Source organism: Streptomyces sp. NPDC053427 (assembly GCF_044544985.1).
In the GTDB taxonomy this organism is placed as follows: domain Bacteria; phylum Actinomycetota; class Actinomycetes; order Streptomycetales; family Streptomycetaceae; genus Streptomyces.
Genome location: NZ_JBITYA010000019.1, coordinates 56,477 through 114,147, shown reverse-complemented (window position 1 = coordinate 114,147; position 57,671 = coordinate 56,477). Strand labels below are relative to the sequence as shown.

Sequence of the window (57,671 nt, the reverse complement as noted above, 5' to 3'; positions counted from 1 at the left end):
TCGGCCTCGTCCGCCGTCCAGCCGAAGACATTGCCGCCGAGGGACAGGGACGAGACGGAGAGCGAGCCGAGGGGTTTGCGTATCGCAGTCATGCGATTCTGCAACGTTGGGGAGCGGGGGGTTATTCCCGGGCGGGGGCTATTCCCGGGCGGCCGCTCCCCCTTCCAAGGGAGCCGGCCCCACCCAGGGACGCCGGCCCCTCCCCCCGGTACGTCAGACGTTCACCCCGTGGTCCCGCAGCCACGGCATCGGGTCGATCGGGTCGCCGGCTCCCGGGCGGACCTCCAGGTGGAGGTGCGGGCCGGTGACGTTGCCGGTGGCGCCGACGCGGGCGATGACATCGCCGGTGTTGACCTTGCCGGAGGTCTTCACCATGGAGGACAGGTGGCAGAACCAGAGCTCGGTGCCGTCGTCGAGGGTGAGGACGAGGCGGTAGCCGTACGAACCGGCCCAGCCCGCCTGGGTGATGGTGCCGGAGTGAACTGCCTTGACGGGAGTGCCGGTCGGTGCGGCGAAGTCCTGTCCGGTGTGGTCCGCGGCCCAGCGGTCGCCGGCCTGGCCGAAGCTGGCGGTGAGGGTGAAGGAGGTCACCGGGGTGATGAAGCTCTTGGCCAGTTCGGCGAGGCGTTCGGCCTCCGCCTTTCTGCGGGCCGCCTCCGCCGCCTCGCGCTTGGCCTTGAGCTCCGCCGCCTGCTTGGCGGCCGCGGCCTTCTCGGCCGCCTCGTGGTGCGCGGCGGCGGCCTTCGCGGCCTGATCGACGGCGGCCGATTCGGCGGCGTCGCGGGCCTCCTGCTCGGCGGCGCCCTGCTGCGCGTCGGCCTGCTGGAGGATGCGGTGGCGCAGCGCCTCGCCGGCGCCGGTGCCCTGGGCCGCCTCGTGCCGGGTCAGGCCCGCCTGGGTGAGAGGGCCGGCGGCGGGCGCGGAGTCGGCGTCCGCGGCGGAGTGCGACGGCCCGGAGTCGGATATGAGGCCGCCGATGCCGGGGAGGGACTCGGCGTCCGGCAGATTCTCGGCGATGTCGTGGGCCATGCCGCCGATGTCGGGCATCGAGATCGGGACCGGCGGGCGGCCCTCGGCCGTGGCCATGCCGCCCGCGCCGACCGCCGCGATGACGCCGACGCCCAGGACCGTACCGCTGCGCGCGAGTCCGCTGCCGCGCTGCTTGGCCACCCGGTGCTTGCCGCGGACGGAGCGGACGGACTCCTCGGTGGGGTTCCACTCCTCCCACGGTCCCTCGCCGTCACGCGCGCCGTCGCGTTCGCGGTCGCCGCCCTGGTAGACGACACCGGAGCCGTCGAAACGGCCTTCGTCGTCGAACGGATCCCGGTGATCGAGGTCGCCGGCGGACGGAGCCTCGGGGGCAGGCCTGTTGGACGCCACGGGGGCGCACTCCTTTCCTTCCTTCACGCCTACCGGGTTAGCTGACGGGTTCGGAGCAGGAAGGTCTCCTACGGGCGCCTCTGGTGGGAGGCGTCCGATTCACCCCAAGGTGGTGGTTCCCCGGTTCCCTCGGTGCAGTTCATGCATGCCGTGCGGATGGTGCAGACGGTGCACAGGTGCGAATCGCGCGGAGCCAGCGGTCATGTGGGGCGGTGCCGGTCGGCGCTGTTCAGTGCCCACTGGCGCCCGTCGTGCACATGCGCTCGGTCCGTACGGGTGGTCCTGCGTGCCGTGATGACGTGCGTGACGTGCATGGCGTGCGCTTGCGGGATTCGGCGTCGGCGCGCGGTGCCGCCTCTTGCGACGGCTGGGACGACCGCGCTCCGTTATCGGACAGTAATAGAGACCACGGTCGTTTTCCAAGCCTTCCGGGGAATCCGTATGCGCTCCGGATGAGCTTTGGCGTGGACTTTTTCGCCCACGGCGGGAACAAAGCGGGCGACTTGACCGGGATTCAGTAAACGATCTTCCGGTGATTGTGCGTCAGTTGTTATGCGGAGGGGTGCCCGCCCATTACGGAGCGTGAGAGCAGTAACGTCGGATCATGGTCGTCAACGTGGTCAACGTCGTGAACAGCGCGCAGACAGTGGCGGATCGGTACCGGGAGTTCTCCTGGAACCAGGCGCGGGGACGGTCCGACGCCCACGCGGAGTTGACCGCCCGGATCAGCCACGACGCGGAGTTCTGCGACCTGTTGTCGGGATCGCTGCCGGCCGGGAACGCCCAGCGGCCCACCCTCCTCCTGGCCGCCGTCCGCTACCTCGACGGGCCGCACGCCGAGCTGGGACCGCGCGACGAGACGGCGTACGGACGCTGGCGCGAGTGGACCGTCCGGCACTGGGACGAGGTCCGTGCCGTCATCATGGGGCGCGCCGAGCGGACCAGTGACCCGGCGCACTGCGCCACGCTGCTGCCGCTCCTCGCCCGCCTGCCGCAGCCGCTGGCGCTGCTGGAGGTCGGGGCGGGGGCGGGACTGTGCCTGCAGCCCGATCGGTACCGGTACCGCTACGAGGGGGACGGCGCGGGCCACGGGACGGAATGCGGGGCGCCCGGGAGCCCGGTGACGTTCGTGTGCCGGACGAGCGGCGCCGGTCACGGCTCCGTCCCCGCCGCGCCGCAGGCCCCCACCCGCCTCCCCGACATCGCCTGGCGCGCCGGCATCGACCCCGACCCGCTCGACCCGGTCGCCGACCGCGACGACCTCCGCTGGCTCCAGTCCCTGCTCTGGCCCGGGGACGGGTACGGGGGCCACAGCGCCCACGGCTTCCACGGCCGGAACCGCGCCGACCGGCTCGCGGCCGCCGTGGAAGCCGTACGCCCCGCGCCCCGCCCCCGGATCGTGCGCGGCGATCCCCTCGACGCGCTGCCCGCGCTGGCCGCCGAGGCCCCGCCCGAGGCGACGCTGGTCATCTTCCACACGGCCGCCCTGGCCTCCCTCCCGCTCGCCCGCCGCGAGGAGTTCGCCGCTCTCGTACGGTCGCTGCTCGCCGAGCGGGACGGCCCCGGCCACTGGGTCTCCCACGAGCACCACACCGTCCTGCCCTGGATCACCGCCCCGGCCCACCGGGCCCTGCGCCCCGAGGACGCCCGGCTGCTGACCCTCGCGCTGGACGAGCGCCCGGTCGCCCTCACCGGCCCGGACGGCGAGAGCCTGCACTGGCTCCCCGAGGTCGCGCCGGCCGGATGAACTACTCCCCCAGCGGCCGCTGCACCGCCAGCAGCGCCATGTCGTCCGCCTGCGCCCCGCCCGTATGCCGGGCGACGTCCGCGGCCAGGGTGTCCAGGAGGGCGTCCGGCCCGGGGAAGTGGCGGCCGCGCAGCCGGTCGGGCGCGTCGTAGAAGCAGCCGGTCCGGTCCCTGGCCTCGGTCACACCGTCCGTGAACAGCAGCAGCAGCGAACCGGCCGGGAAGAACGTCTCGTCCACCCGGTCCGGCCACCCGGCGACGTCGCTCATCCCCAGCGGCAGCGCGGGCGAGGCGGGGGGCAGTTCGCACAGCCCGCCGTCGGGGGAGAGCAGCAGCGGGGCCGGATGGCCGCGGTTGAGGAGGCGCAGGACGGAGCGGGTGCCGGACGGGATCTCCACCAGAACGGCCGTGGTGAACCCCTCGAACTGGTCCAGCCCCGCGCGCCGCCCGCCCTCCCGTTGCAGCGCCCGCTCCAGCCGGCCCGCCACCGCCTCCAAGGTGGCCTCCTGTTCGGCCGCCTCCCGGAAGGCTCCGATGACGATCACCGCGGCCTCCACCGCCTCCAGCCCCTTGCCCCGGACATCGCCGACGATCAGCCGTACGCCGTGCGGGGTCTCCTGCACCGCATAGAGATCGCCGCCGATGCGCGCGTCGGCCTGCGCGGCCACATAGCGCGCGGCGACCGCGAACCCGCCGATCCGGTCGGGCGGGGTGGGCAGCAGGGCCCGCTGGGCGGCCTCGGCGACATCGCGTACGGAGGCGAGGCGGGCGTCGCTGCGCCGGACGACCCGGTTGATGGCGAGCGCCAGGAAGGCGACGACCAGGACGGTCAGGGCCTCGGTGACGGACTGGGTGTTGTCCTGGGTGCTGTGGTACATGGCGATGAGGAACTCGCCCACGAGCGCCACCGCGACCGTGACGGCCGTACCGGCCAGGGAGTAGAGGGGCGCCGCGACCAGGGGAGCGGCGGAGAAGAACGGGGCGGCGGTGTACTGGGGCGGCGTGCCCACGTCGAAGGCCACGCCGCCGGCTATCAGGACGGCGGGCAGCCAGCGGGCCAGGCGGCGACCGCGCGACGACGTCCGGGCGCGGCGCTCCTCCCTCTCGCCCGCGCGGTTCCCGCCGCCTCGAAGCATCCGCACCGGCCTCTTCCCACTGCCCAGGCTCTCGCCACCGCCAAGGCCTCCGACGTCCCAAGGGTTTCGGGTACCGGCCCGGTCGGCGAATCGTCATGGGCCGTACGGGTCACGGGCACGGGCGGCGCCCCGGAGGCTATCCGCGAAGACGGATTCCCTTGACGGCGTTGTCGAAGACCGGCCGGTACGCGTGCCACTGTTCGTTCGGCGCGGAGAGGTAGACGACGTACTGCGTGCCGTCGGTGCCGGAGAACGCCAACTCCACCGCCCGGTACTCCCGCAGCGTGCCGTCGAACGTGAACTCCCAGTACCCCGCGGGCCGTCCCCGGAACGTCGTGGGAGCCATCCGCACCCGCTCGTAGTTCCGGTTGTCCCGACGCGTCTGGGCCTCTTCCGTGTCACGCCAGTGCCGGACGGGATCGGACCCGGCGAACTCGACGACGTTGACCCTCAGGCCCACCCGCCGGGTCGGGTCCAGATAGGCGATTTCACCGCCGGGCATGTCCTTGGGCTGCCAGCCGTCCGGTACGGGTACGGAGAAACCCTGGCCGGCCTTCACAAGGTGGTATCCGGCGGGAAGCGGTGGCGGCGGAGTAGGGCTGCCACTCGGCGCGTGACCGGTGGATCCCGCCGCGGCCGGGCGGGGGCTCTTCGGAGCGGCGCCGCCCTCGGGCCACAGCAGTACGCCGCCCGTCACGGTGGCGGCGACCACCACCACTGCGGCGGACCACAGCGCCGTACGGCGGCCGCGCGCGCCGCCGCCTGCCGGGGCCCGGGGGATCTCCACCCGCTCCGGTCGCGTGGGCGTCTCGACGGGAGCGGTCCGCGTTCCGGCCACCTGGCCGAGGAGGCGTTCGGCCTCGTGCGCGTCCATCCGCCGGTCGGGGTCCTTCACCAGCAGACCGTCGATCACCGGCGCCAGGTCCCCGGCCCTGCGCGGCGGTTCGTATGTGTCGGCGGCGATGGCGTACGCCGTCTCGATCGGTGTGTCGCGCTGGAACGGGTGGCGCCCTTCGACCGCCTGGTACAGCGTCGCTCCGAGGGACCACAGGTCGCAGGCGGGGCCGGGCTCGGCGATCCCGCTGCGGAGGCGTTCCGGCGCGAGGTACTGGATCGACCCGACCAGCTCGCCGGTCCTGGTCAGTGACGGCGTGCCGGACTCCACGGCGATCCCGAAGTCGGTGAGGACGATGCGCCCGTCGTCCCCGAGCAGCACGTTGGCGGGCTTGACGTCCCGGTGCAGCACTCCGGCGTCGTGCGCGGCGCGCAGCGCGGCGGCCATGCTGCGGCCGATCCGGGCCGCTTCGTCGGGCGGCAGCGCGCCCTTCCGCTTCACGAGGTCGCTCAGCGTGACCGAGGGTATGTACTCCATGACGATGCAGGGCAGGCCCTCGTCGTCGACGACGTCATGCACCACGATCACATGGGGATGGGTGATCCGGGCGGCGCTGCGCGCCTCGCGACGGGTGCGCTCGTAGAGCCGCTGGATCTCGTCGTCGTGCAGGTGCGGCGGTACATGCAGCTTCTTCACGGCGACATGCCGGCCGAGCAACTCGTCCTCGGCCCGCCACACGGTGCCCATGCCGCCGCGGCCCACGCGCTCCACCAGGCGGTAGCGGCCGGCTACAAGCCGCCCCGGATCGGACACTGTGAGACCTTCGCCTTCTTCGCGCGCCCGAGCGCGCCGGAACAAGTTGCGGGAGCACCATAGCTGCTGCGGATTGCATGGCCACGGCAGCGGTTTTCCCAGGTCCGGCACGGGCTTTCGGCCCGACGGGACAGGCCCCCGGGCACCCGGAACAACTGCCGTGGCGGTCCGCGGTGTTCGCGACGGGCGCGGGCCGGCCGGAAAGGAACAACGCTCCCCGGCCTCAGCCGAAGGGAGCGCTGTCTCGCAGGTCGGAGGGGGTTTCCCCGACCGATATCGGTGGGCCATCAGGGGCTCGAACCCTGAACCAATGGATTAAAAGTCCACTGCTCTGCCAATTGAGCTAATGGCCCGCACCGAGCAGCATAGCCCGAGGACGCGCCGGGTCCCGAAGGCATTACCCGATACCCCCTCGGCGGGGCGTCCGGACTCCTCGGCCGGGCGCCGGGAAAACCGGCGGTACCGCACGCCACGCACCGCACAACGCACCGGGCCCGTACGGCACTTGCGTGTCGTACGGGCCCGGGTGGATCAGTGGATCAGCGGCTCAGCAATCAGCCGTTGCGCTTCCAGCGCGGCTTGTCCTCGCGGCGGCCGAAGGAGCCGGTCGCGGTGCCGGAACCACGGTGGTCGTCGCGGCGGCCGTAGGGGCGGTCGCCACCGGAGCGGAAGCCGCCACCGGCCGGACGGCCACCGGAGCGGTCGTCACGGTTGAACGGGCGGTCGCCGCCACCGGAGCGGTAGCCACCGGTCGGACGGCCGGCGGAGCGGTCGTCGCGGTTGAACGGGCGGCTCGGGCGGTCGGTCCGGTCGCGGTTGAAACCGCCACCGGAGCGGTCGTCACGACGGTCGCGGTTGAAACCGCCCCGGTCGCCACCGCGGTCGTCACGACGGTCACGGTTGAAGCCACCGCCGGAACGGTCGTCACGACGCTCGAAGGAACGGCCACCCGACCGGTCGTCACGACGGTCGCGGTTGAAGCCACCGCCGGAGCGGTCGTCACGACGCTCGCGGTTGAAACCACCCCGGTCGCCACCGCGGTCGTCACGACGGTCACGGTTGAAGCCACCGCCGGAACGGTCGTCACGACGCTCGAAGGAACGGCCACCCGACCGGTCGTCACGACGGTCGCGGTTGAAACCGCCCCGGTCGCCACCGCGGTCGTCACGACGCTCCCGGCGGTCGAAGTTGCCCCGGTCGTCGCGGCGTTCGAACGAGCGGCGCGGCGCCTCGTCCGCCGTCGCCTGGGCCGGCACGGTGGCCTCGGCGGCGACCTCGGCCTCGGCGGTCTCGGCAGCGGCGGCGAGCGCCTCGGCCGGGTCCTCGCCCCGCTCGCGGGCGGCACGGGCGGTCAGCCGGTCGGCCTCCTCGCGCAGCTCGGTGGCGCGGCGCTGCAGGCGCTCCAGCTCGCGGGTGAGCTCGGCCACCTCACGCTCGGCCTGCTTGGCGGAGTTGTTGGCACCGTCGGCCTGGACCTCGGTGAGCGAACGCGCGCCGGTGATCTTGGCGACGTCCTCGTCGAACGCGCCGGAGCCGCCGACGATGTGGCGCGAGGCGTCCACGCCCGCGTCCTCCATCAGACGGAAGATCTGGCGGCGCTGGTGCGGCAGCGACAGGGAGACGACGGTGCCGGACTGGCCGGCGCGGGCGGTACGGCCCGAGCGGTGCAGGTAGTCCTTGTGGTCTCCGGCCGGGTCGACGTTCAGGACCAGGTCGATGCCGTCGACGTGGATGCCGCGGGCGGCGACGTCGGTGGCGACCAGCGCGTTGACGTAGCCGTCCTTGAAGTCGGCGAGGACGCGGGTACGCGCGCCCTGGGTCATGCCGCCGTGCAGCGCGTCCGCCTTCACGCCCGCGTCGACGAGCTGCTCGGCGATGCGGTCGGCGCCCAGCTGGGTGCGGACGAAGATGATGGTGCGGCCCTTGCGGGCGGCGATGGCGGCGGTGACCGGCGCCTTGTCCTTCGGCTTCACGACGAGGACGTGGTGGGTCATGGTGGTGACGTTGCCCTGGGCGCTGTCGACCTCGTGGCTGACCGGGTTGCTCAGGTAGCGCTTGACCAGCGTGCCGATCTCGTTCTCCATCGTGGCGGAGAAGAGCATCCGCTGGCCGCCGGCCGGAACCTGGTCGAGCAGCTCGGTGACCTCGGGCAGGAAGCCCAGGTCGGACATCTGGTCGGCCTCGTCGAGGACGGCGACCTGGACGGCGTCGAGCGAGCACGCGCCGCGGTTGATGATGTCGCGCAGCCGGCCGGGGGTGGCGACGAGGACGTCGACGCCGCGCTCCAGGGCGTAGATCTGGTTGCCCATGGACGTACCGCCGCAGACGACCTTCATCTTCAGGCCGAGGACGTCGCCGTAGGGCTGGAGGGCGTCCGCGACCTGCATCGCGAGCTCACGGGTCGGGGTGAGGATGACAGCGCGCGGCTTCTTCTTCTCGGTGTGGCCGCCGGCGAGCTGCGCCAGGGTCGGCAGACCGAAGGAGAGCGTCTTACCGGAGCCGGTGCGGCCGCGGCCGAGGATGTCCTTGCCGGCCAGGGCGTCCGGGATGGTCGCGGCCTGGATCGGGAAGGGGGTGGTGACGCCGTTCTGCGCGAGCTTGCGGACGACGCCCTCGGGCAGTCCGAGGTCGGCGAAGGTGATGGTGGGCTCGGCGGCCTCCACGGCCTCGACGGTGTCCGTCGTCTCGGCCGACTCGATCACCTCGGGAGCCGTCTGCTCATCGGCTGCGGGCATGACGGACTGCTCAGTGGAAATTGACATGCGAAATGCGAAACCTTCCGGAGTCTCGGCACGCGCCCAAACTCCGTGTGTTTCACACGACCGCCTCTATGCGGTCAGCCACGGCAAGGGAGAGAACGCGCCACGCGGCGCGCTTCTGTTCTGGCGCCGGGCAAATGGGATCAAACGATCTACCACCATACGCACCCTGCCCCCCGGAAGGCAAATGGCCTCCCGAACGACCGGGCCCCACCACCGTACGCGCCCCCGCGCACACGCCCTACGCCTCGGGCCATCCACCCGGCTCCACCTGCGAAAACATCGAACCGGGCGCAGATTCGGGCACCGAGGCGGAGGGCGACTGCCCGGAGGCCTGCGAGCTGGGCTGCGGCGGGCCGCTGGGCGGCTGGGTCGGCTGGGCGGTGGGCGTGGAGGGGGGCGGCGAGGCCGGCGGGGAGGACGCCCCGCCGGGGTGCGACGGCATCGGGTCCGCGGACCCGCCCCCGGGCGGGCGGCTGTGCCCGCCGTTGCCGCTCCCCTCGCTCGGCACCGGGCCGGACGGCTGCACCGACCGCGGCGGCGCGCTCCGCGCGGGCTTCTTCGGCGTCGCACCCGCCGACGGCTCCTCGTCGCCCGTACCGTCGTCCGCGGGCCGCCGCTTCCCGTCGCCGCGCACCGTCCGGTGCGCACCGTCGCCGCGCCCGTCCGTCGTCAGCCTCCCGGGCCGGGGCGGGCCGTCCTTGCCGTCACCGTGCCGCGCGGCGCTGCCCGGCAGCTTCGGGGGCTCCGCATCGCTGACGCTCATGCAGCCGGCCAGCGCCGCGGCCAGCGCCGAGACGGTCACCGCGGCGGCGGTGACGCGGGCCAGCGGACGCCCGGCCGACGACGGGGGCGCATCGTCCGGGCGGGGGTCGACTGAAGGGGTACGGGACGAATGACCTGACGCGATCGGGCGCACGGGTGGGACCTCCGGATCCGGAGCGCAGGGACGGCGGTACGGACTCCCTGCCCAACTCCCGCCCGCCGCCTGAGGACACGCGTGCGGGGCGTCCGATCCCGTCAGCCGTAGCCCAGCGCGTGCAGCCGCTCGTCGTCGATACCGAAGTGGTGGGCGATCTCGTGAACGACCGTCACCTCCGTCTCCGCGACGACGTCCTCGCGTGACGCGCACATCCGCAGCGTCGGCAAGCGGTAGATGGTGATCCGGTCCGGCAGCACGCCCGCGTACCACTCCCCGCGGTCGGTCAGCGGCGTCCCCTCGTACAGCCCGAGCAGGTCGGGGTCGTCGGCCGGGGGCTCGTCCTCGACGAAGACCGCCACGTTGTCCATCAGCCGGGTCAACTCCGGCGGAATCCGGTCCAGCGCCTCGGCGACCAGTTCCTCGAACTCCTCGCGCGTCATTTCCAGCACACCACCATTCTCCCCCGTAACGCGGCCCCCGTACGCCCCGTGGACACACTCCCGGCGCGGCCCGCCCCCTGCTTCACGGAGCCGCCCGCTCCCCGCTTAATGACCGCCACACAGGGGCATACGGGACCAATGGACCGCGCAGCGCGCTCCCGGCCGATGACCGCAGAACACCTCCTCGATGCCGTAAGGGCACATGCCCCAAGGGCGCGGAAGGCACCCCCGTCGCCCCTGATGGCCGACGTCGGTCGGCGGCAGCCGCACCCCTGCGCCCGCGCCCTCGGCCTGATAGCCGTCACCGTCCTGGGCGCCTGGCTGGGACTGCTCGTCCTCGGCACCGCGCACACCCCGGTCGGCCCGATGGACACGAGCATGACGCTGCGGCCGTCCCTGACCGGCGGCACCCGGATCGATGTCGCACCCCTGGGCGACCTGGAGCTGAACAGCCACTACGCACCACTACGGCTCGATGTCGACGTCGATCGGCTGGATCCGGTCCGCGCCCAGGCGCTGGTCGACCACCCCGAGCGGTTCGCCGGGCTGCAGGCCGAGGTCACCCACGACGTGACCCGCGGCGCCATCGGGCTGGCCCTCCGCTCCTGCGCCGCCGTGGCCTGCGGCGCCGCCGCGCTGAGCCTGGCCGTCCACCGCCGCCCGCGCCGCGCCCTGGCCGCCGGCGGCCTCGCCCTCACCCTGCTCGCCGCCTCCGCGGGCGCCGCGTACGCCACCTGGAACCCGCAGTCCGTCCTGGAGCCGAAGTTCTCCGGACTGCTCTCCTCGGCCCCGTCCGTGGTCGGCAACGCCCGCAACATCGTCAGCGAATTCGACGTCTACCAAAAGGAGTTGGCGCGCCTGGTCACCAACGTCACCAAGCTCTACGACGCCACCTCGACGCTCCCGGCCTACCAGCCGGACCCCAGCACCATCCGCGTCCTGCACGTCTCCGACATCCACCTCAACCCCGGCAGCTGGCGGATCATCGCCTCCCTGGTCGAGCAGTACCGGATCAACGTGATCATCGATACGGGCGACACCATGGACCACGGCTCGGCCGCCGAGAACCACTTCCTGGACCCGGTCTCCACCCTCGGCGCCCCTTACGTCTGGGTGCGCGGCAACCACGACTCGCGCACCACGCAGAAGTACCTGACCGGCCGCAAGCACGTCATCGTCCTCGACAACGGCAAGGTCACCCAGGTGGCCGGGGTGCGGATCGCCGGCGTGGGAGACCCCCAGTTCACGCCGGACCGCTCCGTGGTGGCGGCCGGCGAGCCCGCGGAGCGCACGGCCGGCGGCCGGCTCGCCGACTCGCTGCGCACCCAGCGGCTGGCGGACACGCCCGTCGACATCGCGCTGGCCCACAACCCCACCGCCGCCACCGAGGCCGACGGCCTGGCCCCGCTGGCCCTGGCCGGACACCTCCACCACCGCGTGAACACCACGCTCCCCCAGGGCACCCGGCTGATGGTCGAGGGCTCGACGGGCGGCGGCGGACTGCGCGCCGTACAGAACAAGAAGCCCGCGCCGGTCCAGGCGTCGGTGCTCTATCTGGACCGCACGACCAAACGGCTGCAGGCCTGGGACGAGATCACCCTCGGCGGCCTGGGCCTGTCCCGCGCCGAGGTCAGCCGCCACCTCCCCCGGGAGAACCAGCCCGGGGCCACCCCGTCCCCGAGCCCCTCGTCCGGACCTTCCGTGCCCTCGACCAGGAGCCCTTCCCACGGCCCCGGTAACCGCCCCCGGTAAACCGTTTTGGCGAACCGTCCTCCCATCCCATATGCTTCTCACGTCCCCGACGGCGCCGGTAACGACGCCAAGGTGGCCACCAGCCCTCATCGTCTAGTGGCCCAGGACGCCGCCCTTTCAAGGCGGTAGCACGGGTTCGAATCCCGTTGGGGGCACGTATTACCGTGTGCGAGAATGACTCACGTCGCTTTCGCACAATGCAAGGTCCTGTGGAGCAGTTTGGAGTGCTCGCCACCCTGTCAAGGTGGAGGCCGCGGGTTCAAATCCCGTCAGGACCGCTGCGGCTGGGTAGCTCAGTTGGTACGAGCGATCGCCTGAAAAGCGATAGGTCGCCGGTTCGACCCCGGCCCCAGCCACACCCTTTGGGCAAGGCCCCGGTTCTTGGAACCGGGGCCTTTGTCATGTCCGATCGCCGGCCGTTTCCCCAGAGGCATCTCCCTTCGACTGCCAGAAGGTCAGCCCGCCACCGGCGAAGACCGCACCCCATGCCACCAGGTGCGCCACCACCTTCCCCAGCCCCATACCCAGGTGTGGTGCGCCGATGACCAACCAGATGGCGAGCGCGATCCCGGCGGCGATCAGGACGAGTCCGGCTGAGCGCTGTAATCCCTTGTTCATGCGGGCATTGTCGGTCGCTCGTCCGAGTGAGCGCCCTCTTTTTTACGCGGGCGGCGACCTCAGGCATCCGCCGCGTGTTCGGGCGTCCCGATCTCCCGCCCACCCGGATGGCGGTGCCGCCACACCCAGAAGACGGTGCAGGAGACCACCGCCCAGCCGGCCAGCACCAGATACGGGAAGAGATGCTGGTGCCCGCCGAAGTAGACGGCGGTGTGCTGGGCGTTGACCGAGCCGCCGGGCGGCAGCCAGCGGCCGATGTGGCCGAGGGCGGAGGGCAGCAGGGGCCAGGAGACCGCACCGCCCGAGGAAGGATTGCCGAGCAGGACCATCAGGCCCCAGGTGGGGAGCATCGCCCAGCGGCCCATCAGGGTGTTGAACATCGAGAAGACCATCCCGGACGTGAACATCGTCAGCGCCAGGATCAGCCAGGACTGCACGAACGGCAGGCGCAGCGCGCCCAGCCACCAGTCGGCCACCGCGACGATGGCGAAGCCGCCCAGCAGGGCGTAGGCGATCGTGAAGGCGATGCGTTCGACCGGGTTGAGGCCGCGGGCGTGCACGCTGAGCTGGATGGCGCCGACGAAGCCGATGATCACGGCGGCCAGCGAGATGTAGAAGAGCGCGAGGCCGTGGGGGTCTCCCTTCTGGAGCGGCTTGATGTCCCGGATGCGGACGTCCAGGCCGGCCGCCTTGCCGACCTCGGCGCCCGTCTCGGCCAGCAGCTGCGCCACCGACGCGCCCGCGGCGCCGGCCACGTCCAGCTCCACCGCCCGCCCGCGGGACCGCAGGACGGCGAACTCCCGCTGCTCCTCGACGGCCGTCGCGGCGGCGGCGTAGCTGTCGTACCCGGTCAGCCGCAGCGTGCCGTGCAGCGCCTTCTCCATGCCCGCGGCGAACGCCCGCTCCGCGGGGGCGTCCCGGAGGCCGACCACGGCGGTCGGGATGTGCCGCGGCGTGGGGTTGGCCATGGCGTAGGTGTACGAGCCGGCGAAGAGGCCCGCGGCGGCGGCGAGGATGAAGACGAGGACGATCGCGGGAAGGAACGGCGACGCCTTGACCGCCGCCCATTTCCCCCCGCCGGTCGGCGGCCGTCCGTGCGCACCGTGGGGTGCGGAGGCGCCACGCTGATCGGACATGGGAAACACGCTAAAGGACGATTCCCGTACAGACCCGGGCGGATCACCCGACCGCGCGCAGTCTTACGGCGGCCGTCCGCAAATGGTTCGCCACGCGATTCGGCGAGGTGAGATCCTGGGGGACGTATGTCCAGTCAGCCTGCCTCCGCCCTGCCCGACGGCACTGCTCCCACTTCGCCCGGCGGCACCCCTCCCACCCTGCCAGCCCTGCTGGAGCGTCTCCCCGAGCTGATGCTGCGCGACCAGCAGCGGCTGGGGCGCCGGCTCGACGGCGCACGCCGGATCCGCAAGCCCGAAGCCCGCGCGGCCGTGCTGGCGGAGATCTCCGACGGCATCGACGAGGCGGAGCTGCGGGTCGCCCAGCGGCGCGCCGCCGTCCCGGAGATCACGTATCCGGAAGAGCTGCCGGTCAGCCAGAAGAAGGACGACATCCTCGCCGCGATCCGCGACCACCAGGTCGTGATCGTCGCCGGTGAGACCGGCTCCGGCAAGACGACGCAGATCCCCAAGATCTGCATGGAGCTGGGCCGGGGCGTCCGGGGCCTGATCGGGCACACCCAGCCGCGCCGGATCGCGGCCCGTACGGTCGCCGAGCGGGTGGCCGAGGAGCTGCGGACGCCGCTGGGCGAGGCGGTCGGCTGGAAGGTCCGGTTCACCGATCAGGTCGGCGGCGACACGCTCGTCAAGCTGATGACGGACGGCATTCTGCTCGCCGAGATCCAGACGGACCGCGAGCTGCGCCAGTACGACACGATCATCATCGACGAGGCGCACGAGCGCAGCCTCAACATCGACTTCATCCTGGGGTATCTGGCGCAGCTGCTGCCCAAGCGCCCGGATCTCAAGGTGGTCATCACCTCCGCGACCATCGACCCCGAGCGGTTCTCCCGGCACTTCGGGGAGGCGCCGATCGTCGAGGTCTCCGGCCGTACGTATCCCGTGGAGGTGCGCTACCGGCCGCTGCTCGAGGAGGGCGGCCAGGCCGCGGCCGATTTCAAGGACGCCGACCGCGACCAGATCACCGCGATCTGCGATGCGGTGGACGAGCTGCAGGCCGAGGGGCCGGGCGACATCCTGGTCTTCCTCTCCGGCGAGCGGGAGATCCGCGACACCGCGGACGCGCTGATAAAGAAGAACCTCCGGTCGACGGAGGTGCTGCCGCTCTACGCGCGGCTCTCGCACGCCGAGCAGCACCGCGTCTTCCAGCGGCATACGGGGCGGCGGATCGTGCTGGCCACGAACGTCGCCGAGACCTCGCTGACCGTCCCGGGCATCCGGTACGTCATCGACCCGGGCATGGCCCGTATCTCCCGCTACAGCTTCCGCACCAAGGTGCAGCGGCTGCCCATCGAGCCCGTCTCGCAGGCCAGCGCCAATCAGCGCAAGGGCCGCTGCGGCCGCACCAGCGACGGCATCTGCATCCGGCTGTACTCCGAGGACGATTTCCTCGCCCGGCCGGAATTCACCGACGCGGAGATCCTCCGGACGAATCTGGCCTCCGTCATCCTGCAGATGACCGCGGCCGGCCTCGGCGACATCGAGAAGTTCCCGTTCATCGATCCGCCGGACCGCCGCAACATCAAGGACGGCGTCGACCTGCTGGGCGAGCTCGGTGCGCTCGACGCCCAGCAGAAGGACCCCAAGAAGCGGCTCACCCCCATCGGCCGCAAGCTGTCCCAGCTGCCGGTGGACCCGCGGCTGGCGCGGATGGTGCTGGAGGCGGACCGCAACGGCTGTGTCCGCGAGGTCATGGTCATCGCGGCGGCGCTGTCGATCCAGGACCCGCGCGAGCGGCCCTCGGACAAGCAGCAGCAGGCCGATCAGCAGCACGCCCGCTTCAGGGACGAGACGTCCGATTTCCTGGCGTTCCTCAATCTCTGGCGTTATGTCCGCGAGCAGCAGAAGACGCTGTCCTCGTCCGCTTTCCGCCGGATGTGCCGGTCCGAGTTCCTGAACTATCTGCGGATACGCGAGTGGCAGGACATCTACTCGCAGCTGCGTACGGTCGCCAAGTCGATGGGCATTCACCTCAGCGAGGAGGATGCCGCACCGGACCACATTCACACCGCGCTGCTTTCCGGTTTGCTATCGCATATCGGACTGAAGGACACGGACGCCAAGAACGAATATCTGGGCGCCCGCAACGCCAAGTTCGCGGTGTTCCCCGGCTCCGCGCTCTTCAAGAAGGCCCCGCGCTGGGTGATGTCCGCGGAGCTGGTCGAGACGTCCCGGCTGTGGGCCCGGGTCAACGCCAAGATCGAGCCCGAATGGGTCGAGCCGCTCGCCCAGCACCTGGTCAAGCGCACGTACAGCGAGCCGCACTGGGAACAGAAGATGGCCGCGGTGATGGCCTACGAGCGGGTCACGCTCTACGGCGTCCCGCTCGTCGCGCAGCGCAAGATCACCTACGGCCGGATCGACCCGGAGACCTCGCGCGATCTGTTCATCCGCAATGCCCTGGTGGAGGGCGATTGGCGAACTCACCACCAGTTCTTCCATGACAACCGCAAACTGCTCGGCGAGGTCGAGGAGTTGGAGCACCGCGCCCGGCGCCGCGACATTCTCGTGGACGACGAGACGCTCTTCGACTTCTACGACCAGCGCATTCCGGAGGACATCGTCTCCGGCGCGCACTTCGACGCGTGGTGGAAGAAACAGCAGCGCGAAGAGCCGGAGCTGCTGAACTTCGAGCACTCGATGCTCATCAATGAGTCCGCCGAAGCCGTCACCAAGGATGACTATCCGGATTCCTGGCGGCAGGGAAAGCTGAAGTTCAAGGTCACGTATCAGTTCGAGCCGGGCGCGGACGCGGACGGCGTGACCGTCCACATCCCCCTCCAGGTCCTCAACCAGGTCTCGTCCGAGGGCTTCGACTGGCAGATCCCGGGCCTGCGCGAGCAGCTGGTGACGGAGCTGATCCGGTCGCTGCCCAAGCCGATCCGCCGCAACTACGTGCCGGCGCCGAACTTCGCGGCCCGCTTCCTGGACTCGACGGTGCCCCTGCAGGGCGCCCTCACCACCTCTCTGGCCGCCGGGCTGCAGCGGATGGTGGGCGTACCCGTCGAGGCCGGTGACTTCGACACCGCCAAGATCCCCGACCATCTGAAGATCACCTTCCGGGTGATCGACGAGCGGCGCCGCAAGCTCGCCGAGGCCAAGGACCTGGAGGCGCTGCGGCTGCAGCTCAAGCCGAAGACCCGGGCCGCCATCTCCAAGGCCTTCGAGCAGGCCGCCGAACGGCCCGCCAGGGACGGCAAGGGCGCGAAGGGCGACGGGGCGACGGCGCTGGCCGGTCTGGAGCAGCGCACGGGGCTCACGTCCTGGACGATCGGCGCGCTGCCGCGCACCTTCGAGACCCGGCGCGCGGGCCAGCCGCTGAAGGCGTACCCGGCGCTGGTGGACGAGGGCGGCAGCGTCGCCGTACGGCTCTTCGACACCGAGGCCGAGCAGTTGCAGGCGATGTGGGCGGGCACCCGCCGCCTCATCCTGCTCAACGTCCCCTCCAACCCCGCCAAGTTCGCCCAGGGCAAGCTGAGCAACCAGCAGAAGCTCGCGCTGTCGCGTAATCCGCACGGCTCCATCGGGGCGCTCTTCGAGGACTGTGTGACCGCCGCCGCCGACCGGCTGATCGCGGCGCGCGGCGGGCCGGCGTGGGACGAGGAGTCCTTCCGCAAGCTGTTCGACGCGGTGCGCGCGGACCTGGTGGACGCCACGCTGAAGACCGTCCAGCAGGTCCAGGAGGTGCTGGCCGCCTGGCAGGCGTGCGAGCGCCGGCTGAAGGACACGACGTTCCCCTCGCTGCTGCCGTCGCTGACGGACATCAAGGAGCAGCTGGCGGCACTGATCAGGCCGGGCTTCGTGACCGCGCACGGCGCCAAGCGGCTGCCGGACCTGATGCGCTATCTGGTGGCCGTCGACCGCCGGCTCCAGCAGCTGCCCACCAACGCCGAACGGGACCGCACCCGGATGGCGAAGGTCAAGGAGATGCAGGACGAATACGCCTGGCTGCTGGAGCAGTTCCCCCAGGGGCGGCCGGTGCCGGCCGCGGCCCGGGAGATCCGATGGATGATCGAGGAGCTGCGAGTGAGCTACTTCGCGCATGCGCTGGGGACCGCGTATCCGGTCTCCGACAAGCGCATCGTGAAGGCCGTGACCGCCGCCGCGCCCTGACCGGCGGGCGGCCCTCGGCATCGGGTTCGACCGCACCCCCTGACCTGCTGTAGAGTCTTGCTTCGCAGCCCGCCGCAAGCGGGAGGCAAACGCAAGGTCCTGTGGAGCAGTTTGGAGTGCTCGCCACCCTGTCAAGGTGGAGGCCGCGGGTTCAAATCCCGTCAGGACCGCTTTTTTTACGGCCCGCATCGTCACACGATGCGGGCCGTTTTGCTGCCCGTATGCGCCTATGGCGCCGCAGGCCGTCTTGACGGCGGCACGGGCCCCCGGTACTCACAGAGGAAGCGCGGGGGCCGGGGAGGTGCGTGCGGATGACGACTGCGGCGAAGCACGAGACGAGGGCGCTGCTGCGTGCCCATCTCTCAGCCGCCACGAGGTACCGGCATCTGACGCGGCACTGCCCCGTCTGCCACCGGCTGCTGCGGCTCGTCATGGAGCCGCGCAAGACCCGTCCGGGGGCCGCCGCGCCCGCGGAGCCCGCCGCCTCGTCGCCGGCCGTCTGCGGGAGACCTGCGGCGGAGGACGAAAGCCCGCCCGCGCAGTGACCATGACGCCCGCCTCACCGTGCCTGCGGTGGGAGGCTGTTGAGGCGGCGGGCGGGAAGTTCACTACCGCAGCCGCCACGCCCCCTTCAAGGACCGCGGCGTGTGACGGGTGTCACCGAACAAGTTTCACGGGATAGGGAACTTACCCCCGCCCTACAACGGGTCAATTTAATATGTGCAATTGCACTTCCCGCCGACGACTCCGAACCGGGGTCGCCAGGTCCGCACGGAGAGGCCCCGTCAGGCCCCCTGACGGCGCACTGACCGCCGTCGGAGGCGACACCGGCGCCGGGGCGACCCGGCCGCAGCGAGCGGCCGGAGAGCGGCCGTACACAAAAAGATCGCGCTGGACCCGGCGGAGTCCAGCGCGATCGGTGACGTACCCAGATGGTGCGGGTGTGGGGCCTGTTGGGGCAGGCACCGCGTCGTATGGAGCTGTAGTGCTTGGTGGAGCAGGTCGAGCTATGTGGTGCAAAGTCGGCATTTCCCGGGTTGGGGGCCCCGGAAAAAGCCTGGTTATGCGGTTATTCAGGCCTCGCTGCGCTGCTGCGGAATACCCGCGAGCAGTGCGCGGACCTCAGCCTCGCGGTAACGCCGGTGTCCTCCGAGCGTGCGGATGGACGTGAGCTTGCCTGCCTTGGCCCAACGGGTGACCGTCTTCGGGTCCACGCGGAACATCGTGGCAACCTCGGCAGGGGTCAGCAGCGGCTCGGCGTCAGGGGTGCGAGCGGTCATGAGCGGCCTCCTCGGGAGAACCGAACCATCACGGTTCTTTCCTCTAAATTCTGCACCTTGACCCGCGTTGCCCGAAATGGCGGACGCGGGCCGAGTCGGTTATAGGACGAACGGCTTGTCCTCGGCACTACAACTACACCATCTGTCCAGCCACGTCGGCCAAACCGATGGAATTGCCCTCTCAGGTGTTCAACCTCGGCGGAAGCCGATGGACCATGCCATAACGGACAGTCACGCGACCGTGACGATCAGTCACAACGTGATCAGGCGTCACGAGTCCCCTCAAGGAGCGCAATACCGATCTATCCGCCCTTAGTTGGACGGAAGGAGCCCCAGTAAGGCTCCTTGTCCTATTTTGGCACGAGGGTACGTCTTGGTGGCAAGGCCCGAAGTAAGTGCTTTAGGTCACGCTTATGCCAATCGCCCGGAAAAGGACCTACGTCCCGCGCCCGCGGCTCTCAGCTGGAGAACTGGCGCTCGCGTACCGCGCGCCACCGTTCCGAGAGCTTCTCGTAGGCGACGCCGGCCCGCTCGCCGTCCCCGTCGCGCAGCGCCGCCAGCCCCTCCGCCACTTCCGCGGCGGAACGGTCCTCGGCGAGCTGCCCTTCGGGCACCGCGTGCACCAGGCCTCCGTAATCCAGCTCCACGAGGGAACGCGGGTGGAATTCTTCGAGCCAGCGCCCCACATCTACCAGGCCGTCGATCAGCGGGCCCTCTTCCAGGGCGTCCCGCAGCGTCCGCAGTCCGCGCGCGACCCGCCGTCTGGCCTGCACCATCGGCGTGCGGTAACGCAGCAGGAGGCTGCCGTCACCCTTGGTGAATTCCCGCTCGGCGTCGTCGAAGAGGACGAACCAGCGGACCGGGACATGCCAGGTGGCGGCCCGGATCCAGGGCCTCGCGTCCGGGTTGCGCTCGCGCCACTGCTCGTAGTCGGTGGCGGCCTGCCGGCGCACCACCGGGGGCAGCGCCGCATCCAGCACCGACGCCGGAAGCAGCTCCTCCAGCCCCTCCAGCGCCTGCCAGCCGCGCAGCCGGGTGCGCCACGGGCAGACGCAGGTCACGTCGTCCACGACGGCGATGAACGCGTCGGCGCTTTCGTGGACCGGCACCGGTACCGGCGGCACCGGCAGCAGATCGGCCAGCGCCCGGCGCTGCTCGTCCTGCGCGGTGGGGGTGTCCTCGCGCTTGGCATAGCGCGCCCAGTGGGAGCGCTCCGGCTCGGGGAACGCTGCCAGCGGCTCGTAGACCCGCAGATATGCCATATACGGGACCATCACCGACGACGCCAAGGCCACGCCCGCTCCTTCAGGGGGAAGTCCGTTCAAATCCGTTCAACGTACGTTCACTGCCTTCAAAGGGAAGCCCGCCACCAGGAGTTGTCCGCCCCCACCGGGCCGGGGATACGGCAAATCGTCGCATGCCCGTCCCCCGCGAGGGGGTGATCCCCGGCACCCGGCGGATCAACCCGCCCCACAGGTCTTACGCTCTTCACAACCGGCCCTCCCCACCCGCAGGGGGGCGTCCTCCGCGACTTATGGGAGTCACCACAGTGACCGACGTACGTCCTGCCGCTGTCAGCGTCGACAGCGGCGTTCTGCAGAGCCTGTTCCGATCGGAGCAGGGCGGCCATGAGCAGGTCGTTCTCTGCCAGGACCGCGCCAGCGGCCTCAAGGCCGTGATCGCCGTCCACAGCACCGCCCTGGGCCCCGCCCTCGGCGGTACCCGCTTCCACCCGTACGCCTCCGAGGAGGAGGCCGTGCAGGACGCGCTGAACCTCTCGCGCGGCATGTCGTACAAGAACGCCCTGGCCGGGCTGGACCACGGCGGCGGCAAGGCCGTGATCATGGGCGACCCCGATGTGATCAAGTCCGAGGAACTCCTGCTCGCCTACGGCCGGTTCGTGGCGTCCCTCGGGGGCCGCTATGTCACCGCGTGCGACGTCGGTACGTACGTCGCCGATATGGACGTCGTCGCCCGTACGAACAAGTGGACCACCGGCCGCTCCCCCGAGAACGGCGGCGCCGGCGACTCCTCCGTCCTGACCGCCTACGGCGTCTTCCAGGGCATGCGCGCCTCGGCCCAGCACCAGTGGGGCGACCCGACGCTGCGCGACCGCAAGGTCGGCATCGCGGGCGTCGGCAAGGTGGGCCACCACCTGGTCGAGCATCTCCTCCAGGACGGCGCCGAGGTCGTGATCACGGACGTCCGCGCCGAGTCGGTGGACCGGATCCTCGCCCGGCACCCCCGGGTGACCGCCGTCGCGGACACCGAGGCGCTGATCCGTACCGAGGGCCTGGACGTGTATGCACCGTGCGCCCTGGGCGGCGCGCTGAGCGACGACTCCGTACCGGTGCTGACCGCCAAGGTGGTCTGCGGCGCGGCCAACAACCAGCTCGCGCACCCCGGCGTCGAAAAGGACCTGTCCGACCGCGGCATCCTCTACGCCCCCGACTACGTCGTGAACGCCGGCGGCGTCATCCAGGTGGCCGATGAGCTGCACGGATTCGACTTCGACCGGTGCAAGGCCAAGGCGGCGAAGATCTTCGACACCACGCTGGCGATATTCGCTCGCGCGAAGACGGACGGCATTCCGCCGGCGGCGGCGGCCGACCGGCTCGCCGAGGCGCGGATGGCGGAGGCCCGGCGCGCCTGACCGGCCCGAAGACATCGCACAACGATCTCTTGGCCGAAAACGTGCCCTTGTGCGGCCCGCCACGGGCGGTTGGGGAGACATCCCTCACCACCCGTCGGCGGGTCGCCGTATGGGACAGGTTAAAATCGCAGTTGACCAGCGGGGTAAGGGCGACCCGCAGGTCATGCCGAGCGGTGGGTGATGCGGGCGACGTACCGTATGGCCGCGGAAGCAGGTACCGTTAAAGCTCTACGGGCCGGTCTCTCTGTCGAGAGTCCGCTCTGAATCATGAACGCGTGTCAAGACTCTGGGGCCACTGAGCCCCGTCATTGAGGGGGTCGACCCATGGGGCGCGGCCGGGCCAAGGCCAAGCAGACAAAGGTCGCCCGCCAGCTGAAGTACAGCAGCGGTGGGACGGATCTCTCACGACTGGCCGACGAGCTGGGAGCATCGCCGTCGAGCCAGCAGCCTCCGAACGGGGAACCGTTCGAGGATGACGAGGACGACGACCCGTATGCCCAGTACGCGGATCGGTACAACGATGACGACGAGGACGAGGGAGACTCCTCCGACCAGCGTCGTCGCGCCTGACGTTCTGCACGCTCACGCGTACGCGGCATCGAGAACAGCATCATGGACCCGGTCCGGGCAATGCCCGGGGCCGGGTTCTGTGCTGCTGAGGTGAGCGCGCGGGCGGCCGCCGGGGCCGCCGCGCCGGCGGCCCCGTAGCCCGACGATTCAGCCGGCGTAGTCGCCGGTCAGGGTCACGGCCTCGGCGTGGTCGCCGCGCTCGACGATCTCGCCGCCGACCCAGGCGTCCACGCCGCGGTCCGCCAGCGTCGTCAGGGCGACGTCCACCGACTCCTGCGGCACGACGGCGATCATGCCGACGCCCATGTTCAGGGTCTTCTCCAGCTCCAGCCGCTCGACGGAGCCCGCCGAGCCGACCAGGTCGAAGACCGCGCCCGGCGTCCAGGTCGAACGGTCGACGGTGGCGTGCAGGCCGTCCGGGATGACGCGCGCGAGGTTGTTCGCGAGCCCGCCGCCGGTGATGTGCGAGAAGGCGTGCACCTGGGCCGTACGGGTCAGCGCCAGGCAGTCCAGCGAGTAGATCTTGGTGGGCTCCAGCAGCTCCTCGCCGAGCGTGCGGCCGAACTCCGGGACCTCCCGGTCCAGGGCCATGCCCGCCCGGTCGAAGAGCACATGGCGGACCAGGGAGTACCCGTTCGAGTGAAGTCCGGACGAGGCCATCGCGATCACCGCGTCGCCCGTCCGGATGCGATCCGCGCCCAGCACCCGGTCCGCCTCGACGACGCCCGTACCGGCGCCGGCCACGTCGAACTCGTCCACGCCCAGCAGACCCGGGTGCTCCGCGGTCTCGCCGCCGACCAGCGCGCAGCCGGCCAGGACGCAGCCCTCGGCGATGCCCTTGACGATCGCCGCGACCCGCTCGGGGTAGACCTTGCCGACGCAGATGTAGTCGGTCATGAACAGCGGCTCGGCGCCGCAGACGACCAGGTCGTCGACGACCATGCCGACGAGGTCATGGCCGATGGTGTCGTAGACGCCCATCTTGCGGGCGATGTCGACCTTGGTACCGACGCCGTCGGTGGCCGAGGCCAGCAGCGGGCGCTCGTACCGCTTGAGGGCGGACGCGTCGAAGAGGCCGGCGAAGCCGCCGAGCCCGCCGACGACCTCGGGGCGGGTGGCCTTCTTCACCCACTCCTTCATCAGGTCCACGGCGCGGTCGCCGGCTTCGATGTCGACGCCCGCACTCGCGTAGCTGGCACCGGCGGAGGATTCAGCGGACATGGCTGAGAACTTTCGTTTCGGGTGTGTACGAGCTCTACGGGCGACGCAGCGCGTCGCCGCCGCCGACCCCGGCCGTGAGCGTCTGGACGCCGTCCACATCGGACTTCGTCGGCGCCGCGGTCTCCGACTCCAGGAGGTGCTTGCCCAGCAGCTCCGGATCGGGCAGCTCCATCGGGTATTCGCCGTCGAAGCACGCGCGGCAAAGATTCGGCTTGGCGATCGTGGTCGCCTCGATCATGCCGTCGATGGAGATGTACGCCAGGGAGTCGGCGCCCAGCGACTTGCCGATCTCCTCCACGCTCAGGCCGTTGGCGATCAGCTCCGCGCGGGTGGCGAAGTCGATGCCGAAGAAGCACGGCCACTTGATCGGCGGGGACGAGATCCGGATGTGGACCTCGAGGGCGCCGGCCTCGCGGAGCATCCGCACCAGGGCGCGCTGGGTGTTGCCGCGGACGATCGAGTCGTCCACGACCACCAGGCGCTTGCCGCGGATGACTTCCTTGAGCGGGTTGAGCTTGAGACGGATACCGAGCTGGCGGATGGTCTGCGAGGGCTGGATGAAGGTCCGGCCGACGTAGGAGTTCTTGACCAGACCGGAGCCGTACGGAATGCCGCTGGCCTCGGCGTAACCGACCGCGGCGGGCGTGCCGGACTCCGGCGTCGCTATCACCAGGTCGGCGTCGGCCGGCGCCTCGGCGGCCAGCTTGCGGCCCATCTCCACGCGGGAGAGGTACACATTGCGGCCGGCGATGTCGGTGTCCGGGCGGGCGAGGTAGACGTACTCGAAGACACAGCCCTTGGGGCGGGCCTCGGCGAAGCGGCTGCTGCGCAGGCCGTTCTCATCGATGGCGACCATCTCGCCGGGCTCGATCTCCCGGATGAAGCTGGCGCCGCAGATGTCGAGGGCCGCGGTCTCGGAGGCCACCACCCAGCCGCGCTCCAGGCGGCCGAGGACCAGCGGGCGGATGCCCTGCGGGTCGCGGGCGGCGTAGAGCGTGTGCTCGTCCATGAAGCAGAGCGAGAAGGCGCCCTTGACCTTGGGGAGCACGCGGGGCGCGGCATCCTCCACGGTCAGCGGCTTGCCGTCCTCGTCGACCTGGCCGGCCAGCAGGGCCGTCACCAGGTCGGTGTCGTTGGTGGCCGCGACCTGGGTCGCACGGCCGCCTTCGCGGGGCAGCGCGGCGACCATCTCGGCGAGCTCGGCGGTGTTGACCAGGTTGCCGTTGTGGCCGAGCGCGATCGAGCCGTGCGCGGTGGCACGGAACGTCGGCTGGGCGTTCTCCCACACCGAGGCACCGGTGGTGGAGTAGCGGGCATGGCCCACGGCGATATGGCCCTGGAGGGAGCCGAGGGAAGTCTCGTCAAAGACCTGGGACACCAGGCCCATGTCCTTGAAAACGAGGATCTGGGAGCCGTTGCTCACCGCGATGCCCGCGGACTCCTGTCCACGGTGCTGCAGCGCATACAGCCCGAAATAGGTGAGCTTGGCGACCTCTTCGCCCGGAGCCCAGACACCGAAGACGCCGCAAGCGTCCTGGGGGCCCTTCTCGCCGGGGAGCAGGTCGTGGTTGAGTCGTCCGTCACCACGTGGCACGTCACTGAGTCTAGGGCAGGTCGCGGATTCATCCGAACCGGGGACGACCTCGAACCTGGATGAGTACATGAACGCAGCGTTAAGCGTGCTTGACGCGGTCGCGCGATCACGGCCAGGATTTCCGCTCATGCAGACCCCGCAGCCCTTGGCGCACCTGGTGTGCCGCCGGGTGACCCGCCCTGCGCGGCACCTGGCGCGGCGCCGCCACGTCGACCTCGGTCGCGTCGCCAGCGCCCTCTGTCGCTGCGCGTCCGTGCAGTAGCCATCGGTAGCGACGCCCCTTCTCGGGCGCTCCCGCTGCCCCTCTGAGCTGCACCTTCTCTCGCCTTTACCCACTCGCCCGATATGGCGCCTTCCCCTCGTATGCGGCTTCTGTCGCATACGTCCTCGCCATGTCCGTGTGAGATACGCGACGCCCTCCCGCCCGCCGCCGTCCCCGGGGGCCGACGCGCCGCATCACGGCCCGACACCACCTCTTCCGGAGAGCCGAAACGATGTCTTCCGTCGACCCTTCCTCGCCCGAGAACACCCGCACGCCCGATGCCCCCGCCCTGACGCGCCGCACCTTCGGCGGCCTGGCCGGAGGCCTGGGCGCCGCGGCCGCCGCGGGCGGGCTCGGCGCCGTGGCGGCCGCGCCACGCGCCGCCGCCGCCGAGCCGCCGCGGGCCCACGAGCGGGCATTCCGCGCCGCCCCCGACCGCCGCTCGCGCCGCCCCAACATCCTGTTCATCCTGGGCGACGACCTGGGCTGGGCGGATCTGTCCTCGTACGGCTCGCCGGACATCCGCACCCCCCACCTGGACCGGCTGGCCCGCCAGGGCGTCCGCTTCACCCAGGCCTACGCGGGCTCCGCGACCTGCTCCCCCACCCGCTTCTCCCTCTACACGGGCCGCTATCCGGGCCGTACCCAGGGCGGACTGGCCGAGCCCATCGCCGACCGGAGCGCGGGACTGGACCCGCGCCACCCCACCCTCGCCTCCCTGCTGCGCGGCGCGGGCTACGCGACGGCCCTGATCGGCAAATGGCACTGCGGCTATCTGCCCGACTACAGCCCCACCAAGTCGGGCTGGGACACCTTCTTCGGGAACTTCGGCGGGGCGCTGGAGTACTACTCGAAGCTGGGGCTGGCCGGGGAGTACGACCTGTACGAGGGCGACGCCACGTACAAGGACCTGCGCTACTACACACGGATCATCACCGAGCGGGCGGTCGACCACATCGGGCGCGACCACGACAGGCCCTGGCTGCTCAACCTGAACTTCACCACTCCGCACTGGCCGTGGATCGCGGACGGCGACACCGAGGAGAGCGCGCGGATCGTCCGCCGGATCAAGGCGGGCGAAGCGCGTGCGCTGTTCCATGACGACGGCGGCTCGCTGGCGAAGTACAAGGAGATGGTCGAGGACCTGGACCGCTCGATAGGCGAGGTGCTGACCGCCCTGGAGCGCTCCGGCCAGGAAGAGGACACCCTCGTCTTCTTCGCCAGCGACAACGGCGGCGAGCGCTGGTCGTACAACTGGCCGCTGTCCGGGAACAAGGCCTCCCTCCAGGAAGGCGGCATCCGCGTCCCGACGATCGTGCGCTGGCCGGCCCGGCTCGACGGCGGCCAGGTCAGCCATGAGCCGGTGTTCACGCCGGACTGGACGGCGACCCTGCTGGAGATCGCGGGAGCCCGGCCGGACCGCGGGTATCCGCTGGACGGGACGAGCCTGGCGGGATACCTGCTGCGCGGCGAGCGGCTTGCGGCGCGCGATCTGTTCTGGCGGGTGCGCGGCGAGCGGGCGCTGCGCCGCGGCGACTGGAAGTACTACCGGGGCAAGGACGGCACGGACCGGCTCTTCGACGTGGCGCACGACCCCCGCGAACAGGCCGACAAGGCGGCGGACGAGAAGCAGCTGCTGGGACGGCTGCGGGCCGCCTGGGAGGCGGTGGACAAGACGCTGCTGGCGTATCCGAAACCGTGACGGCGCCGGTCAGCCGAGGACGGGCAGATACCCGCCGATGTCGGCGCGCTCGCCGCTGGCGCTGACGGCCGCCGCGTCCAGCGCCGCGCCCCATGCCGTACGGCCGGTGGCGAGGCGCAGCCAGGTCAGCGGATCGGTCTCGACGACGTTCGGCGGGGTGCCGCGGGTGTGCTTGGGGCCCTCGATGCACTGCACCACCGCGAAGGGGGGTACCCGCACCTCGACCGACCCGCCGGGCGCCTTGGCGGCGAGCGCATCGGCCAGCAGCCGGGTCGCCGCGGCCAGGGCCTGGCGGTCGTACGGGATCTCCGCGGCGAGCGCCGCCGAGAGGTCGTCGGTGTGCACCACCAGCTCGACGCACCGGGTGACCAGATAGTCCGCCAGCCGCATCGCGCCGACGCGGGTGGTCATCACCCGGTCGTCGGCGGCCTGCGGAAGCACGTCGGCGAGCTCCTCGGCGGTGCGCGTGAGCAATGCGTACGGGTCGTGGGCGGCGGCCAGGGCGCGGGTGTCGGCATCGATCCCGGCGGCATGGGGAGCGGTGGCGAAGGGCCAGTCCAGCAGCTCGGTCTCCACCCGCGGCGGGGCCGGCTCCCGCAGATTCCGCGCCACGCTGCCGATCGCCATCGACAGATGCGCGACCAGCTCCCGCACCGTCCAGTCGCCGAGCCGGGTCGGCAGCGCGAGCTGCTCGGGCGTCAGGTCCGCCACGGCCTGACGGACGTGGGCGAACTGGGCCGTGACGGCGGCACGGGTCTTGTTCGCGTCGTACCGGCGAACGCGCTGCTTCCGGGCGGCGGATGACATGGGATCAGCGTAGGCGGCACCGCTGACAGCCGCCCCGGAATTCAGCGGCCGGGCGTCACCACCGGCGCCGCGGCGGCCACGAACGTCTCGCCGTTGTGCGGGACCCCGATGTCGTGCCAGGTGAAGGGCACGCCGTCGGCGGTGTCCGGGTCGGCGGCGTCCATGAGCTGGAAGTGGACGTGCGGTTCGGTGCTGTTGCCGGAGTTGCCGCACCGGCCGAGCGGCGCTCCGGCCCGTACCCGGTCGCCCGGGCGGACGGTGAGCGAGCCGCGCCGGACATGGGCGTAGAGCGCGTACGTGCCGTCGCCGAGGTCGAGGATCACATGGTTGCCGATCACGCGCCGGTATCCGCCCAGCGAGCGGACGATTGCCTCGACGACGAAGAAGTAGGCGAGCGCCGGCCAGGACGTACGGCTGAGGTGGTCGCGCTGGCGGTCCTCGGCGCGCACGACGGTGGCATCGGCGACGGCGAGCAGATCCGCATCGAACGCCGGGAAGGCCTCGCTGCGTCGCGCCAGGGGCCACCAGCCGAAGCCGGGGCGGGAGCCGTCCTCCGGCTCCGCCGCGATGTCGATGGCGTAGGCCTGCCCGTAGGCCCGCGTGCCGTGGCTGGGGACCTTGTCGGCGGGGCTGTTCAGCGCCTTCCAGCGGCCGGTGACCGGTGCGGCGACCGCCACCGCCTCGGCGGTGGGCCCGGTCACCGGGCGCTCCTCGGCCCGGCCGGCCCGGCGGTTCACCCCGAGCCCGATCAGCAGCCACAGGCCGAGCGGGATCCAGCCCCACCAGTAGAGGCCGTCGACGAAGAAGTTCGCGACGCATATCCCCAGGAAGGCCGCGAGGCAGACACGGGCGGCCCACTGGGCGATCTTCCGTAGGGACTGGGGCTGGGCGGACGGGTTCCGGGACGTCATCGGTGTTCCCCCTCGAGTCGGCCGGGCGGCGGTCAGCGCTCGGCGGCGGTCAACATCACCAGCAGCGGTACGACGCGGGCGACCGGCACCTCGTAGCGGCCGCGGGCGGCCGTGTGCAGCCAGCCGGCGGCGGTCAGCTGCCGCAGATGGTGGTAGATCTGGCCGGTCGTGCCGGTGCCGTCGAGCTCGGCGAGTTCGGCGGCGGTGGACCGGCCGCCGAGGATCTCGCGCAGCAGCCGCAGCCGTACGGGCTGGCCGAGCGCCGCGAAGGACTCCGCGGCCTCGCCCCAGTCGCGCTCCAGCACGGTGTCGGTGACCAGGCCGTACTGCCACTCGTAGCGCTTGCCGGAGGGCGTGCGTACGGCTCCGGTGAACAGCACCCCGCCGTTGTCCGCACCCAGCTCGGCTAGCTGCTCCTTGAAGCCGTGCAGGGCCCAGAGGTCGTCGCCCGGGACCCGCGCGGGCGAGGGCTCCGGGAGGCCGGGCGCCGGCTCGGCCGTCCGCTCGGCGGCCTGCTCCAGCGCGGCCAGGCGGCGCTCCAGATCGGCGACCCGTTGCTCGAGATCCATGGTCGGAGATTACGTAATTACGTAATCTCTGGCAAGCCGTTTCCCCGGAAAGCCGCAACGGCCCGCCGGGCGTACCGGCGGGCCGTTGCGTCAGACGTACGGAAGAGCGGCGCTCAGCCGATCAGCCCCGGGATCGTCGCCTCATGCGACGCCTTCAGCTCGCTCAGCGGAATGCTGAACTGCCCCTGGACGTCGATCTCCGCGCCGTCGATCACGCCGATACGGGTGGCCGGCAGCCCCCGCGCACCGCACATGTCCGTGAAGCGGAGCTCCTCGCTGCGCGGTACGGCGACGATCGCCCGGCCCGCCGACTCCGAGAAGAGAAGGACGAACGGGTCGATGCCGTCGGGGACGACCACGCGGGCGCCCTTGCCGCCGCGCAGGCACGACTCCACCAGCGCCTGGATCAGGCCACCGTCGGAGAGGTCGTGCGCCGCGTCGACCATGCCGTCGCGCGACGCCGAGATCAGGATCTCGGCCAGCAGCTGCTCACGGGCCAGATCGACCTTCGGGGGCAGACCGCCGAGGTGGTCGTGCACCACCTGCGACCAGGCCGAACCGCCCAGCTCCTCGCGGGTGTCGCCCAGGAGGTAGATCAGGTGGCCCTCGTCCGCGAACGCGATGGGCGTGCGGCGGTTCACGTCATCGATCACGCCCAGCACCGCGACCACGGGCGTCGGGTGGATCGCCACGTCGCCGGTCTGGTTGTAGAGCGAGACGTTGCCGCCGGTAACGGGCGTGCCCAGGGTCTGGCAGGCGTCGGCGAGACCGCGGGTGGCCTCGGCGAACTGCCACATCACCGCCGGGTCCTCGGGCGAGCCGAAGTTCAGGCAGTCGGAGACGGCGAGCGGCTTGGCACCGGAGGCGGCGACGTTGCGGTACGCCTCGGCCAGCGCCAGCTGCGCGCCGGTGTACGGGTCGAGCTTGGCGTACCGCCCGTTGCCGTCCGTGGCGAGCGCGACGCCGAGGTTGCTGTCCTCGTCGATGCGGACCATGCCGGCGTCCTCCGGCTGCGCGAGGACGGTGTTGCCCTGCACGAACCGGTCGTACTGGTCGGTGATCCACGCCTTGGAGGCCTGGTTGGGCGACGCCACCAGCTGCAGGACCTGCGCCCGCAGCTCGTCCGCGGTCGCCGGGCGGGCCAGCTTGGCGGCGTCGTCGGCCTGGAGGGCGTCCTGCCAGTCGGGACGCGCGTACGGGCGCTCGTAGACCGGGCCCTCGTGGGCGACGGTGCGCGGCGGCACGTCCACGATCTGCTCGCCGTGCCAGAAGATCTCCAGCTGCGAGCCGTCCGTCACCTCACCGATGACGGTCGCGATGACGTCCCACTTCTCGCAGATCTCCAGGAAGCGGTCGACCTTCCCGGGCTCGACGATCGCGCACATCCGCTCCTGGGACTCGCTCATGAGGATTTCCTCGGGCGAGAGGGAGGAATCGCGCAGCGGCACGGTGTCCAGCTCGACGCGCATACCGCCGGAACCGGCCGAGGCCAGCTCGCTGGTGGCGCAGGACAGCCCGGCGCCGCCGAGGTCCTGGATGCCGTCGACCAGGTCTTCCCTGAAGATCTCCAGGGTGCACTCGATGAGCAGCTTCTCCTGGAAGGGGTCGCCCACCTGGACGGCGGGACGCTTGGTGGGCTTGGAGTCGTCGAAGGTCTCCGAGGCCAGCACGGAGACGCCGCCGATGCCGTCGCCGCCGGTGCGGGCGCCGTAGAGGATGACCTTGTTGCCCGCGCCGGACGCCTTGGCGAGGTGGATGTCCTCGTGCTTCATGACGCCGATGCAGCCGGCGTTGACCAGCGGGTTGCCCTGGTAGCAGGCGTCGAAGACGACCTCGCCGCCGATGTTGGGCAGGCCCAGGCAGTTGCCGTAGCCACCGATGCCGGCCACCACGCCCGGCAGGACGCGCTTGGTGTCGGGGTGGTCGGCGGCGCCGAACCGCAGCGGGTCGACGACGGCGACGGGGCGGGCGCCCATGGCGAGGATGTCGCGGACGATGCCGCCGACTCCGGTGGCCGCGCCCTGGTAGGGCTCGATGTACGAGGGGTGGTTGTGCGACTCCACCTTGAAGGTGACCGCGTACCCCTGGCCGACGTCGACGACACCGGCGTTCTCACCGATGCCGACGAGCAGCGCGTCGTTCTCGGGGGCCTTCTCGCCGAACTGCTTCAGATGGACCTTGCTGCTCTTGTAGGAGCAGTGCTCGGACCACATGACCGAATACATGGCGAGCTCGGCGCCGGTGGGACGGCGGCCGAGGATCTCGCGGATGCGCGCGTACTCGTCCTGCTTCAGGCCCAGCTCGGCCCACGGCTGGTCGGTGTCCGGCGTCTGTGCTGCGTGCTTGACGGTGTCCAGAGTCATCAGGCGTTGACCAGCTTCTTCAGGATCGAGGTGAAGAATCCGAGGCCGTCGGTACGGCCCGTACCGATCAGCGGCTCGACGGCGTGCTCGGGGTGCGGCATCAGGCCGACGACATTGCCCGCCGCATTGGTGATGCCGGCGATGTCGCGGAGCGAGCCGTTCGGGTTGCCGTCCAGATAGCGGAAGGCGACCCGGCCCTCGGCCTCGAGCTCGTCGAGGACCCGCTCGTCGGCGACGTAGCGTCCGTCGATGTTCTTCAGCGGTACGGAGATCTCCTGGCCGGCCGTGTAATCGGTGGTCCAGGCGGTGTCCGCGTTCTCCACCCGCAGCTTCTGGTCGCGGCAGATGAAGTGCAGATGGTTGTTGCGCAGCATGGCGCCGGGCAACAGGTGGGTTTCGGTGAGCACCTGGAAGCCGTTGCAGATACCCAGTACCGGCATGCCGGCCTTGGCCTGCTCGATAACGGTCTCCATCACCGGCGAGAAACGGGAGATGGCCCCGGCCCGCAGGTAGTCGCCGTAGGAAAAGCCGCCGGGCAGCACCACGGCGTCGACCTGCTTGAGGTCCTTGTCGCGGTGCCACAGCGGCACCGCTTCGGCTCCGGCAACCCGGACCGCGCGCTGAGTGTCGCGGTCGTCGAGCGTGCCGGGGAAGGTAATGACTCCAATACGAGCGGTCATGACCCGGCCCCGGCGGGCTCATCGACATGAACGGTGAAGTCTTCGATAACGGTGTTTGCGAGGAAGGTCTCGGCCATCTCATGGATGCGAGCGAGGGCGGCGTCGTCGACCGGACCCTCCACCTCGAGTTCGAAACGCTTGCCCTGACGGACGTCGGCGATCCCCTCGAATCCCAGGCGTGGCAGTGCGCGCTGCACCGCCTGCCCCTGCGGGTCGAGGATCTCCGGCTTGAGCATGACGTCGACTACGACGCGTGCCACTGGCACTCCCGGTGGTGTGGTGCGTAAGGCGGTGACCTCACAGTACCCCGTTCGAAAATCTACGCGCATAGATATCCTGGCCGGCCATCACGGTCCGGTATCGGCCGGAGTACGCCCCGAGGAAAATCCTTGAAAAGATCTGGAGTCCGGATTGCGGAGGACACGCTGAGAAAATTAACTGGGCTTCACAATGCAATGCCCATCGCTGTACAAATGAAAAAGCATTGATCCCAATCAGCCGGATCCGCAGCATCGCCCCATGTCAACCCGGGGTTGCTGCACGAAAGGACCGATATCCGTGGCGCAGCGCGTAGTAGTAACGCTCTCCGATGACATCGACGGTGGAGAAGCCGCAGAGACGGTCGCCTTCGGATTGGACGGGAAGTCGTACGAGATCGACCTCAATCCCGCCAATGCGAAGAAACTGCGCGGCGCACTCGCCCCGTTCGTCGAGGCGGGCCGCAAGCGGTCGAAGTCCGGCAAGGCCTACCACCGGACGGCGGTGACCCCCGACCCCGCGGCGGTCCGGGCCTGGGCCCGCTCCCACCAGATGGACGTACCTCCGCGCGGCCGGATCCCCAAAAAGGTGTACGAGGCCTTCAACGCCGCCAACCACTAACCAACTTGCCGGCGCTCCGCGACCACGCGCAGCCGACTTGCACAGCACCCCTACTGATCAGCTAGAGTCTGGAGCACGCCGAGGGGCGAGGCCGAAAAGCCGGACCTCACGGAGTCGCGCGGGTGTAGCTCAGTAGTAGAGCGCCCCCTTTCCAAGGGGGAGGCGCAGTGTGCAATCCCTGTCACCCGCTCTGACCGCTCAACCGGTCTCTGGCCATAAGAAGCCAAAGGATCAGGTAGAGTGGCTGTCGCGCCGCTCGGTGAAAGCCGAGTGGATGCCTGCGGACGTAGCTCAGTTGGTAGAGCGCAACCTTGCCAAGGTTGAGGTCGCGAGTTCGAGCCTCGTCGTCCGCTCAAGAAGAGAAGGCCCCGGACCATCGGTCCGGGGCCTTCTGCATGTCCGGGTTTCCGTAATGACATTTGTCATCTGCGGCGATGACAAACCGCACTGCCGCGCGGCGTGACGCGGCCCGAGTCTTGAGACATGGACATCGGGGATTTCGGGGATTTCGTGATCGAGGTCACGGGGCTGCGACGAAGTTACGGGGGAACGCGCCGCGGAAGCGGCGCGGGCGGCGGGGCCGGCAAGGCCGCGCGGGGCGCGAAGGGCCGGGCGGCGTACGAGGCCGTGCGAGGTGTCGACTTCTCGGTCCGGCGCGGGGAGCTGTTCGCGCTGCTGGGGACGAACGGCGCGGGGAAGACCTCCACCGTCGAGCTGCTGGAGGGTCTGGCCGCACCGAGCGGCGGGCGGGTACGGGTGCTGGGCCACGACCCGTTCACCGAGCGGTCCGCGGTGCGGCCACGGATCGGGGTGATGCTCCAGGAGGGCGGCTTCCCCTCGGATCTGACGGCACGGGAGACCGTACGGATGTGGGCCGGGTGCACGAGCGGGGCGCGGTCCGTCGAAGAAGCGCTCGCGATGGTGGGCCTGGACCGGCGCGCGGACGTCCGCGTCAAACAGCTCTCCGGCGGTGAGCGGCGGCGGCTGGATCTGGCGCTGGCTCTGCTGGGACGGCCCGAGGTGCTGTTCCTGGACGAGCCGACCACCGGACTGGACACCGAAGCGCGGCACGAGACCTGGGAATTGGTGCGCGAGCTGCGCGACGGCGGCACGACCGTCCTGCTGACCACGCACTACCTGGAAGAGGCCGAGGAGCTGGCCGACCGCCTGGCGATCATGCACAAGGGCCGGATCGCGACGACCGGGACGGTCGCGGACGTGGTGGCGTCGAGCCCCTCGCAGATCTCCTTCGAGCTGCCCGGCGGATTCCATCTCGGGGACCTGCCGCCGCTGGCGGAGCTGGGGGTGCGCGCGCACGAGACGGCCGGGCGGACCGTACGGCTGCGGACGGACGAGCTGCAGCGGGCCGCGACCGGGCTGCTGGTCTGGGCCCGGGACAAGGCCGTCGACCTGCGCGGACTGGACATCCGTTCGGCGTCGCTGGAAGAGGCGTTTCTGGGGATCGCGAAGGAGCTGGGAGAGAAGTGAGCGGCGTGAAGGTGTCAGCGGCCGGTGCGGGTGCCCGTACGACGGCGGTCATGCGGTTGGGTGCCCTGGGGCGGTCGGAGTTGATGCTGCTGGGGCGGAACCGGACCGCGCTGTTCATGTCGCTGGTGATGCCGATCGGCATGGCCTTCGCGATGCGGCAGGCGGTCCGTCAGATGCCGCTGAAGGACTCCGGGCTGACGGTGGGGACGGTGCTGCTGCCGGGGGCGATCGGATTTGTGCTGCTCTTCGCCGTCTACTCCAATCTGACCAACGCCTTCGTGGTGCGGCGCGAGGAGCTCGTACTGAAGCGGCTGCGCAGCGGGGAGCTGTCGGATGCGGAGGTGCTGGCGGGGACGGCGCTGCCGACGGTGGTCATCGCGCTGGCGCAGTGCGTGCTGCTGGCGGCCTGCGGCGGGCTGATGATGGACGCCGAGCTGCCGCAGACGCCGTTGCTGGTGGTGGCGGGCGTGGTCATCGGTCTGGTGACGGTGGTGGCGCTGGCCGCGGCATCCGCGGGGATCACCAGGACCGCGGAGTCGGCGCAGCTGACGGTGATGCCGCTGATGTTCGTGTCGATGGCCGGGTCCGGGATGATCGTGCCGCTGGACGTGCTGCCCGAACGGCTCGCCGAGGTGCTGGAGTTGCTGCCGCTGTCCCCGGTGATGGGGCTGGTGCGCGACGGGTGGACCGGCGGGGCGGATCCCGGGGAGACGCTGAAGCGGCTGGTCATCGGCTTGGTGTGGATCGCGCTGGGGGTGTTGGCTGTGAAGCGGGGCTTCCGGTGGGAGCCGCGGCGGTAACCAGGCACAACCGGGGGGACGGATCACGTGATCGGACGAGTACGGAAGTGGCGGGGGCGCAGCCGGCTCGCGCAGGTCGATCTCTATACGCGGGCGACGCTGAGCGCCGTGCTGTGGATCTTCGCGGTGGGCTGGGTCGCCTGGCCGCTGACCGGCAGCCTGGAGCGGCGGCCGGTGACCCTGGCACTGGGCGGGGTGCTCATTGCGGTGTGCCTGGCGCAGGCCGCGGTGGGCGCCCCGGCGATCCGGCAGGCGCTGGACCACTATCTGGGCAGGGCCGACGTCCCACGGCGGCGGATGAGCGCCGGGGTCGCGCTGACCGTCGTCAACCTGGGCCTGATGACCGCCCTGGAGACACTGCACGGGATCCGGCACGGGATGGTGATCATGATTGCCGGGTATGCCCTGCTGCCGGTCGGCTGCGCGCTGGCCATGGTCGTACCCCTGCGGGTCTACGGCGCCGCGACCGTGGCGGCCGCCGCGGTGGGCGGCATCGTGGTCGCCGTGCCCGGTGCCGACTGGGTGAAGGGCGTGGTCGCGTTCGCGGCGCTGGCGCTGGGCGGCGTACTCGCCCTGATCACCTGCCGGCCCGGCGCCTGGTCGCTCAAGATCATGTGGGAGGCGGACGAGGCGCGGTCCGTTCAGGCGCGGCTGGCCGTCGCCGAGGAGCGGCTGCGTTTCTCGCGGGACATGCACGATGTCGTCGGGCGCAATCTGGCGGTGATCGCGCTCAAGAGCGAGCTGGCGGTGCGGCTGGCCCGGCGGGGGCGGCCGGAGGCGGCCGAGCAGATGGACGAGGTGCAGCGGATCGCCCGGGAATCCCAGCGCGAGATGCGCGATGTGGTGCGTGCCTACCGGCAGGCCGATCTGCAGGTGGAGTTGGCGGGGGCGCGGGCGGTGCTGGGGGCCGCGGGGGTGGAGTGCCTGATCGAGGGGGAAGGCGGCGGCCGGCTGCCCGAGGGGGTGCAGTCGACGCTCGGCTGGGTCATCCGGGAGGGCACGACGAATGTGCTGCGGCACGCGGACGCCCGTACGTGCCGGCTGGCGCTGCGGGTCGCGGCGGACGGTGGCGCGGCGGTGCTGACGATGGAGAACGACGGGGTGCCGCAGGCCGGGCCGGGCGGCGGCGCGGGTTCGGGGATCGCCGGGCTGCGGGAGCGGCTGGCGGCGCTCGGCGGGACGCTGGTGGCCGAGCCGCGGCCCGACGGGCGGTTCCGGCTGCGGGCTCAAGTACCCCTGGACGGCGTGCCGGCACCGGAGGAGGCGTCGCCGGGCGGCGGCTCCTCGGCGGCGGTCGCCGCGGAGACGCAAGGGGCCCGGCTGCGGCCCGCCGATACGGAGGGTGCTGCATGACCGGGAACGAACCCGCGCCGGTGCGGGTGCTGCTCGCCGATGACGAGCATCTGATCCGGGGGGCGCTGGCGGCCCTCCTGGCGCTGGAGGACGACCTGCTGGTGGTCGCCGAGGCCGCGTCCGGCCCCGAGGCGCTGGCGATGGCCGAGGCGCACCGACCCGATGTGGCCGTACTGGATCTGCAGATGCCGGGGGCGGACGGTGTGGCGGTGGCCACATCGCTGCGCGGACGGCTGCCCGGGTGCCGCAGCATGATCGTGACGAGTCATGGCAGGGCCGGGCATCTGAAGCGGGCGCTGGCGGCGGATGTGCGGGGGTTCGTTCCGAAGACCGTCTCGGCGCAGCGGCTCGCGGAGATCATCCGTACGGTGCACGCCGGAAACCGCTACATCGACCCGGAGTTGGCGGCCGATGCCATCAGCGCGGGTGACTCGCCGCTGACGGCGCGGGAGGCGGAAGTGCTGGAGTACGCCGAGAACGGGGCGCCCATCGCGGAGATCGCGACCCGCGCCGCGCTCTCGCCCGGGACGGTGCGCAACTACCTCTCCTCGGCCACCGCGAAGCTGTCCGCGGAGAACCGCCACACCGCGGCACGCATCGCCCGCGCCCGGGGTTGGCTATAGTGGACCCCGCACCGCACGCTTCGGCTGCGGGCAGGCGGACGTAGCTCAGTTGGTAGAGCGCAACCTTGCCAAGGTTGAGGTCGCGAGTTCGAGCCTCGTCGTCCGCTCAGAGGAAGAACGCAAAGGCCCCGGCCGGTAGTGATACCGGCCGGGGCCTTTCGCGTGCCCGCCGCGTTGTCCGGGCGGGCACGCGCCGGTCAGGACCAGGTCAGGCCCGTGAGGCGCTCGTAGGCCTCGATGTACTTGGCGCGGGTGCGGTCGACGATCTCCTGCGGGAGGGCGGGCGGCGGCTGCTCGCCCGTACGGTCCCAGGCGGCGGCCGGGGAGGTCAGCCAGTCGCGGACGAACTGCTTGTCGAAGGAGGGCTGGGCGCGGCCCGGCTGCCACTGGTCGGCCGGCCAGAAGCGGGAGGAGTCGGGGGTGAGGACCTCGTCGGCGAGGGTCAACACCTTCTCGCCCCCGGGGCGCTCGTCGTAGCCGAACTCGAACTTGGTGTCGGCCAGGATGAGGCCGCGCTCGCGGGCGATGTCGCGGGCCCGGCCGTAGATGGCGAGGGTGGTGCGGCGGAGTTCGGCGGCGACGTCCTCACCGACCTGGTGGGCGACCTCTTCGTAGGAGACGTTCTCGTCGTGGTCGCCGACGGCGGCCTTGGTGGCCGGCGTGAAGATCGGCTCGGGCAGCTCGGAGCCGTCGACCAGGCCCTCGGGGAGCTCCAGGCCGCAGACCGTACGGGACTGCCGGTATTCGACGAGGCCGGAGCCGGTGAGGTAGCCGCGGGCCACGCATTCGACCGGGGCCATGGCCAGGGACTTGCAGACCAGGGTGCGGCCGGCCCAGTCGGCGGGGGCGCCGGCCGGGATGTCGGTGGACAGGACGTGGTGGGGGGCCAGGTCGGCGAGCTGCTCGAACCACCACAGGGACAGCTGGGTCAGGACGCGGCCCTTGTCGGGGATGCCCGTGGGCAGCACCCAGTCGTACGCGGACTGGCGGTCGCTGGCGACCATGATCAGCTCGCCGTCGGCGTTCTGGTAGAGGTCGCGCACCTTGCCGGTGTGCAGGTGGGTGAGACCCGGGACCTGCACGGGCTCGGGCTTTTCTACGAAACCGGACACGCTGCCTCCGCGTAGGTTGATCCAGGAGTCGCTCCGATTCTCGCGTATCCGGAAGGGGATCTTCGCCGCAGGGTCGCCGGGCGGGCGGTCCAGGCGGCGCGGGCGGGCGCGATGCGGTGCCCGGCCGCGGGGCGCGGGCTCGGCGGCGCAGTCGTTCGCATCCTCAGTCCCGCTTGCAGATGCGGTCCAGGAGGTTGGCCGTGGCGCGTTGGACGCGGGGGTCGATATGGCCGGGGCGGTCCAGGGCCGGGGACCAGGCGAAGGTGCCGGAGGAGAAGACCAGGGCGCCGCTGGGGGCGCGGTAGAGGGACGTTTCCTGGTGGCGGGTGGTGCCGTCGCCGTCGCGGTACGGGGAGTGGGCGAGCAGGATGCGGCGGGTGTGCTCGGGGAGGCTGGTGCGCGGGAAGTAGCGGTCGGCCTCGCCGGCCACCAGGCCGGGGAGTTCGTCGCCTTCGTGGGCTCCGGTGGCCTCCCAGAGCCAGTGGTCGCCGTTGCGGACGACGAGCGGGGCCGGTTCGGGCACCCGGCCCGCGTACTGGATGCCCATCAGGCGCTGTTCGGGGTCGCCGTTCTCGCGCCAGAGGGCGGGGCGGCCGGGGCCCTGGCGTTTGCGGCAGTTGAGGAGGGAGTCCGGTCCCGAGGGGGACGGGGAGAGCTCGACCTGCCAGTACATGGTGTTGGCGGAGAGGAAGACCAGGGACGTGCCCGTGTCGCGGGCGTGCTCGACCGTGCGGCGCATGGGCACCGACCAGTATTCGTCGTGGCCGGGGAAGACCAGGCCGCGGTAGCGGGAGGGGTCGACGCGGCCGGCGTGCAGATCGCGGGCGTCGGCGTAGGCGAGGTCGTAGCCGTAGCGCTCGGCCCAGCGGATGAAGTCGTAGGCGTGGCCGACGTGGAGGGGCAGTCCGGCGCCGGCGTAGGGGCGGTCGAAGGAGACGGTGGTGGCGGCGTCCTGCTCGCCGAGGAGGGCGCCCTTTTCGTCCCAGGCGTGGTAGAGGCTGGCGCCGGTGCGGCCGTCCTCCGGGTAGAGGTTGTAGGCCTGCCACGTGATGTCGGGCAGCAGCAGGAGCAGGTCGGCGGGGTGGTCGTCGCGGACCGTGAAGGGGATGTGGGAGCGGTAGCCGTCGGCGGTGGTCAGGACGGCGACGTAGGCGCCGAGCTGCCAGTAGGCGGGCACCTGGAGGCGCCAGGAGAGCCACCAGTGGTGGCAGGAGATGGTGCGGTCGACCGTGAGCGGGGCCGGCTGGACGATGCCGGCCAGCCGCGGGCTGGTGGTGATCTTGGAGGCACCGGCCCCCGCGTAATGGCCGATGCGGTAGACGTCGATGCTGAACGGCTGCGGCGGATCGACCGAGACGCGGAAGTCGATGGCCTCGCCGGGGGCCACCGCGCCGGTGCTGGCGAAGCCCTTGATCTGCCGGCGCACGTCATCGGCGGTGCGCGGGCCGTTGTGCTTGCGCGGCGCCGGGACCCGCAGATCGCCCTGGGCCACGGCGGGATCGACGTACCAGGGCACGACCCGGCCCGAGTCGAAGTAGTTCTCGCTGCCGCGCAGCCAGGGCAGCGGGCCCTGCCCGAACGGGTCCGTGACCGCGTGGGCGAGCGCGCCCGACTCCCAGCGCCTGATCTGTTCCGTGCCCACCTTCCGCTCCCCTCCCGCGTCCCCCATTGGCCGCGGCCGACACTGGCCGATTCGGTACGACGGGTTGCGTTATGTCCCCGCCGCACGAATGCGGCCCCATGTCCCAGCACATCACATTACGCACCCGCTCCGTCACCCTTCGTCGTGAATTTAGGGCTCCTTGGCCCGAAACACGAGCTGGAGGGGAACATTCAGCCGGTGCGGCCGGGGTCGGGGCCCCGGCTCACACCAGCCGGACCGGCTTCTCCGGGCGGACGCCGACCGTCGTCAGCCAGCCGCGGAGCGGTTCGGCGTCGCCGTCGTCCACCAGGCTGAGCACCGGGAGGCCGAGGTCGGCGCGGCGGGCGCCGTCCACCAGCAGGGCCGGGCCGTCCAGCCAGTCCAGGCCCGGGGCGGCCCCCGCGGTGTCGACGGCCGCGCAGCACACCATGGCGGTGACGTGGTCGGCGAGCAGTTCACGGCCCGTACGGGGCGGTTGCAGCGGGAAGAGCGGGAGGCCGCCCTCGGCCAGGCCGTCGCCCCAGGCCACGCCCGCGGCGGCGTCCTGCGCACAGGCACCGCGCGCGCTCTGGCGGGCGGCTTCCTCGCGCTCCTCGCGCGCGATCTCCGCGCCGAGCCGGGCGGCGACCAGGTCACCCGCGCGGGCGTCCCGGGCCAGCCGGTCGATGACCCGGGCGAGCGTGGGGCCCGCCGAGGCGGCCGTCAGGCCGTCGGGGGCGGTCAGGCCGGGCGGCGCGGGATCGGCGGCCTGGCGGGACGGGAGCCGGTGGCCGGCGGCCGTACCGGCGGGAGTGCGGGCGTACGAGCGGGGCGCGCCCGCCGCGGCCGCCGTACCGGCCGGCGCCGCCGCCGGGCCCGTCTTCCGGCCCGCGGCCGGGAGGTCCGTGGCCGGAAGGTCGTCGAGGACGCGGTGGAGGCGGGCGGCCTCCAGGCGCCACTTACGGTCCACGACCTCTTCCGGGTACTGGTTCCAGCCCACCGGGGACCAGTCGGGGCCCGGCTCGGCCGGGCCGCCGTGGAAGAGCCGGGCGGCCAACAGGGAGGCGGCGCGGTCGATGGCGCCGGGCTCTTCCAGGAGGTCGCAGGCGGGCCGCTCGCCGAGGCGGGAGGCGAAGCCCTCGGCCAGGCGGTCGCGGCGGGAGAGCTCGGTGAGCGCGGAGACCACCCCGGCGTCCAGCCTCGAGGGCCAGCGGCCCATGCGCCAGGCGGGCAGCGCGACCCGGGTCAGCAGCCGGTCCCAGCCGGCGTAGGCCAGCCCGACCTGCTCCTGGGCGACGATCCGCAGGCCGTAGTCGACGCCCTGGGCCCGCTCGGAGGCGGCCGCGGCGACCCCGCGCTCCATGATCGTGGCGTGGTCGCGGCAGGCGCGCAGCAGCAGCCGCGCCACCTTGCCGACGAACCGGAGCGGCAGACCGCGCAGCGGGCCCGTGGCGCGGGCCGAGACGGCGATGGCGGCGTCCAGGCCGCGGATGAAGCGGCGGGCGGCCGCTATGTCGGGATGCGCGGAGGGGCCCGTGCCGGCCACGACCGGGGCGAGCAGGGCGCGCAGCTCGGCGACCCGCATCCACCACAGGAACGGCGAACCGATGACCAGGACCGGCGCCTGGGGCGCCCGGCGGCCGTCGGCCCGGCGCGGCGGGCCGTGACCGTGGCTGTGGCCGTGGGCGCGGTGCGTACGGTCCTCCAGCCAGCTGTCGCAGTCGGGGGTGAGCGCTATCGCGGACGGCGCCGGGACCTCGAGGCGCTCGGCGAGGTCGCGTACCAGGCGGTAGAGATCGGGGGCCGACTTCTCGGAGATCGGCACGGAGGGGCTGAGCGCGGGTCTGGCGCGGGCGATGACGGCGGCGACCAGCGCCGCCAGCAGCAGCGCCAGCACCGCGACACCGCTCACCGCCCAGCCGGCGGTGTCCCAGCCGCCACCCGCGCCGAGATGGCCGGTCGCGCGGCCTGCGAACAGCACCACCGCAACCGCCACGGGCAACAGCGCCACAGCCGTCGCCGTGCTGCGGATCCGCAGCACGGCGAGGGCGCGGGCGCGCGCCGCCAGGACGCCTGTTTCCGGACTTGCCACGAGCCTGTACACCCCCTGCTGTCCTGATGGAACCGGACGGAGAGAACACGGGACGGACGGACGAAAATTGCGCGTTGTACGGGCGGGCGAGCTCATTCCACCGAGCCCGCTCCACCACCACTGTGGCACCCGCCACTGACATCGCAATGCCGGTGAGCCACTTGCCGGACGCCACCGCGGCAGCCGCGCCGATTTCCGGCGCGGCCCTCGCAGGACGCTTGCGCGGCACCCTAGTTGGGGGTGGGGGTTCCGTCAGCGGATAACGGGCGTCGTCACTCGATGGAATGGCTTTGGGTAAAGCCGGGAACCAGGCCCCCGGGCCTACGAAACGGCGTCTCCGGCCACCTTGGCGGCGATGTCCGTACGGTGCTGGGAGCCGTCCAGGGCGATCCGGCCGACCGCGCGGTAGGCGCGCTGCCGGGCGGTGGTGAGGTCCGAGCCGGTGGCCGTGACGGACAGCACCCGGCCGCCCGCGCTGAGTACCGCACCGGAGTCGTCGCGCCGGGTGCCCGCGTGCAGCACGTACGCCGTGGGGGCGTCCTGCTCGGCGACGTCGGCCAGGCCCGAGATCGGGTCGCCGGTGCGCGGGGTGTCGGGGTAGTTGTGCGAGGCGATGACGACGGTGACCGCCGCGCCGTCGCTCCAGCGCAGCGACGGGAAGGTGGCGAGGGTGCCGGTGGCGGCGGCGTGCAGCAGACCGGCGAGCGGGGTCTTGAGGCGGGCGAGGACGACCTGGGTCTCCGGGTCGCCGAAGCGCGCGTTGAACTCGATCACCCGGACGCCACGGGACGTGATCGCCAGGCCCGCGTAGAGCAGTCCGGAGAACGGGGTGCCGCGGCGGCGCAGCTCGTCCACCGTGGGCTGCAGAACGGTGGCCATGACCTCGTCGACCAGCTTCGGGTCGGCCCAGGGCAGCGGGCTGTACGCGCCCATGCCTCCGGTGTTCGGGCCCTGGTCGCCGTCGTAGGCGCGCTTGAAGTCCTGGGCGGGCTGGAGCGGGACGACGGTCTCGCCGTCGGTGACCGCGAAGAGGGAGACCTCGGGCCCGTCCAGGAACTCCTCGATCACGACGCGGTCGCAGGCCAGGGCGTGCGTGCGGGCCGTTTCGACGTCCTCGGTGACGACGACGCCCTTGCCCGCCGCCAGGCCGTCGTCCTTGACGACGTACGGCGCCCCGAAGGCGTCCAGGGCCGCGTCGATCTCCTCCGCGGTGGTGCAGACGTAGCTGCGCGCGGTGGGGACGGCCGCGGCGGCCATCACGTCCTTGGCGAAGGCCTTGGAGCCCTCGAGCTGGGCGGCCTGGGCCGAGGGGCCGAAGACCGGGATGCCGCGGTCGCGTACGGCGTCCGCGACGCCCGCCACCAGGGGGGCCTCGGGGCCGACGACCACCAGGTCGGCCTCCAGGCCGGCGGCGAGTTCGGCGACGGCCGCGCCGTCGAGGGCGTTGACCCCGTGCAATTCGGCCACCTCGGCGATACCGGCGTTGCCGGGAGCGCAGTGCAGCGCGGTGACGTCGGGATCGAGGGACAGAGAGCGGCACAGGGCGTGTTCGCGGGCGCCGCCGCCGATGACGAGGACCTTCACGGAGGCAGCCTAGACGAACGCACCAGAAGGCCGGACGTCGGCCGTACCCCGATCGCACAAGCACCACGCACCGGCCGGAAACCGCCCGCCGTCACCGGGGCAACTCTCGGAGGCAACTCTTTCGAGTGAGGTACCGGGTCGCCTTATACCGGATCCACCACCACTTCTGGGCGGAAATCAGGCGATCTTGCGAGGGACGCCAACCGTTCGGCGGTAGGAATGGGGGCTGCGCGTACGGCCGTCTCGTACTCCCCCACAGCCCGAAAGGCATGGGAGGGACCCCATCGCGCGCACCGCACGGAGCCGTATAGAGGGAGCACGGGTGAGTCAGCCGGAGATGCAGCCCGAGGGGCTTCCCCGGAGGGAGGGCGGGCAGAGGAGGGGACTGGGCCGCGAGTGGCGCTGGGACCGGCATCGCGACCGGGACCGGAACCGCAGTCGTTTCCGGGACCGGGACCGGGAACGCACCCGGGACGACCGGCAGACCGGTTACGGCCACGAGCACGACGGCCGGATCCGGGGCCGCGAGGACCTTGCCGGGCGGCTGTTCCCCCTGGGCGACTGGGGAGAGCCGGCCGACCGCCTGGACGCGCTCTACCTGTGGACCGAGGAGGGCGCGCTGCGCGCCGCCGACTGGTATCTGCACGACCGGCAGGCCAAGCGCCGCGGCGCGCGGGCCCTTCGGCTGGGGGCCGCGGCCGGGGTGTCGGTGGGCGGGCTGCTGCCGCTGCTGGACTTCACCGGGACCTGTGACGGCGGGGCGCCCTGGGGCTATCTGTCGCTGCTGTTCGCGGCGGTGTGTGTGGGCTGCGACCGGTACTTCGGGGTGACGGCCGGCTGGATGCGGGACCTTGCCACCGCCCAGGCGATCCACCGCCGCCTGGAGGCGCTGCAGTTCGACTGGGCGTCGGAGAGCGTGCGCGAGGTGCTCGGGCCGACGGAGGGCACGGCGAGCGAGGCGGCGGAGCGCTGTCTGGGGGTGCTGCGGCGGTTCAACGAGGACCTCGGGGAGCTCGTACGGGCCGAAACGGCGGACTGGATGGCGGAGTTCCGGGCCGGGCCGGTGCCGTCGGCGACGCAGGCGCTGGTGCCGTGGGCGGCGCCGCGGCCGGAAGCCGTGGAGCCGCCCACGCGGTTCATGCTGCCGCCGGGCACCCGGCCGAACATGCCGCGGCAGCGGCCGCCGGAGCCGGGGCGCTGACGGCTGGGTGCCGGGGGCGGCCTCGGCACCCCCGGCACCCCCGGTGCAGCCGGGGAGCCGTCAGCTGAAGACGATCATCGAGCCCTGCCCCAGGCTCCTGGTGGCGGCCGCGTGCAGCCCGAGCCACACATGCCGTTCCCTGGCGAACGGCCCGTCGTCCAGGGGGACGGCCGCCCGCTCTTCCAGCGTGGTGGGCCCGGCCGGAGGGTCCGGCGCGGCCGGCGGATTGGCCGGATCGATGCCCAAGGACGGCGCCACCACTTCGAGCTCGCGCAGCAGCCCGTGCGAGGAACCCAGCGGGCCGCCGCCCTCCAGCAGTGCGTCGTTGGCGAGCGGATGCGGGAAATCGACCGGGACATAGGCGCCCGCGTGGTCGTAGTGCCAGACCAGGTGGGACTCCTGCGCCGTTGCCTCGAACATCTCCAGCAACTGCTCGTAGTCGCCGCCCAGTTCGTCCACCGGCGTCAGCTCCAGGCCGCACAGGCGCAGGAGATAGGCGCGGCGCAGGAAGTGCAGCGCGTCGTAGTCGAAGCCGGCGACCGGTGCGACATCACCGGAGAGGCCCGGCATGTAGCTGAAGACCGGGACCGGGGGCAGGCCCGCGTCCGTCAGGGCCGCGTCGTAGGCGGCGATCTCTTCGGAGAACGGGTTGTCGGGGCTGTGGCACAGCACGTCTACGAGGGGCACCAGCCACAGGTCACATGCCACGAGTGAGGGCTCGCTTCCGGTCGGGGACGGGGCACCGGCGCGCACGGGAAGCCACGGATACGGCTACGGGTATGGGTACGACCCCTTACGGCCGATGGTCGGGACAGCGTAGTCCCAGCGGCGCTTTCCCAGTAGTACTAGCCGAAGGGCCGCCCGGCCCTATCCACGCTTCCCCACGAGCGAGAGCGCATGCTCGTTGTACTCGGCGATCAGCCGCTGCGCCTCGGCGAGGTCGTACTGGACGAGGGCCTTGGCCAACTGGCTGTGGCCGTGCCAGAGCCGGCTGCCGATGTCGTCCGCGCGGCGCAGCAGCGGCACCGCGAACATCCAGGTCTGGACGCGGAGGCGGTCGAGGAAGTCGCTGATGTACGGGTTGCCGACGATGCTGCCGAGTTCGCGCCAGAACCGCAGGTCGTAGCCGATCAGGACGTCGAGGTCGCCGGCCCGCGCGGCCCGCTCGGCCTCGTCGGCGCGGCGGCGGACGGAGATCAACACCTCGGCAGAGGTGGCGCGCAGCGCGCGTTCGGCGCCGCTGCGGAAGATGCCCTCGATGATCAGAGTGCGGGCCTCGACCATCGCGACGAAGTCGTCGGTGGTGAAGGCGTGCACCTTGAAGCCGCGGTGCTGTTCGACGTCGAGCAGGCCCTGGGCGCACAGGTCGAGCAGCGCCTCGCGGACCGGGGTGGCGGAGACGCCGTACTGTTCGGCGATCTCCTTGACGGTGAAGGGGTGGCCGGACGGCAGCCGGCCGGCCAGGACCTCGTCCCGCAGCGCGTCGGCGATCTGCTGGCGCAGGGTGCTGCGCCGTATGACTGAGCTGTCTCCGCCGGCGGCCATCGTGAGCGTCTCCTTCGACGACTTCATGACCGCGCGGATGGGAAGCGGCCCTGGCCAACGATAGGTGAGGGGGACGGCGGCCACGCGTCGTACCTGGGACGATACGTCCCGGCAGGGCGCGTGGCCGCCGCTTCACGGGTCCGGTACGGGACGGGTACCGGACCCCGCGGCTGCCGGCTCAGGCCGCGTCGGTGTGCGCGTCCGCCGCCGTCAGGGCCTCGTCGAGGGCGGTCAGGCCCTCCTTGGCCTCGGCCTCGGTGATCGTGCAGGCCGGGACGACATGCGTGCGGTTCATGTTCACGAACGGCCACAGCCCGCCGCGCTTGCAGGCCGCCGCGAATTCGGCCATCGGGGCGTTGGCGGCGCCGGCGGCGTTGTACGGCACCAGGGGCTCGCGGGTCTCCTTGTTCTTGACCAGGTCGAGGGCCCAGAAGACGCCGAGGCCGCGGACCTCGCCCACCGAGGGGTGCCGCTCGGCGATCTCACGGAGCGCGGGGCCGATGACCGTCTCACCGATCTCCGCGGCGTTCTCCACGATCCGCTCCTCGGCCATGGCGTTGAGGGTGGCGACGGCGGAGGCGCAGGCCAGCGGGTGCCCGGAGTACGTCAGACCGCCCGGGTAGGGCCGCTGGTCGAAGGTGGCGGCGATCTCGGCGCTGATCGCGACACCGCCCAGCGGGACATAGCCGGAGTTGACGCCCTTGGCGAAGGTCAGCAGGTCAGGGGTGACGCCGAAGTGGTCGGCGGCGAACCAGTTGCCCGTACGGCCGAAGCCGGCCATGACCTCGTCGAGGATGAAGACGATGCCGTAGCGGTCGCAGATCTCGCGGACGCCGGCCAGGTAGCCGGGCGGCGGGACCATGATCCCGGCGGTACCGGGGACGGTCTCCAGGATGATCGCTGCGATGGACTGCGGGCCCTCGAAGGCGATGGTCTGCTCGAGGTGTGCCAGGGCGCGCTCGCACTCCTGCGCCTCGTTCTCCGCGTGGAAGGGCGAGCGGTAGAGGAACGGTCCCCAGAAGTGGACGACGCCCGCCGAGGCGGTGTCGGAGGGCCAGCGGCGCGGGTCGCCGGTCAGGTTGATCGCGGCGGCGGTGGCGCCGTGGTACGAGCGGTAGGTGGAGAGCACCTTGGCGCGGCCGGTGTGCAGCCGGGCCATCCGGACCGCGTTCTCCACGGCCTCCGCGCCGCCGTTGGTGAAGAAGATCTTGTCGAGGTCGCCGGGGGTGCGCTCGGCGATCAGCCGGGCGGCCTCGGACCGTACGTCGACGGCGAAGCCGGGCGCGATGGTGCACAGCTTCGCGGCCTGCTCCTGGATCGCGGCGACGACCTTGGGGTGCTGGTGACCGATGTTGGTGTTGACCAGCTGGGAGGAGAAGTCGAGGTAGCGGTTGCCGTCGTAGTCCCAGAAGTACGAGCCCTCGGCGCCCGCGACCGGCATCGGGTCGATGAGACCCTGCGCGGACCAGGAGTGGAAGACGTGCGCGCGGTCGGCGGCCTTGACCGCGGCGCCGGCGGCGGGGTCGGCGGCAGAGGAGGCGGAGGGCGTCGTGGTCACGGTCAGTACCTCGGATCGGGTCGCTCGGGCCGCCGGTGGACAGGCCCGGCGAACGCCCTCAGCCTAAGGATCACGGCCCGGGGGCCGGTACCGACACTGTGTATGGCGCTCACCACGCGCGCGGACAGAATGTCTACGGGACGGGCGGAATGTCTGGGGGTCTGGAGGAAGCTCCAGGTTCCGCAGGCCGGAAGGCGGCTCGCTCGGGCCGCCCCGTCAGGGTGCGCGGCCGGGGCGGCGGGCGGCGGGGCGCGCATGCGGCGGCGTCCGGCGGATGGAGCGGCTGGTTTCACGTGAAACCAGCCGCTCCTCGGCCGTCAGACGGCGGTGGGAAATGCCGTGCGCACCGTCCGCCGCCAGTGGTGGGCGGTGAGGTCCGGGCGCAGCGCCGCCAACCCGCCGCAGTACTTGGTGAATTCGGCGGCGGACACGCCGTAGCCGCGCAGCAGCCGGTCCGCCTCGGTCAGCTGGCCGGTGGTCTTGGTCTCGACGAAGACCAGACCGGCGTCGGCCCGTACCGTACGGCCGGTCTCCAGGTCCCGGCAGAGCAGGGCGGCATCGCAGGTGATGCGCTGGCCGTTGGCGACGAGGGTGGCCCGGGTGTAGTCGGTCTCCAGGGAACGGCCCAGTTCGGTGGGGGCCGCGATGCCGTACGAGCGGTCCAGAACGGAGGCGAGGAAGCCGCGCGGGGCCGGGCCGAGGGCCGCGTCACCCGGCATCAGCGGCTGGCGGTGTTTGACCGTCTCGCCCCGGTGCCCTTTGAGCTTGATCTCGAACTGCCGCTCCCCGGTGTCCGCGTACAACCGCTCGCGGATCTTGTAGCGCAGCCGGCGGCCCTGCCGGTGGTCGTGGAAGGACCGCAGGTCGGGGGTGTCGTAGTAGACGGAGTGGTAGCGGAACCAGCGGCGGCCGTTGATGCACAGCGAGGCGAACGGGCCGCCGGGCCGTCGCCGGTCGGTGAGTTCCGCGGCGAAGGCGGCGAAGACCTCGACCGGGACGAGATAGCTGTTGCCGAAGCGGGCGAGAAGTTCGGCCCGTGCCTGGACGTCGGCGAGCGGGACCGGGCGCGCGGCCATGGCGGCGCGGGCGATGGCTCGTACGGCGGGATTCACACGGTCTCCTTGATGGGGAGGGGACGGGGGATCGTGCGGGACGGGCGGGTACGGGCGGTGTTCGACGGTGTGCTCTGCGGCGGGCCGGCGCCGCGTCGCGGGCCGGGGTCTGCGCGGTGGGATACGGAGCGGTATGCGTTCTACGTTCCGTACCCGCGGAAAGTTCCGGGACGCGGAATCCGGTATCCGCGACCATCAAGTCCCGGCCACATTCGGCCCGTTGCGCGGCCCACGTCAGCGGCGCACCGAACGGTCGGGCCAGGTGGGCACGGAGGGAACCGTGGCCGGAGTGCACCACGTCCGGTGTCACGGTGGTGACGGCGCGGAAGGTATGGACAACGGCCTTGGACGGCCGACGACATGGATGACGCGCGGCAGCGCCGTGAAGCGTGAAGAGGCCGGGAGCCGCGGGGGCGGGCGCGCGCCCGCCGGGTTGCGGAAACAGGGCGCTCCGCCGCTCCCGGCCCGTGGGCCCCTAGATATCCTCACCGCGGACGCGGGCCGCGGGCAGGGCGGATGCGGGGGAAGGGGCGACGGATCGTGGAAGAGCCGGGACGTGCTGGACAGCAGCAGGGGCAGGCCGGGCGGATGGGGCGGCCCGGCGGGCTGGCGCCCCTCAGGGCCGGGGACCCGCACCGCATCGGGGACTACCGTCTGATCGCGCGGCTCGGCGAGGGCGGGATGGGCAAGGTGTTCCTGGCCCGCTCCGATCGCGGGCGTACGGTCGCCGTCAAGCTCGTCCGCGGGGAACTGGCCGACCAGGAGGAGTTCCGGGCCCGCTTCCGGCGGGAGGTGCGCGCCGCGCAGCAGGTCGGCGGGGAGTGGACCGCCCCCGTCCTGGACGCGGACACCGAGGCCGAAACGCCCTGGCTCGCCACGGGCTATATCGCCGGGCCCTCCCTGCAGCAGGTGATCGCGGGCTCCCCCGCCCGGACGGGCGGTGCCCCCAGCCCGCTGCCCGAGCGGACCGTATGGATCCTGGCGGCCGGGCTGGCCCGGGCGCTCCAGGCGATCCACGCCGCCGGCATCGTCCATCGCGACCTCAAGCCGTCCAATGTGCTGCTCACCATCGACGGCCCCCGGGTCATCGACTTCGGCATCGCGCGCGCCCTGGAGGCGGTGACCGACAACGGCGTGACCCGTACCGGCGCGGCGGTGGGCTCGCCCGGCTTCATGGCCCCCGAGCAGGTACGCGGCAAGCCGATCGGCCCGGCCTGCGACGTCTTCTGCCTCGGGTCGGTCCTGACGTACGCGGCCACCGGGCGGCAGCCGTTCGGCACGACCGAGAGCGGGGTGCACGCGGTGATGTACCGCATCGCCCAGGAGGAGCCCGATCTCTCCGCGCTGCCCCAGGGGCTGCACGCCCTGGTCTCCGCCTGCCTGGCCAAGGACCCGGCCCAACGCCCCACTCCCGCACAGCTGTTGGCGATGGTGGAGGGCTCCGTGGCGCAGCACGCGGACGAGGACGAGCCCTGGCTGCCGGGGGCGCTGATCGCGCGGCTGGGGCGGCACGCCGTGGAGCTGCTGGAGGCGGAGAACCCCGAGGGCGAGCCGGACCCGCGCGCCGCGGACACGCCCGGTGCCTCGTTCGCCCCGTACGCCGGTGGCGGTCCCGGTCCGTACGCCATGCCGACCAGCGTCTCGCCCGCGGCCACACCGCTCGCCTCGCCGCCGTCGCCCCTTGCCCAGGGCCCGGCCCCGTACGCGTCCCAGGCGGGCGCGTACGGGTACCCGCCCGCCGCGCCGGCCGCCCCGGGGACGCACCGGCCGCCGCGCCGCCGGCGCCTGGGATCCGCCCTGATCACCGCCGTCGCGCTGGTCGTGGCCGGTGGGGTCACCGCGTATGTGCTGCTGAACGGGGACGACGACGGCGTCCGGCCGGCCGACGCGAAGGGCGGGACGAGGCGCATTCCCCCGGGCTATCTGGGCACCTGGCAGACCACGGTCGGCGGCGACGCGAGCAACGTCCGCCGCTTCACGCTCAAGCAGGGCGGGCCCGGCGACACCGTGCTGACGATGACCGCGACCGGGGCCGCGTTCCGCTGCGAGTTCAAGGCCACCCTGCAGAAGGCGGGGCCACCGGTCCGCCTCGGGCCGTCCAAGATGGTGAAGGTGTCGGGACAGGCCGGCAGCTGCAGCCCCGGCTCCCCCAGCACCCTGGAGATGGTGGGCGGCAAGCTGCGGCGCACCATGGACGACGGCCAGCCGCCGATGACCTACGACAAGACGGGCTGACCTCCGAAGAACCGTTCGTCCTCGGACCCGGTCGTCCCCGGCCCGTCGATCGTTTTCCGCTCGTGACGCTCCGTCGGCCGTGGTGCGATCCGGCGGCGCCTACGCTCGTACGGATGGACGCCTGCCGCCGGAATGCGCCACAGGCACGCAACGACACGGGGGAGGGGCGCCCGGATGGAAAGCCTGCGCGGGCTGACCGCCGACGATCCGCACTGGATCGGGGACTACCGGCTGCTCAGCCGCCTCGGCAGCGGCGGGATGGGCCGGGTCTACCTCGCCCGTTCCGAGGGCGGCCGGACCGTCGCCGTGAAGCTGGTGAAGGCCGAACTGGCGGCCGAGGAGGAGTTCCGCGGCCGCTTCCGCGCCGAGGTCGCGGCCGCGCGGAAGGTCGGCGGACGCTGGACCGCGCCGGTGCTCGACGCCGACACCGAGGCCGAGATCCCGTGGGTGGCCACCGGCTACATCGCGGGCCCGGCCCTGAGCCAGGTCGTCGGCAACCCTCACGACGAGTACGGCCGCCCGGGAACGTACGGCCCGCTGCCCGAGCACTCCCTCCGCCACCTGGCCTACGGCCTCGCCTCCGCCCTCCTCGACATCCACGGCGTCGGCATCGTCCACCGCGACCTCAAACCGTCCAATGTGCTGCTCACCATCGACGGCCCCCGGGTCATCGACTTCGGCATCGCGCGCGCCCTGGACGCGGTCGGCGACCAGACCCAGACCCGGGCGGGCACGGTCGTCGGCTCGCCCAGCTACATGTCGCCCGAGCAGGTGCAGGGGCACCGCCTCGGCCCGGCCAGCGATGTCTTCTGCGTCGGGTCGGTGCTCGCGTACGCGGCGACCGGGCGGCAGCCGTTCGGCAGCGCCGCGTCCGGCGTGCACGCGGTGATGTTCAGGATCGCGCAGGAGGCGCCGGACCTGACCGGCACGCCGGACGCGCTCCGCGGCCTGATCGGCGCCTGCCTGGCCAAGGACCCGGCCGCGCGCCCCGCCCCCGAGGAGATCGCCGCCCAGCTCGGTCCGGAATCCGGCGGCCGCCCGGCCTCCCCCTGGCTGCCCGCCGAACTGATCGCGAGCCTGGGCCAACACGCCGTACGCCTCCTGGACACCGACACCCCGCCGGGCGGGCAGCCGCCGACGCTGACGACCACCAGGATCGCCCCCCGGCCGACGCCCGGGCCCGAGGGCGCCGCCGCCTCCTCCGGGCGCCGCCGCTGGCTGCCCCTCGCCGCCACCGCCGTCGTCGCGGCGGCCGTCACGGCCGTGGCCGTCCCGCTGCTGACCGGTGGCGCGGACGGCTCCCCCTCCGACATCCCCTCCCGCTACCTCGGCACCTGGTCCGGCGAGGTTCTGCGCGACGGCGAACCCACGGGCCAGCAGCGCCGCTTCGTGATCACCAACGGCAAGGTCGGCGAGGTGGTCGCCAACAGCACCAGCCTCGGCGCGACCTACGAGTGCCGCAGCGACGGCAAGCTGGTGTCCCTCACGGCACACGGCGGCCGCCCCGCCCTCCGCCTGGACACCAAGGTCGTACGGTCCGTCCCCGCGGGCCGCTGCGCCGCGCTCGGCGAACACACCCTGGAAGCGGGCGGCGCGGGCACGCTGCGGTGGGCGGCGGCGGGCCGCACCGCCACCCTCCGCCACACCGGCCCCGCCACCGAGACCGTCCCGGCCGGCCTCCTCGGCACCTGGCAGCGCCCGGCCGCCGACGGTTCCGGGACCCAGCGCCTGACCATCAAGCGGGCCCCGGCGGGCAGTACGGTCCTGACCACGGTCGTCGACGGCCCGGCCGGCCGCTGCACGGCACACGCCGACCTGTACGCGGCGGAGCACGGCCGCCTCACCGTCGGCCCCTCGGTCATCGACCACCCCGCCCCCGGCTGCAGTCCGAGCAGCACCTCCGTCCTCCACCTCGACGGGGACGGGGCGCTGCGGCGCGATTTCCTGGGACGGGACAAGGATCCGCGGACGTACTCCAGGGCACCGGAGGACACCCGGGCCGCGCCCGCGACGCCGGATCCGAACTCCCCTTCCGGCACGCCGCGTTGAGAGCCCGACCTGCCTCAAGGGTCCAAAGGCGCCGCGGCGGGTCCACGCCGCCCGGCAGCCGTACGCACAGGGGCCCGCGCCCCGTCCTTGCGGACGCGTGCGCGGGCCCCTGCCTCGTTCGGCCTTACGACAGGAACGAGTTGATCTCGATCGTCTCGTCACGGCCGGGGCCGACGCCGATCGCCGAGATCGGCGCGCCCGACATCTCCTCCAGCGCCTTCACATAGGCCTGCGCGTTCTTCGGCAGGTCGGAGAAGGTCTTCGCCTTGGTGATGTCCTCGGACCAGCCCGGCAGCATCTCGTACACCGGCTTCGCGTGGTGGAAGTCGGTCTGGGAGTACGGGAGCTCCTCGACGCGCTTGCCGTCGATCTCGTACGCGACGCAGACCGGGATCTGCTCCCAGCCGGTGAGGACGTCGAGCTTGGTGAGGAAGAAGTCCGTCAGGCCGTTCACGCGGGTCGCGTAGCGCGCGATGACCGCGTCGAACCAGCCGCAGCGGCGGTCGCGGCCGGTCGTCACGCCCCGCTCGCCGCCGATGCGGCGCAGCGCCTCGCCGTCCTCGTCGAACAGCTCCGTCGGGAACGGGCCGGCGCCGACGCGGGTGGTGTACGCCTTCAGGATGCCGATGACCCGGCTGATCTTCGTCGGGCCGACGCCGGCGCCGGTGCAGGCGCCGCCGGCGGTCGGGTTCGAGGAGGTGACGAAGGGGTACGTGCCGTGGTCGATGTCGAGCAGGGTGCCCTGGCCGCCTTCGAAGAGGACGACCTTGTCCTCGTCGAGGGCGTCGTTCAGCAGCAGGGTCGTGTCGGCGACGTAGCCCTTGATCTGGTCCGCGTAGGTCAGCAGCTCCTCGACGACCTGGCCGGCCTCGATGGCGCGGCGGTTGTAGAGCTTGGTGAGCAGCTGGTTCTTGACGTCGAGGGCCGCCTCGACCTTCTGGTGCAGGATCGACTCGTCGTAGAGGTCCTGGACCCGGATGCCGACGCGGTTGATCTTGTCGGCGTAGGTCGGGCCGATGCCGCGGCCGGTGGTGCCGATCTTCCGCTTTCCGAGGAAGCGTTCCGTCACCTTGTCGACGGTGATGTTGTACGGCGTGATCAGATGCGCGTTACCGCTGATCAGCAGCTTGGACGTGTCGACACCGCGCTCGTTGAGTCCGCTCAGCTCGGAGAGCAGGACCGCAGGGTCGACGACGACGCCGTTGCCGATGACCGGGGTGCACCCCGGCGAGAGGATTCCGGAAGGGAGAAGATGCAGCGCGTACTTCTGGTCGCCAACGACGACGGTGTGGCCGGCGTTGTTGCCGCCCTGGTAGCGCACCACATAATCGACGGATCCACCGAGCAGGTCGGTGGCCTTTCCCTTGCCCTCATCACCCCACTGAGCACCGAGCAGCACAAGTGCGGGCACAGGCGTACACCCCTTCCGGGCGGGGCATGTCCAACGTGCATGGATGGCGTTAGCGTGCGTGTTCACGCCTACGTCATCGCGCGTGCCGTCGGACCGGTGCCCCGGAATAGACGAAGCCCCTGGCGCAATAGCGCAAGGGGCTCTTGCACCGAGATGCTACCTGAGGAAGGACCGAGGTGTCGGCGCAGCCTTCTGGGGACTCTCCCGTGGACTCCGTTCGGGGGTACCCCCTGCTCGTGGTCATCGACCCGGTCGCGCGCAGTACGGACGGCGAGTCCGTGCGGATTGCGCGGGATGTGCTGAGTGCGGGGGCGGGGGCCGCGGGGGCGAAGATCTGCCTTCCGCAGGGGCCGGAGGAGTTCGCCAGGGCGCTGGCCCGGCGCGGTCAGCGGCGGCCGGTGGTGATCGGGGACGACCGGGCGCTGCTGCGGGTGGTGGGGCTGCTGCACAAGGAGCGGGAGCTGGGGCGGGTGCCGGTGGGCATGGTCCCGGTGGGCGCCTCGGCGTCGGTCGCGCTGAGCCGGGCGCTGGGCGTGCCCACGGACACGGTCGCCGCGGCGCGGACCGTCCTGGACGGCGGGGAGCGGGCCATGGACCTGCTGACCGACGACAGCGACGGGATCGTGCTCGGCGAGCTGCGGATCCCCTGCGGGGACATGCAGGAGCCGGACGGGTGCGGGCCGGGGGCGGTGGCCTGCCCGGTGCCGCAGGCGGGTCCGGGCGACGGCCATCGGCCCTGGTGGGCGCCGGCGGCGCGGACGGCCCGCACGGCGCTGGCGCTGCTGGCTCCGGCGGCGGGGCTGGGGCTCGGCGGGCGCCGCGAGGGGGTCTCCCCCGCTCGAACGCTGTTGAGAGCCTGGGGAAAGGTGCCGACGCACCGGCTGCGGATCGAGGCGGACGGGGTCGTACTGGCGGATCTGGACCGGCCGGTGCGGGCGGTTTCGGTGGTGCCCGGGGCGGCAGGGGGAGCGGGGACGGCCGGGGCGGCGGGGCTCGCCGGGGGCGGATACGACTTCGGCCCCGGTCCCGGTTCCGTCGACGGGTCGGGGGCCGGAACCCATGGGCTGGCCCAGATCGAGGTGCGTTGGCCGGGCGAGGCGCGGTCCGTACGGACGCGGGCGCGGACCGTGACGGTGTCCGGGGCGGACTTCCACTACCGGGCGGACGCGGTCGTGGGCGGGCCCGTCAGGACCCGCACGTGGACGGTGCAGGCGGGGGCCTGGCGGCTGACGGTGCCCCGGTGAGCGAGCCGTGCCGGTTCGACCGGGAGGCGCGGGGAGGTTCCGGGCCGGTCCGGTAGGCGTCGGCCCGGTGGTTCCCGGCGTCCTCGCGGTCAGCTCTCCTTGGTGTCGGCCCGCAGCTGATCGCGGTGGTTGCGCCAGCGCTCCATCATCCCGGTGAGCTCGCCCTGGATGAACTCGAAGAAGGCGAGGGTCTCGCCGATCCGGTGGCCCGCCGGGGAGGTTTCGCCGAGGCTTTCGATGCCGTCGCGCAGGGTGACCTCCCAGCGGGTGATGATGCTGTCCCGGCGGGTCAGGGCCTCGTACCACTGATCGCTGTGGACGCGGTAGCGGTCGCGGCGGGAGCCGGGCTCGCGTTCGCGGCTGACCATGTTGACCTGCGCGAGGTAGCGGACCGCGCCGGAGACGGCGGCGGGGCTGACCTGGAGGCGTTCGCCGAGCTCGGCCGAGGTCAGCACTCCGGAGTCGGAGGCCAGCAGGCAGGCGAAGACGCGGGCGGGCATCCGCGGCATTCCGGCGTCGACGAGCTGTGAGGCGAACCGTTCGACGAACGCGGAGATCGCCTCGGCGTCGCGGCTGCCCGCGTCCTGCCCCGTCTGCCGTGACTCCTGCGCTTTCTGCTGCTCCTGCTGGGCCATGTCCACATCCTCTCCCCTGATCACCACCGCGGCTCCAACTTTATACGCTTTCTTAACTTCACAAATTTGTGAATCTCCCGTACCTTCAAAATCATGACGCAGGAAATTTCTCCCTCTGCCGCGATCCGGGTGGCCGGGCTCCACAAGTCGTTCGGCCGGACCCGCGCGCTGGACGGCCTCGACCTCAGCGTCGAGGCCGGCGAGGTACACGGCTTCCTCGGGCCCAACGGCGCCGGGAAGTCCACCACGATCCGTGTCCTGCTGGGCCTGCTGCGCGCCGACGGCGGCACGGCCCGGCTGCTGGGCAAGGACCCCTGGCACGACGCGGTCGCGCTCCACCGCCGCATCGCCTACGTCCCCGGGGACGTCACCTTGTGGCGCAATCTCTCCGGCGGCGAAGTCATCGATCTGTACGGGAAGCTGCGCGGCGGGCTGGACACCGCGCGGCGGGCCGAGCTGCTGGAGCGGTTCGAGCTGGACCCGACCAAGAAGGGGCGTACGTACTCCAAGGGCAACCGGCAGAAGGTCGCTCTGGTCGCCGCCTTCGCCTCCGATGTGGACCTGCTGATCCTGGACGAGCCGACATCCGGGCTGGACCCGCTGATGGAGGAGGTCTTCCAGAGCTGCGTCGCGGAGGAACGCGACCGCGGGCGCACGGTCCTGCTCTCCAGCCACGTCCTGTCCGAGGTCGAGGCGCTGTGCGACCGCGTCAGCATCATCCGCAAGGGCCGGACGGTCGAGACCGGCTCGCTCGGACAGCTGCGGCATCTCGCCCGCACCTCCGTCGTCGCCGACCTGGCGGGCCCGCCC

At 71.8% G+C, this 57,671-nt stretch carries 46 protein-coding genes, 8 tRNA genes and 1 riboswitch (2 of these 55 running past the window's edge); of the genes, 24 read left to right on the top strand and 30 right to left on the bottom strand.

From position 1 onward, the window contains the following. Positions 1–92, bottom strand: the beginning of a protein-coding gene (locus tag ACIGWZ_RS38050; protein WP_400072380.1) for an aldo/keto reductase. The gene continues 856 nt to the left of window position 1, outside the view; the window shows 92 of its 948 coding nt (coding positions 1–92); its start codon is at positions 90–92; its stop codon lies off the left edge, out of view. Positions 93–213: 121 nt separating this feature from the next. After that, positions 214–1,380: a M23 family metallopeptidase gene (locus ACIGWZ_RS38045; RefSeq protein WP_400072378.1), complete on the bottom strand. Its 1,167-nt coding sequence runs from the start codon at positions 1,378–1,380 to the stop codon at positions 214–216. 11 nt (positions 1,381–1,391) lie between these two features. Continuing rightward, positions 1,392–1,525, bottom strand: a riboswitch (cyclic di-AMP (ydaO/yuaA leader). A 459-nt stretch (positions 1,526–1,984) separates the two neighbouring features. Here ACIGWZ_RS38045 and ACIGWZ_RS38040 point away from each other — a divergent pair. Further along, positions 1,985–3,127: a DUF2332 family protein gene (locus ACIGWZ_RS38040; protein ID WP_400072376.1), complete on the top strand. Its 1,143-nt coding sequence runs from the start codon at positions 1,985–1,987 to the stop codon at positions 3,125–3,127. Position 3,128: 1 nt separating this feature from the next. Here ACIGWZ_RS38040 and ACIGWZ_RS38035 read toward each other — a convergent pair whose 3' ends face one another. From ACIGWZ_RS38035 to ACIGWZ_RS38010, 6 genes are all read right to left on the bottom strand, one after another. Then, entirely contained in the window at positions 3,129–4,262 is a 1,134-nt protein-coding gene (locus tag ACIGWZ_RS38035) for a PP2C family protein-serine/threonine phosphatase (RefSeq protein WP_400072411.1), read from the bottom strand. Between the two features lie 136 nt (positions 4,263–4,398). Then, entirely contained in the window at positions 4,399–5,910 is a 1,512-nt protein-coding gene (locus ACIGWZ_RS38030; RefSeq protein ID WP_400072374.1) for a serine/threonine-protein kinase, read from the bottom strand. A 280-nt stretch (positions 5,911–6,190) separates the two neighbouring features. Beyond that, positions 6,191–6,263 (bottom strand) — tRNA-Lys (locus ACIGWZ_RS38025). A 201-nt stretch (positions 6,264–6,464) separates the two neighbouring features. Next, positions 6,465–8,672: a DEAD/DEAH box helicase gene (locus ACIGWZ_RS38020; protein ID WP_400072372.1), complete on the bottom strand. Its 2,208-nt coding sequence runs from the start codon at positions 8,670–8,672 to the stop codon at positions 6,465–6,467. 238 nt (positions 8,673–8,910) lie between these two features. Next, positions 8,911–9,588: a hypothetical protein gene (locus ACIGWZ_RS38015; RefSeq protein WP_400072370.1), complete on the bottom strand. Its 678-nt coding sequence runs from the start codon at positions 9,586–9,588 to the stop codon at positions 8,911–8,913. A 101-nt stretch (positions 9,589–9,689) separates the two neighbouring features. Beyond that, complete coding sequence (locus ACIGWZ_RS38010) at positions 9,690–10,040, bottom strand: metallopeptidase family protein (protein ID WP_400072368.1); 351 nt, start codon at positions 10,038–10,040, stop codon at positions 9,690–9,692. A 129-nt stretch (positions 10,041–10,169) separates the two neighbouring features. On the opposite strand from ACIGWZ_RS38010, the gene ACIGWZ_RS38005 reads away from it, so the two are divergent. The 4 genes from ACIGWZ_RS38005 to ACIGWZ_RS37990 all read left to right on the top strand — a co-directional run bounded on the left by ACIGWZ_RS38005 (position 10,170) and on the right by ACIGWZ_RS37990 (position 12,139). Further along, a complete protein-coding gene (locus ACIGWZ_RS38005; RefSeq protein WP_400072366.1) occupies positions 10,170–11,783 on the top strand; it encodes a metallophosphoesterase in 1,614 nt (537 codons plus the stop codon). 82 nt (positions 11,784–11,865) lie between these two features. Continuing rightward, a tRNA-Glu gene (locus ACIGWZ_RS38000) sits at positions 11,866–11,938 on the top strand. Between the two features lie 48 nt (positions 11,939–11,986). After that, a tRNA-Asp gene (locus tag ACIGWZ_RS37995) sits at positions 11,987–12,061 on the top strand. 4 nt (positions 12,062–12,065) lie between these two features. Further along, a tRNA-Phe gene (locus ACIGWZ_RS37990) sits at positions 12,066–12,139 on the top strand. Between the two features lie 43 nt (positions 12,140–12,182). Here the strand turns inward: ACIGWZ_RS37990 and ACIGWZ_RS37985 are convergent. Both ACIGWZ_RS37985 and ACIGWZ_RS37980 read right to left on the bottom strand, forming a co-directional pair. Then, entirely contained in the window at positions 12,183–12,401 is a 219-nt protein-coding gene (locus tag ACIGWZ_RS37985) for a hypothetical protein (protein WP_400072364.1), read from the bottom strand. A 59-nt stretch (positions 12,402–12,460) separates the two neighbouring features. Next, the gene (locus ACIGWZ_RS37980) at positions 12,461–13,537 is read right to left on the bottom strand and encodes an ABC transporter permease (protein ID WP_400072362.1); all 1,077 of its coding nucleotides are present in this window, start codon (positions 13,535–13,537) and stop codon (positions 12,461–12,463) included. A gap of 126 nt (positions 13,538–13,663) precedes the next feature. Here ACIGWZ_RS37980 and hrpA point away from each other — a divergent pair, with 126 nt between their 5' ends. The 3 genes from hrpA (at position 13,664) to ACIGWZ_RS37965 (ending at position 18,252) form a co-directional block, all read left to right on the top strand. After that, on the top strand, positions 13,664–17,707 hold the full coding sequence (gene hrpA, locus ACIGWZ_RS37975; protein ID WP_400072360.1) for an ATP-dependent RNA helicase HrpA: 4,044 nt from the start codon (positions 13,664–13,666) through the stop codon (positions 17,705–17,707). Between the two features lie 95 nt (positions 17,708–17,802). After that, positions 17,803–17,877 (top strand) — tRNA-Asp (locus tag ACIGWZ_RS37970). A 141-nt stretch (positions 17,878–18,018) separates the two neighbouring features. After that, the gene (locus ACIGWZ_RS37965; RefSeq protein ID WP_400072358.1) at positions 18,019–18,252 is read left to right on the top strand and encodes a DUF6274 family protein; all 234 of its coding nucleotides are present in this window, start codon (positions 18,019–18,021) and stop codon (positions 18,250–18,252) included. Between the two features lie 528 nt (positions 18,253–18,780). Here the strand turns inward: ACIGWZ_RS37965 and bldC are convergent. Together bldC and ACIGWZ_RS37955 are read right to left on the bottom strand one after the other, a co-directional pair. Further along, on the bottom strand, positions 18,781–18,987 hold the full coding sequence (gene bldC / locus ACIGWZ_RS37960; RefSeq protein WP_003949541.1) for a developmental transcriptional regulator BldC: 207 nt from the start codon (positions 18,985–18,987) through the stop codon (positions 18,781–18,783). Between the two features lie 458 nt (positions 18,988–19,445). Beyond that, positions 19,446–20,282 (bottom strand): hypothetical protein, encoded by an 837-nt coding sequence (locus tag ACIGWZ_RS37955; protein WP_400072356.1) that lies wholly within the window; start codon positions 20,280–20,282, stop codon positions 19,446–19,448. A 239-nt stretch (positions 20,283–20,521) separates the two neighbouring features. Between ACIGWZ_RS37955 and ACIGWZ_RS37950 the strand changes: the two genes are divergently transcribed. Together ACIGWZ_RS37950 and ACIGWZ_RS37945 are read left to right on the top strand one after the other, a co-directional pair. After that, positions 20,522–21,640 (top strand): Leu/Phe/Val dehydrogenase, encoded by a 1,119-nt coding sequence (locus ACIGWZ_RS37950; protein WP_400072354.1) that lies wholly within the window; start codon positions 20,522–20,524, stop codon positions 21,638–21,640. A gap of 324 nt (positions 21,641–21,964) precedes the next feature. Next, positions 21,965–22,210 (top strand): DUF3073 domain-containing protein, encoded by a 246-nt coding sequence (locus ACIGWZ_RS37945; protein WP_362707165.1) that lies wholly within the window; start codon positions 21,965–21,967, stop codon positions 22,208–22,210. 147 nt (positions 22,211–22,357) lie between these two features. Here the strand turns inward: ACIGWZ_RS37945 and purM are convergent, their stop codons facing one another. Next, positions 22,358–23,431, bottom strand: a complete 1,074-nt coding sequence (purM, locus tag ACIGWZ_RS37940) for a phosphoribosylformylglycinamidine cyclo-ligase (protein WP_400072351.1) — start codon at positions 23,429–23,431, stop codon at positions 22,358–22,360. A gap of 34 nt (positions 23,432–23,465) precedes the next feature. Then, the gene (purF, locus tag ACIGWZ_RS37935; RefSeq protein WP_400072349.1) at positions 23,466–25,025 is read right to left on the bottom strand and encodes an amidophosphoribosyltransferase; all 1,560 of its coding nucleotides are present in this window, start codon (positions 25,023–25,025) and stop codon (positions 23,466–23,468) included. Positions 25,026–25,519: 494 nt separating this feature from the next. Between purF and ACIGWZ_RS37930 the strand changes: the two genes are divergently transcribed. Further along, positions 25,520–26,989 carry a sulfatase gene (locus ACIGWZ_RS37930; RefSeq protein WP_400072347.1) on the top strand — a complete coding sequence of 490 codons (1,470 nt, stop codon included), beginning with the start codon at positions 25,520–25,522 and terminating at the stop codon, positions 26,987–26,989. A gap of 9 nt (positions 26,990–26,998) precedes the next feature. Here the strand turns inward: ACIGWZ_RS37930 and ACIGWZ_RS37925 are convergent, their stop codons facing one another. The 6 genes from ACIGWZ_RS37925 to purS form a co-directional block, all read right to left on the bottom strand. Then, on the bottom strand, positions 26,999–27,796 hold the full coding sequence (locus ACIGWZ_RS37925; RefSeq protein ID WP_400072345.1) for a sterol carrier family protein: 798 nt from the start codon (positions 27,794–27,796) through the stop codon (positions 26,999–27,001). Positions 27,797–27,837: 41 nt separating this feature from the next. Next, a complete protein-coding gene (locus tag ACIGWZ_RS37920) occupies positions 27,838–28,707 on the bottom strand; it encodes a M23 family metallopeptidase (protein WP_400072343.1) in 870 nt (289 codons plus the stop codon). A 32-nt stretch (positions 28,708–28,739) separates the two neighbouring features. After that, a complete protein-coding gene (locus ACIGWZ_RS37915; protein ID WP_400072341.1) occupies positions 28,740–29,276 on the bottom strand; it encodes an ArsR/SmtB family transcription factor in 537 nt (178 codons plus the stop codon). Between the two features lie 113 nt (positions 29,277–29,389). Next, entirely contained in the window at positions 29,390–31,639 is a 2,250-nt protein-coding gene (purL, locus tag ACIGWZ_RS37910; RefSeq protein ID WP_400072340.1) for a phosphoribosylformylglycinamidine synthase subunit PurL, read from the bottom strand. Further along, entirely contained in the window at positions 31,639–32,319 is a 681-nt protein-coding gene (gene purQ, locus ACIGWZ_RS37905; protein WP_400072337.1) for a phosphoribosylformylglycinamidine synthase subunit PurQ, read from the bottom strand. The genes purL and purQ overlap by 1 nt, the downstream gene beginning before the upstream one ends. Next, entirely contained in the window at positions 32,316–32,579 is a 264-nt protein-coding gene (purS, locus tag ACIGWZ_RS37900; protein ID WP_400072335.1) for a phosphoribosylformylglycinamidine synthase subunit PurS, read from the bottom strand. The genes purQ and purS overlap by 4 nt, the downstream gene beginning before the upstream one ends. Positions 32,580–32,877: 298 nt before the next feature. Here purS and ACIGWZ_RS37895 point away from each other — a divergent pair, with 298 nt between their 5' ends. The 8 genes from ACIGWZ_RS37895 (at position 32,878) to ACIGWZ_RS37860 (ending at position 37,569) form a co-directional block, all read left to right on the top strand. Then, the gene (locus ACIGWZ_RS37895) at positions 32,878–33,198 is read left to right on the top strand and encodes an Lsr2 family protein (RefSeq protein ID WP_362707138.1); all 321 of its coding nucleotides are present in this window, start codon (positions 32,878–32,880) and stop codon (positions 33,196–33,198) included. Between the two features lie 118 nt (positions 33,199–33,316). Beyond that, positions 33,317–33,388, top strand: a tRNA-Gly gene (locus ACIGWZ_RS37890). Between the two features lie 90 nt (positions 33,389–33,478). Continuing rightward, a tRNA-Gly gene (locus ACIGWZ_RS37885) sits at positions 33,479–33,551 on the top strand. Between the two features lie 130 nt (positions 33,552–33,681). Next, a complete protein-coding gene (locus tag ACIGWZ_RS37880) occupies positions 33,682–34,686 on the top strand; it encodes an ABC transporter ATP-binding protein (protein WP_400072333.1) in 1,005 nt (334 codons plus the stop codon). Continuing rightward, entirely contained in the window at positions 34,683–35,486 is an 804-nt protein-coding gene (locus ACIGWZ_RS37875; protein WP_400072331.1) for an ABC transporter permease, read from the top strand. Before ACIGWZ_RS37880 ends, ACIGWZ_RS37875 begins: the two co-directional genes overlap by 4 nt. Before the next feature lie 27 nt (positions 35,487–35,513). Next, positions 35,514–36,839 (top strand): sensor histidine kinase, encoded by a 1,326-nt coding sequence (locus ACIGWZ_RS37870; RefSeq protein WP_400072329.1) that lies wholly within the window; start codon positions 35,514–35,516, stop codon positions 36,837–36,839. Next, positions 36,836–37,462 carry a DNA-binding response regulator gene (locus tag ACIGWZ_RS37865; RefSeq protein ID WP_400072327.1) on the top strand — a complete coding sequence of 209 codons (627 nt, stop codon included), beginning with the start codon at positions 36,836–36,838 and terminating at the stop codon, positions 37,460–37,462. The genes ACIGWZ_RS37870 and ACIGWZ_RS37865 overlap by 4 nt, the downstream gene beginning before the upstream one ends. A gap of 34 nt (positions 37,463–37,496) precedes the next feature. Beyond that, positions 37,497–37,569 (top strand) — tRNA-Gly (locus ACIGWZ_RS37860). 90 nt (positions 37,570–37,659) lie between these two features. Here the strand turns inward: ACIGWZ_RS37860 and ACIGWZ_RS37855 are convergent. From ACIGWZ_RS37855 to purD, 4 genes are all read right to left on the bottom strand, one after another. Next, complete coding sequence (locus ACIGWZ_RS37855) at positions 37,660–38,574, bottom strand: phosphoribosylaminoimidazolesuccinocarboxamide synthase (protein ID WP_400072325.1); 915 nt, start codon at positions 38,572–38,574, stop codon at positions 37,660–37,662. 163 nt (positions 38,575–38,737) lie between these two features. After that, positions 38,738–40,216, bottom strand: coding sequence for a N,N-dimethylformamidase beta subunit family domain-containing protein (locus ACIGWZ_RS37850; protein WP_400072323.1), 1,479 nt, complete (start codon positions 40,214–40,216; stop codon positions 38,738–38,740). A 223-nt stretch (positions 40,217–40,439) separates the two neighbouring features. Further along, complete coding sequence (locus ACIGWZ_RS37845) at positions 40,440–42,287, bottom strand: hypothetical protein (RefSeq protein ID WP_400072322.1); 1,848 nt, start codon at positions 42,285–42,287, stop codon at positions 40,440–40,442. Between the two features lie 321 nt (positions 42,288–42,608). Continuing rightward, positions 42,609–43,871 (bottom strand): phosphoribosylamine--glycine ligase, encoded by a 1,263-nt coding sequence (purD, locus tag ACIGWZ_RS37840; protein WP_400072320.1) that lies wholly within the window; start codon positions 43,869–43,871, stop codon positions 42,609–42,611. Positions 43,872–44,193: 322 nt separating this feature from the next. Here purD and ACIGWZ_RS37835 point away from each other — a divergent pair, with 322 nt between their 5' ends. Further along, a complete protein-coding gene (locus ACIGWZ_RS37835; protein WP_400072318.1) occupies positions 44,194–45,072 on the top strand; it encodes an SLATT domain-containing protein in 879 nt (292 codons plus the stop codon). 60 nt (positions 45,073–45,132) lie between these two features. On the opposite strand, the gene ACIGWZ_RS37830 is transcribed toward ACIGWZ_RS37835, so the two are convergent. From ACIGWZ_RS37830 to ACIGWZ_RS37815, 4 genes are all read right to left on the bottom strand, one after another. After that, a complete protein-coding gene (locus ACIGWZ_RS37830) occupies positions 45,133–45,780 on the bottom strand; it encodes a hypothetical protein (protein ID WP_400072316.1) in 648 nt (215 codons plus the stop codon). 159 nt (positions 45,781–45,939) lie between these two features. Continuing rightward, the gene (locus ACIGWZ_RS37825) at positions 45,940–46,617 is read right to left on the bottom strand and encodes a GntR family transcriptional regulator (protein WP_400072409.1); all 678 of its coding nucleotides are present in this window, start codon (positions 46,615–46,617) and stop codon (positions 45,940–45,942) included. A gap of 178 nt (positions 46,618–46,795) precedes the next feature. Then, positions 46,796–48,175, bottom strand: a complete 1,380-nt coding sequence (locus ACIGWZ_RS37820) for an aspartate aminotransferase family protein (protein WP_400072314.1) — start codon at positions 48,173–48,175, stop codon at positions 46,796–46,798. 317 nt (positions 48,176–48,492) lie between these two features. Continuing rightward, positions 48,493–49,287, bottom strand: a complete 795-nt coding sequence (locus ACIGWZ_RS37815) for a polyphosphate polymerase domain-containing protein (protein ID WP_400072312.1) — start codon at positions 49,285–49,287, stop codon at positions 48,493–48,495. Positions 49,288–49,875: 588 nt separating this feature from the next. Here ACIGWZ_RS37815 and ACIGWZ_RS37810 point away from each other — a divergent pair. Beyond that, positions 49,876–51,522, top strand: a complete 1,647-nt coding sequence (locus ACIGWZ_RS37810) for a serine/threonine-protein kinase (RefSeq protein WP_400072407.1) — start codon at positions 49,876–49,878, stop codon at positions 51,520–51,522. 174 nt (positions 51,523–51,696) lie between these two features. Then, positions 51,697–53,571 carry a protein kinase gene (locus ACIGWZ_RS37805; RefSeq protein WP_400072310.1) on the top strand — a complete coding sequence of 625 codons (1,875 nt, stop codon included), beginning with the start codon at positions 51,697–51,699 and terminating at the stop codon, positions 53,569–53,571. Between the two features lie 124 nt (positions 53,572–53,695). Here ACIGWZ_RS37805 and ACIGWZ_RS37800 read toward each other — a convergent pair whose 3' ends face one another. Continuing rightward, positions 53,696–54,982 carry an adenylosuccinate synthase gene (locus ACIGWZ_RS37800; RefSeq protein WP_400072308.1) on the bottom strand — a complete coding sequence of 429 codons (1,287 nt, stop codon included), beginning with the start codon at positions 54,980–54,982 and terminating at the stop codon, positions 53,696–53,698. Positions 54,983–55,188: 206 nt separating this feature from the next. Between ACIGWZ_RS37800 and ACIGWZ_RS37795 the strand changes: the two genes are divergently transcribed. Then, positions 55,189–56,226: a diacylglycerol kinase family protein gene (locus ACIGWZ_RS37795; RefSeq protein ID WP_400072306.1), complete on the top strand. Its 1,038-nt coding sequence runs from the start codon at positions 55,189–55,191 to the stop codon at positions 56,224–56,226. A gap of 89 nt (positions 56,227–56,315) precedes the next feature. Here ACIGWZ_RS37795 and ACIGWZ_RS37790 read toward each other — a convergent pair whose 3' ends face one another. Further along, complete coding sequence (locus ACIGWZ_RS37790) at positions 56,316–56,861, bottom strand: GbsR/MarR family transcriptional regulator (RefSeq protein ID WP_400072304.1); 546 nt, start codon at positions 56,859–56,861, stop codon at positions 56,316–56,318. 93 nt (positions 56,862–56,954) lie between these two features. Between ACIGWZ_RS37790 and ACIGWZ_RS37785 the strand changes: the two genes are divergently transcribed. After that, a protein-coding gene (locus tag ACIGWZ_RS37785) for an ATP-binding cassette domain-containing protein (protein ID WP_400072302.1) crosses the window boundary here: on the top strand, positions 56,955–57,671 show its 5' portion. 258 nt of this gene lie beyond the right edge of the window; the window shows 717 of its 975 coding nt (coding positions 1–717); it begins with the start codon at positions 56,955–56,957; its stop codon lies beyond the right edge, outside the window.

Excerpts from the sequence above, each read along its gene's own strand:
- bldC (WP_003949541.1), bottom strand. The coding sequence starts at position 18,987 with ATGACCGCTCGCACCCCTGACGCCGAGCCGCTGCTGACCCCTGCCGAG.
- ACIGWZ_RS37925 (WP_400072345.1), bottom strand. The coding sequence starts at position 27,796 with ATGTCATCCGCCGCCCGGAAGCAGCGCGTTCGCCGGTACGACGCGAAC.
- ACIGWZ_RS37805 (WP_400072310.1), top strand. The coding sequence starts at position 51,697 with ATGGAAAGCCTGCGCGGGCTGACCGCCGACGATCCGCACTGGATCGGG.
- ACIGWZ_RS37825 (WP_400072409.1), bottom strand. The coding sequence starts at position 46,617 with ATGGCCGCCGGCGGAGACAGCTCAGTCATACGGCGCAGCACCCTGCGC.
- ACIGWZ_RS38040 (WP_400072376.1), top strand. The coding sequence starts at position 1,985 with ATGGTCGTCAACGTGGTCAACGTCGTGAACAGCGCGCAGACAGTGGCG.
- ACIGWZ_RS38035 (WP_400072411.1), bottom strand. The coding sequence starts at position 4,262 with ATGCTTCGAGGCGGCGGGAACCGCGCGGGCGAGAGGGAGGAGCGCCGC.
- hrpA (WP_400072360.1), top strand. The coding sequence starts at position 13,664 with ATGTCCAGTCAGCCTGCCTCCGCCCTGCCCGACGGCACTGCTCCCACT.
- ACIGWZ_RS37980 (WP_400072362.1), bottom strand. The coding sequence starts at position 13,537 with ATGTCCGATCAGCGTGGCGCCTCCGCACCCCACGGTGCGCACGGACGG.
- ACIGWZ_RS37950 (WP_400072354.1), top strand. The coding sequence starts at position 20,522 with ATGGGAGTCACCACAGTGACCGACGTACGTCCTGCCGCTGTCAGCGTC.
- ACIGWZ_RS37945 (WP_362707165.1), top strand. The coding sequence starts at position 21,965 with ATGGGGCGCGGCCGGGCCAAGGCCAAGCAGACAAAGGTCGCCCGCCAG.
- ACIGWZ_RS38020 (WP_400072372.1), bottom strand. The coding sequence starts at position 8,672 with ATGTCAATTTCCACTGAGCAGTCCGTCATGCCCGCAGCCGATGAGCAG.
- ACIGWZ_RS37915 (WP_400072341.1), bottom strand. The coding sequence starts at position 29,276 with ATGGATCTCGAGCAACGGGTCGCCGATCTGGAGCGCCGCCTGGCCGCG.
- ACIGWZ_RS38005 (WP_400072366.1), top strand. The coding sequence starts at position 10,170 with ATGGACCGCGCAGCGCGCTCCCGGCCGATGACCGCAGAACACCTCCTC.
- ACIGWZ_RS37965 (WP_400072358.1), top strand. The coding sequence starts at position 18,019 with ATGACGACTGCGGCGAAGCACGAGACGAGGGCGCTGCTGCGTGCCCAT.
- ACIGWZ_RS37790 (WP_400072304.1), bottom strand. The coding sequence starts at position 56,861 with ATGGCCCAGCAGGAGCAGCAGAAAGCGCAGGAGTCACGGCAGACGGGG.
- purQ (WP_400072337.1), bottom strand. The coding sequence starts at position 32,319 with ATGACCGCTCGTATTGGAGTCATTACCTTCCCCGGCACGCTCGACGAC.
- ACIGWZ_RS37810 (WP_400072407.1), top strand. The coding sequence starts at position 49,876 with ATGGGGCGGCCCGGCGGGCTGGCGCCCCTCAGGGCCGGGGACCCGCAC.
- ACIGWZ_RS37920 (WP_400072343.1), bottom strand. The coding sequence starts at position 28,707 with ATGACGTCCCGGAACCCGTCCGCCCAGCCCCAGTCCCTACGGAAGATC.
- purM (WP_400072351.1), bottom strand. The coding sequence starts at position 23,431 with ATGTCCGCTGAATCCTCCGCCGGTGCCAGCTACGCGAGTGCGGGCGTC.
- ACIGWZ_RS37985 (WP_400072364.1), bottom strand. The coding sequence starts at position 12,401 with ATGAACAAGGGATTACAGCGCTCAGCCGGACTCGTCCTGATCGCCGCC.
- ACIGWZ_RS37880 (WP_400072333.1), top strand. The coding sequence starts at position 33,682 with ATGGACATCGGGGATTTCGGGGATTTCGTGATCGAGGTCACGGGGCTG.
- ACIGWZ_RS37930 (WP_400072347.1), top strand. The coding sequence starts at position 25,520 with ATGTCTTCCGTCGACCCTTCCTCGCCCGAGAACACCCGCACGCCCGAT.
- purL (WP_400072340.1), bottom strand. The coding sequence starts at position 31,639 with ATGACTCTGGACACCGTCAAGCACGCAGCACAGACGCCGGACACCGAC.
- ACIGWZ_RS37865 (WP_400072327.1), top strand. The coding sequence starts at position 36,836 with ATGACCGGGAACGAACCCGCGCCGGTGCGGGTGCTGCTCGCCGATGAC.